General features: G+C 60.5%; 47 protein-coding genes and 3 pseudogenes (1 of these 50 running past the window's edge). 25 read left to right on the top strand and 25 right to left on the bottom strand.

Going from position 1 to position 57671, the window contains the following annotated elements:
- From FQ192_RS30545 to FQ192_RS30535, 3 genes are all read right to left on the bottom strand, one after another.
- Positions 1-420, bottom strand: the 5' portion of a protein-coding gene (locus FQ192_RS30545; protein ID WP_149661868.1) for an ABC transporter permease. Its footprint begins 480 nt before the window's first position; only the first 420 of its 900 coding nucleotides appear in the window; it begins with the start codon at positions 418-420; its stop codon lies beyond the left edge, outside the window.
- Positions 417-1490 carry an ABC transporter ATP-binding protein gene (locus FQ192_RS30540; RefSeq protein WP_149661867.1) on the bottom strand — a complete coding sequence of 358 codons (1074 nt, stop codon included), beginning with the start codon at positions 1488-1490 and terminating at the stop codon, positions 417-419. The genes FQ192_RS30545 and FQ192_RS30540 overlap by 4 nt, the downstream gene beginning before the upstream one ends.
- Positions 1491-1575: 85 nt before the next feature.
- The gene (locus FQ192_RS30535) at positions 1576-2607 is read right to left on the bottom strand and encodes an ABC transporter substrate-binding protein (RefSeq protein ID WP_149661866.1); all 1032 of its coding nucleotides are present in this window, start codon (positions 2605-2607) and stop codon (positions 1576-1578) included.
- A gap of 285 nt (positions 2608-2892) precedes the next feature.
- Between FQ192_RS30535 and FQ192_RS30530 the strand changes: the two genes are divergently transcribed.
- Positions 2893-3786, top strand: a complete 894-nt coding sequence (locus FQ192_RS30530) for a LysR substrate-binding domain-containing protein (RefSeq protein WP_149661865.1) — start codon at positions 2893-2895, stop codon at positions 3784-3786.
- 30 nt (positions 3787-3816) lie between these two features.
- Here the strand turns inward: FQ192_RS30530 and FQ192_RS30525 are convergent, their stop codons facing one another.
- Together FQ192_RS30525 and FQ192_RS30520 are read right to left on the bottom strand one after the other, a co-directional pair.
- On the bottom strand, positions 3817-4062 hold the full coding sequence (locus FQ192_RS30525) for an Arc family DNA-binding protein (protein ID WP_178129288.1): 246 nt from the start codon (positions 4060-4062) through the stop codon (positions 3817-3819).
- A gap of 236 nt (positions 4063-4298) precedes the next feature.
- Positions 4299-5162 carry a LysR substrate-binding domain-containing protein gene (locus FQ192_RS30520; RefSeq protein WP_149661863.1) on the bottom strand — a complete coding sequence of 288 codons (864 nt, stop codon included), beginning with the start codon at positions 5160-5162 and terminating at the stop codon, positions 4299-4301.
- A 96-nt stretch (positions 5163-5258) separates the two neighbouring features.
- Between FQ192_RS30520 and FQ192_RS30515 the strand changes: the two genes are divergently transcribed.
- Complete coding sequence (locus FQ192_RS30515) at positions 5259-6158, top strand: DMT family transporter (protein ID WP_149661862.1); 900 nt, start codon at positions 5259-5261, stop codon at positions 6156-6158.
- A gap of 29 nt (positions 6159-6187) precedes the next feature.
- Here FQ192_RS30515 and FQ192_RS30510 read toward each other — a convergent pair whose 3' ends face one another.
- The gene (locus FQ192_RS30510; protein WP_149661861.1) at positions 6188-6409 is read right to left on the bottom strand and encodes a hypothetical protein; all 222 of its coding nucleotides are present in this window, start codon (positions 6407-6409) and stop codon (positions 6188-6190) included.
- A gap of 92 nt (positions 6410-6501) precedes the next feature.
- Positions 6502-7215, bottom strand: coding sequence for a FadR/GntR family transcriptional regulator (locus FQ192_RS30505; protein ID WP_149661860.1), 714 nt, complete (start codon positions 7213-7215; stop codon positions 6502-6504).
- A gap of 292 nt (positions 7216-7507) precedes the next feature.
- Here FQ192_RS30505 and FQ192_RS30500 point away from each other — a divergent pair, with 292 nt between their 5' ends.
- The gene (locus FQ192_RS30500; protein ID WP_372242373.1) at positions 7508-8830 is read left to right on the top strand and encodes an MFS transporter; all 1323 of its coding nucleotides are present in this window, start codon (positions 7508-7510) and stop codon (positions 8828-8830) included.
- 25 nt (positions 8831-8855) lie between these two features.
- The gene (gene gudD, locus FQ192_RS30495; RefSeq protein WP_149661858.1) at positions 8856-10199 is read left to right on the top strand and encodes a glucarate dehydratase; all 1344 of its coding nucleotides are present in this window, start codon (positions 8856-8858) and stop codon (positions 10197-10199) included.
- A gap of 100 nt (positions 10200-10299) precedes the next feature.
- On the opposite strand, the gene FQ192_RS30490 is transcribed toward gudD, so the two are convergent.
- A complete protein-coding gene (locus tag FQ192_RS30490) occupies positions 10300-11175 on the bottom strand; it encodes a LysR family transcriptional regulator (protein WP_149661857.1) in 876 nt (291 codons plus the stop codon).
- Between the two features lie 135 nt (positions 11176-11310).
- On the opposite strand from FQ192_RS30490, the gene ampC reads away from it, so the two are divergent.
- Entirely contained in the window at positions 11311-12480 is a 1170-nt protein-coding gene (gene ampC / locus FQ192_RS30485; RefSeq protein ID WP_149661856.1) for a class C beta-lactamase, read from the top strand.
- A 55-nt stretch (positions 12481-12535) separates the two neighbouring features.
- Here ampC and FQ192_RS30480 read toward each other — a convergent pair whose 3' ends face one another.
- Positions 12536-13666, bottom strand: coding sequence for an MFS transporter (locus FQ192_RS30480; RefSeq protein WP_149661855.1), 1131 nt, complete (start codon positions 13664-13666; stop codon positions 12536-12538).
- A gap of 190 nt (positions 13667-13856) precedes the next feature.
- Between FQ192_RS30480 and FQ192_RS30475 the strand changes: the two genes are divergently transcribed.
- From FQ192_RS30475 to FQ192_RS30460, 5 genes are all read left to right on the top strand, one after another.
- Positions 13857-14651: an SDR family NAD(P)-dependent oxidoreductase gene (locus tag FQ192_RS30475; protein WP_149661854.1), complete on the top strand. Its 795-nt coding sequence runs from the start codon at positions 13857-13859 to the stop codon at positions 14649-14651.
- A 346-nt stretch (positions 14652-14997) separates the two neighbouring features.
- On the top strand, positions 14998-15621 hold the full coding sequence (locus tag FQ192_RS30470; RefSeq protein WP_149661853.1) for a response regulator transcription factor: 624 nt from the start codon (positions 14998-15000) through the stop codon (positions 15619-15621).
- 3 nt (positions 15622-15624) lie between these two features.
- Positions 15625-16356, top strand: a complete 732-nt coding sequence (locus tag FQ192_RS34700) for a transporter substrate-binding domain-containing protein (RefSeq protein ID WP_256672407.1) — start codon at positions 15625-15627, stop codon at positions 16354-16356.
- Positions 16356-19184, top strand: coding sequence for an ATP-binding protein (locus FQ192_RS30465; RefSeq protein WP_256672406.1), 2829 nt, complete (start codon positions 16356-16358; stop codon positions 19182-19184). Before FQ192_RS34700 ends, FQ192_RS30465 begins: the two co-directional genes overlap by 1 nt.
- Positions 19185-19288: 104 nt before the next feature.
- Complete coding sequence (locus tag FQ192_RS30460; RefSeq protein WP_149661852.1) at positions 19289-21481, top strand: autotransporter outer membrane beta-barrel domain-containing protein; 2193 nt, start codon at positions 19289-19291, stop codon at positions 21479-21481.
- Between the two features lie 52 nt (positions 21482-21533).
- On the opposite strand, the gene FQ192_RS30455 is transcribed toward FQ192_RS30460, so the two are convergent.
- From FQ192_RS30455 to FQ192_RS30435, 6 genes and pseudogenes are all read right to left on the bottom strand, one after another.
- Positions 21534-22121, bottom strand: coding sequence for a fimbrial protein (locus FQ192_RS30455; RefSeq protein WP_149661851.1), 588 nt, complete (start codon positions 22119-22121; stop codon positions 21534-21536).
- Between the two features lie 156 nt (positions 22122-22277).
- Positions 22278-23033 carry an EAL domain-containing protein gene (locus FQ192_RS30450; RefSeq protein ID WP_149661850.1) on the bottom strand — a complete coding sequence of 252 codons (756 nt, stop codon included), beginning with the start codon at positions 23031-23033 and terminating at the stop codon, positions 22278-22280.
- 20 nt (positions 23034-23053) lie between these two features.
- Entirely contained in the window at positions 23054-23350 is a 297-nt protein-coding gene (locus FQ192_RS35200) for a FimD/PapC C-terminal domain-containing protein (RefSeq protein WP_372242372.1), read from the bottom strand.
- Between the two features lie 21 nt (positions 23351-23371).
- Positions 23372-25605 (bottom strand): annotated as a pseudogene (locus FQ192_RS30445) (fimbria/pilus outer membrane usher protein); the annotation flags it as partial.
- A 96-nt stretch (positions 25606-25701) separates the two neighbouring features.
- Positions 25702-26442, bottom strand: coding sequence for a molecular chaperone (locus FQ192_RS30440; protein ID WP_149661849.1), 741 nt, complete (start codon positions 26440-26442; stop codon positions 25702-25704).
- Positions 26443-26673: 231 nt separating this feature from the next.
- A complete protein-coding gene (locus tag FQ192_RS30435; RefSeq protein ID WP_149661848.1) occupies positions 26674-27261 on the bottom strand; it encodes a fimbrial protein in 588 nt (195 codons plus the stop codon).
- A gap of 310 nt (positions 27262-27571) precedes the next feature.
- Here FQ192_RS30435 and FQ192_RS30430 point away from each other — a divergent pair, with 310 nt between their 5' ends.
- Positions 27572-28195, top strand: coding sequence for a response regulator transcription factor (locus FQ192_RS30430; protein WP_149661847.1), 624 nt, complete (start codon positions 27572-27574; stop codon positions 28193-28195).
- Between the two features lie 184 nt (positions 28196-28379).
- Here the strand turns inward: FQ192_RS30430 and FQ192_RS30425 are convergent, their stop codons facing one another.
- From FQ192_RS30425 to FQ192_RS30410, 3 genes and pseudogenes are all read right to left on the bottom strand, one after another.
- Entirely contained in the window at positions 28380-31982 is a 3603-nt protein-coding gene (locus FQ192_RS30425) for an ATP-binding protein (RefSeq protein WP_149661846.1), read from the bottom strand.
- Positions 31983-32061: 79 nt separating this feature from the next.
- Positions 32062-34086, bottom strand: a pseudogene (locus FQ192_RS34690) (autotransporter outer membrane beta-barrel domain-containing protein).
- A gap of 1098 nt (positions 34087-35184) precedes the next feature.
- On the bottom strand, positions 35185-36198 hold the full coding sequence (locus FQ192_RS30410; RefSeq protein ID WP_149661843.1) for a fimbrial protein: 1014 nt from the start codon (positions 36196-36198) through the stop codon (positions 35185-35187).
- Positions 36199-36595: 397 nt separating this feature from the next.
- On the opposite strand from FQ192_RS30410, the pseudogene FQ192_RS35195 reads away from it, so the two are divergent.
- The 3 genes and pseudogenes from FQ192_RS35195 to FQ192_RS30400 form a co-directional block, all read left to right on the top strand.
- Positions 36596-37366: pseudogene (locus FQ192_RS35195) on the top strand (MCP four helix bundle domain-containing protein); the annotation flags it as partial.
- Positions 37349-38221, top strand: coding sequence for a methyl-accepting chemotaxis protein (locus FQ192_RS35190; RefSeq protein WP_372242371.1), 873 nt, complete (start codon positions 37349-37351; stop codon positions 38219-38221). The pseudogene FQ192_RS35195 and the gene FQ192_RS35190, both read left to right, overlap by 18 nt.
- Before the next feature lie 87 nt (positions 38222-38308).
- Positions 38309-38932 (top strand): response regulator transcription factor, encoded by a 624-nt coding sequence (locus tag FQ192_RS30400; RefSeq protein WP_149661841.1) that lies wholly within the window; start codon positions 38309-38311, stop codon positions 38930-38932.
- Positions 38933-39047: 115 nt separating this feature from the next.
- Here the strand turns inward: FQ192_RS30400 and FQ192_RS30395 are convergent, their stop codons facing one another.
- Entirely contained in the window at positions 39048-39620 is a 573-nt protein-coding gene (locus FQ192_RS30395; protein ID WP_149661840.1) for a DUF4174 domain-containing protein, read from the bottom strand.
- 234 nt (positions 39621-39854) lie between these two features.
- On the opposite strand from FQ192_RS30395, the gene FQ192_RS30390 reads away from it, so the two are divergent.
- On the top strand, positions 39855-40319 hold the full coding sequence (locus FQ192_RS30390; RefSeq protein WP_149661839.1) for a GNAT family N-acetyltransferase: 465 nt from the start codon (positions 39855-39857) through the stop codon (positions 40317-40319).
- A gap of 53 nt (positions 40320-40372) precedes the next feature.
- On the opposite strand, the gene FQ192_RS30385 is transcribed toward FQ192_RS30390, so the two are convergent.
- The gene (locus FQ192_RS30385; protein WP_149661838.1) at positions 40373-41158 is read right to left on the bottom strand and encodes a sulfite exporter TauE/SafE family protein; all 786 of its coding nucleotides are present in this window, start codon (positions 41156-41158) and stop codon (positions 40373-40375) included.
- Between the two features lie 209 nt (positions 41159-41367).
- Entirely contained in the window at positions 41368-42105 is a 738-nt protein-coding gene (locus FQ192_RS30380; protein ID WP_149661837.1) for a hypothetical protein, read from the bottom strand.
- Positions 42106-42341: 236 nt separating this feature from the next.
- Between FQ192_RS30380 and FQ192_RS30375 the strand changes: the two genes are divergently transcribed.
- The 3 genes from FQ192_RS30375 (at position 42342) to FQ192_RS30365 (ending at position 45001) form a co-directional block, all read left to right on the top strand.
- Positions 42342-43490, top strand: a complete 1149-nt coding sequence (locus FQ192_RS30375) for an aldose epimerase family protein (RefSeq protein WP_149661836.1) — start codon at positions 42342-42344, stop codon at positions 43488-43490.
- Between the two features lie 189 nt (positions 43491-43679).
- The gene (locus FQ192_RS30370; protein ID WP_149661835.1) at positions 43680-44501 is read left to right on the top strand and encodes an aldo/keto reductase; all 822 of its coding nucleotides are present in this window, start codon (positions 43680-43682) and stop codon (positions 44499-44501) included.
- A gap of 29 nt (positions 44502-44530) precedes the next feature.
- Positions 44531-45001, top strand: a complete 471-nt coding sequence (locus FQ192_RS30365) for a DUF1810 domain-containing protein (RefSeq protein ID WP_149661834.1) — start codon at positions 44531-44533, stop codon at positions 44999-45001.
- Here FQ192_RS30365 and FQ192_RS30360 read toward each other — a convergent pair.
- Complete coding sequence (locus tag FQ192_RS30360) at positions 44966-47326, bottom strand: DNA polymerase II (RefSeq protein ID WP_178129286.1); 2361 nt, start codon at positions 47324-47326, stop codon at positions 44966-44968. The genes FQ192_RS30365 and FQ192_RS30360 overlap by 36 nt on opposite strands.
- 218 nt (positions 47327-47544) lie before the next feature.
- Between FQ192_RS30360 and FQ192_RS30355 the strand changes: the two genes are divergently transcribed.
- Entirely contained in the window at positions 47545-47985 is a 441-nt protein-coding gene (locus tag FQ192_RS30355) for a CBS domain-containing protein (RefSeq protein WP_149661832.1), read from the top strand.
- 188 nt (positions 47986-48173) lie between these two features.
- On the opposite strand, the gene FQ192_RS30350 is transcribed toward FQ192_RS30355, so the two are convergent.
- A complete protein-coding gene (locus FQ192_RS30350; RefSeq protein WP_149661831.1) occupies positions 48174-48797 on the bottom strand; it encodes a glutathione S-transferase N-terminal domain-containing protein in 624 nt (207 codons plus the stop codon).
- A 147-nt stretch (positions 48798-48944) separates the two neighbouring features.
- Here FQ192_RS30350 and FQ192_RS30345 point away from each other — a divergent pair, with 147 nt between their 5' ends.
- From FQ192_RS30345 to FQ192_RS30330, 3 genes are all read left to right on the top strand, one after another.
- Positions 48945-49739, top strand: coding sequence for a DUF4349 domain-containing protein (locus tag FQ192_RS30345; RefSeq protein ID WP_149661830.1), 795 nt, complete (start codon positions 48945-48947; stop codon positions 49737-49739).
- 14 nt (positions 49740-49753) lie between these two features.
- Positions 49754-50353, top strand: a complete 600-nt coding sequence (locus FQ192_RS30340; RefSeq protein ID WP_149661829.1) for a GNAT family N-acetyltransferase — start codon at positions 49754-49756, stop codon at positions 50351-50353.
- A gap of 394 nt (positions 50354-50747) precedes the next feature.
- Positions 50748-51143: a hypothetical protein gene (locus FQ192_RS30330; protein WP_149661828.1), complete on the top strand. Its 396-nt coding sequence runs from the start codon at positions 50748-50750 to the stop codon at positions 51141-51143.
- A 78-nt stretch (positions 51144-51221) separates the two neighbouring features.
- On the opposite strand, the gene FQ192_RS30325 is transcribed toward FQ192_RS30330, so the two are convergent.
- Entirely contained in the window at positions 51222-52313 is a 1092-nt protein-coding gene (locus tag FQ192_RS30325) for a DUF1615 domain-containing protein (protein WP_149661827.1), read from the bottom strand.
- A gap of 234 nt (positions 52314-52547) precedes the next feature.
- On the opposite strand from FQ192_RS30325, the gene FQ192_RS30320 reads away from it, so the two are divergent.
- Entirely contained in the window at positions 52548-54746 is a 2199-nt protein-coding gene (locus FQ192_RS30320) for a TonB-dependent siderophore receptor (protein ID WP_149661826.1), read from the top strand.
- A 98-nt stretch (positions 54747-54844) separates the two neighbouring features.
- The gene (locus FQ192_RS30315; protein WP_149661825.1) at positions 54845-56368 is read left to right on the top strand and encodes an FAD-dependent oxidoreductase; all 1524 of its coding nucleotides are present in this window, start codon (positions 54845-54847) and stop codon (positions 56366-56368) included.
- Between the two features lie 97 nt (positions 56369-56465).
- On the opposite strand, the gene hemB is transcribed toward FQ192_RS30315, so the two are convergent.
- Positions 56466-57440 (bottom strand): porphobilinogen synthase, encoded by a 975-nt coding sequence (gene hemB, locus FQ192_RS30310; protein WP_133840596.1) that lies wholly within the window; start codon positions 57438-57440, stop codon positions 56466-56468.
- On the opposite strand from hemB, the gene FQ192_RS34210 reads away from it, so the two are divergent.
- On the top strand, positions 57439-57671 hold a 233-nt coding region (locus tag FQ192_RS34210), incomplete at its 3' end, for a hypothetical protein (protein ID WP_218585808.1). The genes hemB and FQ192_RS34210 overlap by 2 nt on opposite strands.

The raw sequence follows: 57671 nt of genomic DNA, 5'->3' as shown, positions 1-57671 counted from the left end.
CTGACTCAACAGGATTGACCAGCCCAGGGTCCGGACCACCGCCGAGATCAGCAGCGGTGCCAGGGTCATGATCAAAAAGAACGCACGCCAGCGCGGCCGCATGCGAAAAATGATGTACGCCTCCGGCACGCCCAACACCACGGCGCCCACCGTTACCGCCAACGCCAGACCGAGGGTGCGCAGAAAAATGGTTTGGTAATAAGGGTCGAACAGCACCAGGACGTAGTTGTGCCACGAGCGCGTCGCTAGCACCTCACTGGTGGCCACATTGAACTCATGCAGGCTCAGTTCGCCCGTCATCAGCATCGGAATGGCCAGCAGCGCGATGAACAACAGGCTGGCCGGCAGCAAGAGCAGCAGTGCTTTGCTGCTGAACTGGAAGGTGCGTCGACGGGAGGTCAACACAGACGCCTGACTCATGGCGCCACCCCGGTCTTCAGAGCACTGCTGGACATCACGTGGCGCAGGGCCGAAGGCTCCCACGACAAACCCACCTGTGCGCCGGGCACCACCGCCACCTGACCGCGATTCGCCCGCATGACTTGCAGCACGCCGAGTTCGGTCATGACCGTGAGCAGCCAGCAATTGCCCTTGAACACACAACCCGCCACTTTTCCGTGGAGCACGGCGGCAGGCCCTTCAACCAGATCGATACGCTCAGGGCGCAACGAGAACGTTGCAGCACCACACGGCAATTGGGCATCCAGCACCAGGCTGCCGCTACCGCAGATGAAGTGGCGCTGACCGCCACGCTGCACGATTTCACCGTCCAGCAGATTGGCACGGCCAATGAAATCGGCGGCGAAGTGCGATCCCGGATCGTCGTACAAATGGTTGGGTTTATCGAAGCGCACGATGCGCCCCCGGTCCAGCAGTGCGACCCGGTCACTCATGGCCAGGGCTTCGTCCTGATCATGGGTAACCATGATCGTGGTGGTGCCGACCTGGCGCTGGATGCTGCGCAGTTCGGTTTGCATGTCGTGACGCAGTTTGGCGTCGAGGTTGGAGAGCGGCTCATCGAGCAACAGCAAGGGCGGCTTGATGATCAGGGCCCGGGCCAGTGCGACGCGCTGGCGCTGGCCGCCGGACAGGTCGCGCGGAAACTTGTCGCCATGGGCGCCCAGTTGCACCAACTCCAGGGATTGGCTCACCTGACGCCCGCGCTCGGCACGGGCCACGCCACGCATTTGCAAACCAAATTCAATATTTTCCCGAACGGTCATGTGCACGAACAACGCGTAGCTTTGAAACACCATGCCCAGGCCTCGTTGGGCGGGTGGCCGCCCCAATAACGACTGGCCTTGCAAACGGATATCGCCGTGGCTGGGATCGATGAAGCCCGCGATCATCTGCAAGGTCGTGGTCTTGCCGCAGCCTGACGGCCCCAGCAACGAAATGAATTCACCCTGCTCGATATTCAGGTTGACCCCGTGCAAAACCGTCACGTCGCCATACGACTTGCTCAGGCCTTCGATACTCAAATAGCTCATTTTTATTAGACTCACTGTTCGCTTGTGCGGGCGCGTGCAGGCCCAGGCAAGACGACTGTCGGCCGCCCTGCCTGTGACGCTGATGTCATTGCTCGATCTGGCGATTCCACTGCTGGATCCAGGCAGGACGCATGGCGTTGACGACGTCCCAGTCAACGCTGAGCATCGCCGCGACGGTCGCCGTGTCAGGCACCTTGGCCAGCACGGCCGGTGGCAGCACGGTGTGCTTATTGACCGGGGCCACGCCCTCTTCATCGGCGAACAGTGCCTGCACGTCCGGGGTCAAGGTGTACTGGACAAACTTCTGGGCCAAGGCATTAACCGCGTCGTGCTTGACCGGACACACGCTCAGGCCCAGGGCCATGGCGCCTTCCTTGGGGGCGACGAACTTCACCGGTACACCCTGATTACGCAGGGCCTGGGTGCGGCCTGCGCCCCAGGCGCCGATCCACAGGCTGTCGTTCTGGAACAGCTCGGAAATTTTCCCCGGTGACGGATCGAAGGACAGAACGTTAGGCGCCACGCTGGCTTTTATCGCGGCAAAACCTGGCTCGATGTTCTGCTCGCTGCCGCCATTGAGCCGCGCAAACATCACCAGGCTTTCAATCCCGTAGCCATTGGTGACGCTGGGAAACTGCACGTGCCCCTTATACAAAGGGTTGGCCAGGTCTTTCCAGGACGTCGGCGGCGCCCAGCCCTTGGCGGCAAAGACCCGCTCGTTGTAGACAATGCCCGTGCCGTCGAGACCGATCGTGACAGCCTTGTTGCTTTTGAAATGCGCCGCGTCGTACAGGTCTTTGTAGACCGGGGCATCGCTCAGCGTCTCGCAATAATCCAGCTGCGCCGCCTGGGACATGGGACCGTCATCGAGAAACGCCACGTCCAGCGTCTGCTTGCCTTTCTGGGCTTGCATACGCGCCATGGTGGTGGTCGTGTCGCCCGGTACCAGAATCACTTTGCTGCCGGTCGCTTTCTCGAAGGGCGGCACAATCTGGTCTTTGAGCAACTGCTCGAAAGAGCCACCGAAAACGGCGACATAAAGGGTGGGTTGCTCGGCGTGTGCGTGGCTGGCGAACAGCGAGGCCGCGATGAGGGCGGGGGCAAACCTTCTGATCATGTTGACTCCTGATATGAGGACCACTGTCGATGCCCGCACTTTCCGGGCAGATCCAGTGTCAGCAATTGAAATCAGGGGGTCCAATCACAATTTGCACAACATCCATGTCTAAATGTTATGGTTTCCACGGATACGCAAGCATCCACAAAATCTGCTGAAACGCTTATTCTGCGCAATGATCTGTGTCTTATCCGCGGTTGGTCGATGGATGTCATTCCAGTGAAATCACGCCAGTGGCCAAATATCAGGTAAACGAATGTCCAAATATAATGAGCACGCATTGTTATGAAAAACAGGCAGCTAGAGGCGTTTCGCGCCGTGATGATCAGGCACTCGATCACCAGCGCGGCAGAGATGATGAGCGTGACTCAACCGGCGGTGACGCGGTTGATTGCTGATCTGGAAGAGGATGTCGGATTCAAGCTGTTCGTACGCGAAAAGGCGCGCCTGTTTCCGACCGCTGATGCCGTGCTGCTGTACCGCGAAGTGGAGCGCTCGTTTGTAGGCGTCGAACGAATTGCCCATGCCGCGCGCCAGATACGCTCATTGAACAAAGGTGCACTGACCGTAGCTTGCGCCCCTGCCCTGGCCGCAGGATTGTTGCCCGCCTGGATCGCGGAGTTCATGGCACGGCACGAAGGGGTCACCGTGATATTTGCGGTTCACGGCACCAAAATCGTCAGTGAAATGGTGGCCAACGAACAATGTGACGTCGGCTTCGTGACGTATACCACCTGGCAACCCGGTGTGAAGCTCGAACGACTTTTCACCGCCCCCATGCGTTGCATTCTGCCGATCGGCCACCGCCTGGCAGACCGGGACCACATCACTGCGCAGGACCTGGCCGGCGAACCGTTCATTTCCTATCCCCAGGCGCTGGATACCCGACGAATGATTGATGAGCTGTTTGCCAAATATCAGGTGGAGCGCCGACTGAGCGTCGAATGCCAGCTATCGGCGGTCATCGCGTCTTTCGTCAGTTTCGGTGCCGGCGTGTCCATCATTGATCCTGCGGTCGCCGATACATTGGGCGACCAGGTCCTGGTACGCCCATTCCAGCCTGAGATTGACTTCGAATATGGCGTTGTCACTTCCGAGCGCATGGTGGCGTCACGTTTGACCAAGGCCTTTTTGGAGTTTGTCAGGGAGAAGGTTCTGGCCATGTCGCATCCGGGCTGAAGGGCATGCTGTGCGAGGCCGCTTCCGGGGTCAGTCCGAATCAGCAGTGGCTTCGATCTTCACCAGTGTCTGGTTAGCTCCGAGCACCTCACGAATCAAAGCCAGTCTGATTTCATCATCACCCGATGTGCCCCGCTCCAGAGCCGCGAAAGATTGCTCCATTCGAATGACGATTTCGGCGTTCAGGCTTCGCCTGTTCTCTTTCGCAATACGTTTTAACGTGAGGCGCAAACCCTCAGGTAATCGAAGAACAAACCTATCAAATGCTTTATCCACCACGAACCCCTGAAAACCCAAGAATTCGGTAGTTTGGTCGCCCGCAACGTCAATTTCATGTAGGGCTTTTCCTGCCTGAGCGCGAGAAATTTCCCACAAACAACTGTAGGAGTTGCCGAAGGCTGCGATCTATTGATCTTGAGCTATCTCACTGATGCTAAAGATCAAGATCAAAAGATCGCAGCCTTCGGCAGCTCCCCTACGGGGGGTTCCGTTTATTGTGGAATACCGCCTGTTCAGGCGAACTCTTCGCGCAACATCCCCACAAACGCCTCCCGCGCCGGGTGAACCCCGGCGTTTTCGTGCCAGTAGAATAAATTCTCCACGGCCGTCAGCTCCGGGAACTCATACCCCGCGCAGCCCGCGCCTTTGGCAAATTGATCGAACACCCCTTTGGGCACCAGCGCCACGCCGGCCCCGGCACTGACGCAACCGACAATCGCGCCGTAACTGGCCAGGCTGACAATCGGCAACGCCTGCCCCTGGCGCAGCAACCAATGCTCCAGCGCCGCGCGATAGGGACAGCCCTGGGGCCACATGAACACGGTTTTGTCCTGCAAATCGGTGATGTCGCGCACCGGCCCCAGGGACGTCGAGGCAATCAGCAGCAGCTCTTCGCGGTACATCGGCGTGCGCTTGAGTTGTGAGCGCTCGACATCCACCGCGACGATCGCGCCGTCGAGGCGGTGATTGGCGGTGTCGTCGAGCAGTTGACTCCAGGTGCCGGTGGTCAGCTCCAGGGCGACGCCGGGATAGCGTTTGTGGAACTTGGCCAACAAGCGCGGTAAGCGCCCGGTGGCCGAGGATTCGATGGCGCCGATGCGCAGCGGCCCGGACGGCTCGGCGCACGGGTCCAGTGCGCGCTTGGCTTCAGCGGTCAGCGCGAGGATCTTCGAGGCATAGGCCAGGAACGTTTGCCCCGACGGACTGATCCGCAGGCCCCGGCCCTCGCGCAGGAACAGCGCCACCCCCAACTCGGCTTCCAGCGCCTTGATCCGCGCCGTGATGTTCGACGGCACGCAGTGCAACAGCTGCGCCGCCCGGGCAATGCTGCCGACGTCGGCGACGGTCTTGAACATGCGAATCTGAGCCAATTCCATACATCACCCAAAGTGAAGAGTTGGCGCAGTATAAGTCAGTTGTGGCGAATGATCCGGGTTCTGATACTGAGTGCATCCGCCCACAGGTGCACGACCATGCCGCGACTCTCACCCGCTCTGAAAATCATCCTGGCCATGGCGTTTGTCGTCGCGTGCTGGGGTTATTCACCGACCGGCATCCACATTGGCTTGCAGGCTTACGACCCGGGTCATCTGGCGCTGATGCGGTTTCTGGTGGCGTCGGTGTTCATGGCGATCATCGCGCTATGGCGCGGCATCAGCCTCCCGAAACTCCGTGACCTGCCCTTCCTGATCGCCCTCGGTTTCTTTGCCGTGAGCCTGCACCATGTGTTGCTGAATTTCGGTCAGCAAAGCGTCAGCGCCGGGGCCTCCAGCGTGTTGGCGCAATCGACGCCGATATTCAGCACCTTGCTGGCGCGGTTTGTGTTCAAGGATCGAGTCAGCGCCTGGCGCTGGGGCTGCGTATTACTGGGGCTGATCGGCGTGGTCATCGTGGTGGCCGGCGATAAAGGGCTGGGCAGCATTGACGCCCACGGCTTGCTGATTTTGCTGGCAGCGGTGTCGTGGAGTGTTTACTTCGCCCTGCAAAAACATCACACCGGGCGCTATGACGGTTTGACCCTGACCTGCTGCTCGGTGTGGTCCGGGACCGTGCTGTTGCTGGTGTATTTGCCGGGGTTGGCGGAGCAGGTGGCGAAGGCGCCGCTGGATGTGCAAATCGCCGTGATGGGATTGGGCATTTTCCCGAGCGCCTTGGCGTACCTGGCTTGGGCCTTTGTGCTGGCCCATGTGGATTTGAGCCGTGCGGCGATGACGCTGTATCTGGTGCCGCCGACGGCGATGGCAATTGCGTCGGTGGCGTTGGGAGAACGGCCGGCGTTGATGGTGATTGTCGGGGCGGTCGTGGTGTTAATCAGCGTGCTGGCGTTGAATCTTGAGCGCCGGCCGGTGGTGGCTCGTGTGGCAGGGGTTTAAAGAAACCCGGCGCCATGGCCGGGTTCTGTTTACCGCAGGTCATCGGACAGCGGCGTCTCTTCATCCGCTGCCGGTACGTCTTCATCGGCGGCCGGGTCTTTCCAGTCTTCGGGACGATCCTCGTCACTCAAGGCCGGGTCCCGTGAAGGGTCCATCCCTGCCGGTGCATCCGAGTCCAGCGTGGGTTCGTCCGTGCCGGGCATGGGTCTGGTATTGGGTGTTGTGTCCTGGAACATCGAATCGTTAGCCATGATGCACCTCACTGATGTGGCCCGGTTGATCCGAGCCATATCAGTTGGAAGCGGAGGCAGGAACGGCGTGCTATCGACTAGACCAACGGTTGTCAGCCCTGGGCCAGAAAGCGGTCGCGGCTGTTGGTCAGGTGCAGCCACATGGCGGCGCGGGCCGCGTCCGGGTCCTGGCGCTTGATAGCGTTGAGGATCGCCTCGTGTTCCTGATTGGCCAATTGCCCGAGCTTGCTCAAATCCGTGGCGCCGCGTTCGGCGGCATTCACCCGGGTACGGGGAATCATCGCACTGCCCAGGTGCTGCATGATCTCGGTGAAGCAGACATTGCCGGTGGCTTCGGCGATCAGCAGGTGGAAGCGTTTGTCGGCTTCAACGCAGCTGTCGTTGTTGGCCAGCAGGCGCTGATAGTCATCCAGCGCCTCGCGCATCTGCGCCAGTTGAGGCTCGGTGCGACGGGTCGCGGCCAATGCGGCGGCCTGGGTTTCCAGCCCCATGCGCAACTCCAGAATGCTGCGCACGCCCAGCGCGGTGTCGACGTTCAGCCGCAGCCCCTGCTCCGCCGCGCGTTCGATGACAAAGGTGCCGATGCCGTGCCGGGTTTCCACCAGCCCCGAGGCCTGCAACTTGGAGATCGCCTCGCGCACCACGGTGCGACTGACACCATGCTCCTGAACAATCGTGTTCTCTGACGGCAGCTTGTCCCCCGGCAGCATCTGGCCGAGCAGGATGCTCTGGGTCAGCTTGGCCACCAGGTCATGGGCGAGGTTGTGGCTGCGCTTGCGGGCAGGTGCGTCGAGGTCTTCTTGCATGGCGATCATCCGAAAAGCAGGGCTATCGGGATCGTAGCACCGGGCACCGCAGAAAACAGCGCTTAACTTGTATGACAACACTCAACAAAATCGCTGTAACGGCCTGAAAAACCACCCAAACCAATCAAAGAAAGAATAACTAATAGCCCAACAAGCGCCATTTTGTTGGACAACAACCCTTGCACGACGAAAAAATGCAGTTGTATGATGTCTATCAACATCGCAACACCAGCCGCACCCCGCATAAAAATAATCAGTGGGAGAAACGCAAGTGAACAAAGCCCTGTCCCGGATGAACGACGGCACCGATTCGGTCCTCGCATCCGCTATCTCGAAAGTCAAACGTCACGTTCTGCCGTTGTTCGTGATCATGTTCATCGTCAATTACATCGACCGCGTGAACATCGGTTTCGTCCGCGCCCACATGGAACAGGACCTGGGCATCGGCGCTGCCGCCTACGGCCTCGGGGCCGGCCTGTTCTTCATCGGTTACGCGCTGTTTGAAGTCCCCTCCAACATGCTGCTGCAAAAAGTCGGCGCGCGTATCTGGCTGACTCGGATCATGTTCACCTGGGGCCTGGTGGCTGCCGGCATGGCCTTCATCCAGAACGAAACCCACTTCTACATCCTGCGCTTTCTGCTGGGCGTGGCCGAAGCCGGGTTCTTCCCGGGGGTGATCTACTACTTCACCCGCTGGTTGCCCGGGGTTGAGCGCGGCAAGGCGATTGCGATCTTCCTCAGCGGCTCGGCGGTTGCGTCGCTGATCTCGGGGCCGCTGTCCGGCATGCTCTTGCAGATCGAAGGTTTCGGTTTGCATGGCTGGCAATGGATGTACTTCATTGAAGGCATGTTCTCGGTGGGCCTGTGCGTATTCGTCTGGTTCTGGCTCGACTCCAAACCCCACGACGCCAAATGGCTGAGCCGCGACGAACAGGACGCATTGGTCAAAGCCATCGACGACGAACAACTGGCTCGCGAAGCCGCGACGCCGATCAAACCGTCGTTGGGCAAACTGCTCAAGGATCGCCAGATCATCCTGTTCTGCCTGATCTACTTCTTCATTCAACTGACCATTTACGCCGCGACCTTCTGGCTGCCGAGCATCATCAAGAAGATGGGCGACCTCAGCGACATTCAGGTCGGGCTGTTCAATTCGATCCCGTGGTTGCTGTCGATTGTCGGCATGTACGCCTTCGCCGCGTTGTCCGCCAAGTGGAAACATCAGCAAGCCTGGGTCGCTGCGGCGCTATTGATCGCCGCTGCCGGGATGTTCATGTCCACCACTGGCGGGCCGATCTTCGCCTTCGTCGCGATCTGCTTCGCGGCCCTGGGTTTCAAGTCGGCGTCGTCACTGTTCTGGCCGATTCCCCAGGCGTACCTCGATGCGCGGATCGCTGCCGGGGTGATCGCGTTGATCAACTCGGTGGGCAACCTCGGCGGTTTCGTCGCGCCAACCACGTTTGGTCTTCTGGAAGAACACACCGGTTCGATCCAGGGCGGACTCTATGGCCTGGCCGCGACTTCGATCATCGCCGCGATCATCGTTTTCGCCGCGCGCAATACGCCCAAACCAGCCCCCGCCGTCGTCGGCCAAGCCACTTCCAGCCACGCCTGAACATCCGTAGTCAAGGACAATAAAAATGAACCCTCAAGACACTGCAAAAGCACCGATCATCACCAGCATGCAGGTTATTCCGGTGGCCGGGCACGACGGCATGTTGCTCAACCTGAGTGGTGCCCACGGGCCGTTTTTCACTCGCAACATTGTGATCCTCACCGACAACGCCGGGCACACCGGTGTCGGTGAAGTACCCGGCGGCGAGCGTATTCGCCAGACTCTGGAAGACGCGCGTTCGCTGGTGGTCGGCAGCCCGATTGGCACCTACCAGAAGATCCTCAATCAAGTGCGCCAGACCTTTGCCGACCGCGATGCCGGTGGCCGTGGCCTGCAGACGTTCGACCTGCGCATCACCATTCACGCGGTCACTGGCCTGGAAGCCGCCCTCCTCGATTTACTCGGCCAGCATCTGGACGTGCCGGTCGCCGCGCTGCTCGGCGAAGGCCAGCAACGCGACGAAGTGAAGATGCTCGGTTATCTGTTTTATGTCGGTGACCGCAACCAGACCGACCTCGCCTATCGCAGCGAAGCGGACGCCGATAACGATTGGTTTCGCGTGCGTCACGAAAAAGCCATGACGGCCGACGCCGTGGTACGCCTGGCCGAGGCCGCCCATGCGCGTTACGGCTTCAAGGACTTCAAGCTCAAGGGCGGCGTGCTCAGTGGCGACGCAGAAATCGAAGCGGTGACGGCCCTGGCCGAACGCTTCCCGGATGCGCGGATTACTCTCGATCCGAATGGCGCCTGGTCACTGAAAGAAGCGATCCGCCTGTGCCGCGATCAGCATCAGGTGCTGGCCTACGCCGAAGACCCGTGTGGCGCGGAAAACGGTTACTCCGGACGTGAGGTCATGGCCGAATTCCGCCGCGCCACCGGCCTGAAAACCGCGACCAACATGATCGCCACCGACTGGCGGGAAATGGGTCACGCGATCCAGTTGCAGTCAGTGGACATTCCCCTGGCCGACCCGCACTTCTGGACCATGCAGGGTTCGGTGCGCGTGGCGCAGATGTGCCACGAATGGGGCCTGACCTGGGGTTCGCATTCCAACAACCATTTCGACATTTCGTTGGCCATGTTCACCCATGTTGCGGCGGCCGCGCCGGGTGAGATCACCGCCATCGACACCCACTGGATCTGGCAGGACGGCCAGCGTTTGACCAAGGCACCGCTGCAGATTGTCGGCGGCTGCGTGCAGGTGCCGAAGAAGCCGGGGCTCGGTGTGGAACTGGATCTGGATCAACTGGCCAAGGCCCATGAGTTGTACAAAGGCATGGGCCTGGGCGCGCGGGATGACAGCGTGGCGATGCAGTTTCTGATCCCGGGCTGGAAATTCGATAACAAGCGGCCGTGCCTGGTGCGCTGACACCCACCGGACTCTGTAGGCGCAAAGCTTGCTCGCGATAGCGGTCTGCCCGGCACATGGATGTTGGATGTGCCGCCGTCATCGCGAGCAAGCTTTGTTCCTACAGGTGTGTTGCTTGAATTAGCCACGTCTTGAACGCCGCCATGGCTGACGTTTCCGGTCGCGACTGCAACCGCGTCAACCAATAACTCCCCGTGGTGATGTGAATGGCGAACGGTTGCTCAATCGCACCCGCCGCCAGTTGCCGCGCAAACATCAGCGGCGGCGCCAATGCCACGCCCGCCCCTTGCAGCGCCGCTTCCATCATCGCCAGCGACGAGTCGAACATGATGCTCTGGGGCGGTGCGGCGTGGGCCGAGAGGCCCGATGCGTGGAACCAGTCCGGCCACTCGTCCGTTCGATAGGAGCGCAACAACGTTTGCTGCAACAGATCGGCCGGCTCGCGCAGTTGTCGGGCAATCTCGGGCACACACAGCACCGACAGCGGTGCCTCGATCAGCCGCACCGCTTCAATCCCATGCCATGCCCCCGCACCGAAACGGATCGCGTAATCCAGCCCTTCAGCCGCCACGTCCACCCGGTTGTTATTGGTCGACAGGCGCAAATCTATGAACGGATGTTTCGACTGGAAGTCCGCCAGGCGCGACATCAACCAACCTACTGCAAACGTCCCCACCGCGCCCACGGTCAATACTTCCCGGTGATGCCCGCCTTCCAGTCGTTCCAGGGTTTCGGCAATCCGGTCGAAGGATTCGCGCAGCACCGGCAACAGGGTTTCGCCCTCACTCGTCAGCATCAGGCCACGGGGCAGGCGTTTGAACAGGGTTACGTTAAGCTGAGCCTCAAGGCTCTTGACCTGATGACTCACCGCCGCCTGCGTGACGCACAACTCCACCGCCGCCCGGGTGAAGCTCAAATGCCGCGCCGAGGCTTCGAAGGCGCGCAATGCATTCAACGGTAATTGAGGCCGGATCATGCCTACTCCCAAATTTTTCTAATGGCTCGTGCGAAATATCATCGGTTGTCGATCAGCGGCAGACTGCCTAGATTTGCCTCGCCGCTGATCGGCAGTCTACCGGCCGGCCGCCTCAATTCGCAGGGAATAGAATCAATGACGAACCTAATCAACACCACCAAACTGACTGTGTTCGGGGCTTGCGTCGCCTTGCTCAGCGCTGGCCCGTGCCTGGCGCAGGGTCAGACCGATCAGCAGGTTCAAAGCGTTGTCGACGCCGCGATTAAACCGGTGATGCAAGCCCAGGGCGTTCCCGGCATGGCCGTGGCCGTCACCGTCAACGGCCAGCCACATTACTTTAACTACGGCGTCGCCGACAAAGAAAACGCCAAGGCTGTTACGGAAAACACCCTGTTCGAAATCGGCTCGGTGAGCAAAACCTTCACCGCCACCCTCGGCGGCTACGCCCAGGCGACCGGTAAATTGTCCCTGTCGGACAAGGCCAGCAAGGTCCTGCCGGAATTGGACGGCAGTGCGTTCGACAACGTCAGCGTGTTGCAACTGGGCACCTACACCGCCGGTGGTTTGCCATTGCAGTTTCCGGATGCCGCGGATCATGCGGACAAGATGCTCGGCTATTTCAAGCAGTGGAAACCGGTGTATGCGGCGGGTACTCATCGCCAGTATTCGAACCCCAGCATCGGGTTGTTCGGCTATTTAGCCGCTCTTCAGCTGGGCCTGCCGTTTGATGAGGCCATGGAAAAAATCTTGCTGCCCAAACTCGGGCTGTCCCACACCTTCTTGCAGGTGCCGCCGGATCAGATGAGCGTTTACGCCCAAGGCTACGACAAGAACGGCAAGCCTGCGCGCGTCGGGCCAGGGGCGCTGGATTCCGAGGCCTATGGCGTGAAAACCAGTGCGGTGGACATGATTCGCTTTGTTCAGGCGAACCTGAAACCGGCGTCACTGGAAAAACCGTTGCAGCAAGCCATCGCCACGACTCACGCCGGTTACTACACCGTCGGCGACATGACCCAGGGCCTGGGCTGGGAGCGCTACACCTACCCGATCACCCTCGACAAATTGCTGGCAGGCAACTCGACGCCCATGGCGATGGAGGCGCATAAAGTGCAATGGCTGAACCCGCCGCAACCCGAGCCGAACAGCGTGCTGCTCAACAAAACCGGTTCGACCGGTGGCTTCGGCACCTACGTGGCGTTTGTGCCGGCCAAAGACATCGGCATCGTGATCCTGGCCAACAAGAATTTCCCGATTCCGGAACGGATCAAAGCGGCGCACCAGATTTTGAGCGCGTTGACCGAGTAGTCCCGCTTGTCATTGGCATAAAAAACGGGCGACCCCTTCAGGTCGCCCATTTTCGTCAAGGTCTTGGCAGCACACCCTTTTTGCGCTCCAGACAAGCCAATGCACTGGCCGCCAGACATAACGCGGCTGCCGTATACACCCATTCCGACGGCGCCACCGGCAACACAAACCCGGCCAACAACGGCCCCACGCCCGCCCCGATATCCCGCCACACCGCATTCCCCGCCAGCGCCCGCACCCGCCCGCTGTCCGGATGACGTTGCGCGATGACGGTCACCACCAACGGCAGTTGCAACGCGCGCAACACCAGCACCAACGCCCCGCCGACCACCAGCCAGTGGAAGCCAAAGCCGATCAACGCCGTTGACGTCATCAACGAGAAGACGATCAGCATCCGCGTCGCACCCCAACGCTGGGCTGCGATGCCGCCCAAGGGGCTGAGCAACAATTCCGAGACATAACGCAACGCCAGCAACGTCCCGGCCACCACCACTGCGTTGCCTTCCAGCAGGTGTTGCGCCAGCAGCGAGAGGCCAATGATGAACAGCCCGTCGAGGGTCAGGCCTTCGATAAACGACCACATCGCGACACTGTCGGGACGCTTGAAACGACGGGTCGACGCCGACATCGGATGCGGCGCCGATGGCAACCCCAACGCCAGCCACATCGCAATCAACGAGGTGGCGAACATCAGGAAAAAAATCAACCGAGGCCCATATTCCACACTCAACAACGCCCCCAACGGCAGCGCCAGCATCGGCCCCGCCGCAATCACCGCCCGCGAACGCCCGGTACGACGCGCAGCGCCCAAGGGCTCGGCGGTCGCCATCACCTGCGTGGACAAATTCAGCGCCGCATAAGACAAGCCCCAGCCCAGGCGCAACAGCAACAACCACCAAAACCCCGACAAGGTCGCGTAACCCAACGCGCACAACGCGGCAGTCCCGGTGGCCAGCAACAACGCCGGCCGATCACCCTGGCGGGTGTAAAACTCCATGACATAGCGATAACCGAAAATACGCACCAAGCGATTGGCCGCCAGCAAAATGCCCGCTTCGGCCAGGCTGATGCCGAAGGCCTGAGGCTGCATCGGCAACAGCAGGTACAACAAGACATCACCAGGTAGACACAGGGCCAATACGGACGCGGCTCGGGTTGAGTGTTTGTCGGCGGTTTTTTCAGACATGGGGGCGAAAGGCCTTGGTAGAAATCAGCGGCCCCTCAGACTGGCGTTAAGCGTTGCTGCTGACAAACTTTTTTACAACAAAGCAGCCCCGCGGGGTGGGTGCACGGCTCACATTCGGGTTTTTTCTCTTGAACTAGGCTAAGAGGCTCGCAGTCCTCCCTCTGACCTCCCCTTCAAGAGCGCGATTCCCATGAACATCGATCTATCCAACAAAACCGCCCTCGTTACCGGTTCCACCCAGGGCATCGGTTTCGCCATCGCCAAAGGTCTGGCCCAGTCAGGCGCCGAGGTCGTGATCAATGGCCGCAAGCAGGATGCCGTGGACGCCGCTGTCACCCAGCTCAAGCACTTGCTTCCCTCCGCCAAGGTGCGAGGTGTTGCCGCCGATGTCGGTAGCGCCGAGGGTTGCAGGGTGATGGTCGCCGCCCTGCCCCGGGTGGATATCCTGGTGAATAACGTCGGGATCTACGGCCCGCAGGATTTCTTCGAAACCGAGGATGACGTCTGGGAAAAATTCTTTGAAGTGAATGTGATGTCCGGCGTGAGGCTGTCCCGTGCGTATCTGCAAGACATGGCGAAGAACGGCTGGGGTCGGGTGGTGTTCATTTCTTCGGAGTCGGCGTTGAACATCCCGGCGGACATGATTCATTACGGCTTTACCAAGACTTCCAACCTGTCGATTGCCCGGGGCCTGGCCAAGCGCATGGCGGGTACGGGGGTGACGGTGAATGCGGTTCTACCGGGGCCGACGTTGTCCGAAGGCCTTGAAGAGATGCTCAAGGATGCGCAGCAAAAGTCCGGTGAGCCGATGGAAAAAGTGGCGGCGGACTTTGTCATGGCCAACCGCCCGACGTCGATCATCCAGCGGGCGGCGAACATGGAGGAAGTGGCGAACATGGTGGTTTACGTGGCGTCGCCGCAAGCATCGGCCACCACCGGCGCGGCGTTGCGAGTGGACGGCGGCGTCGTGGACACCATTGCCTGACCATCCCTGTGAGGTGGAGGGCAGGGAGCTTGCTCCCGCTGGGCTGCGAAGCGGCCCCAAAAACCGGCGATCGAGGTCTTTCAGATAGACCGCATTCGCTGGTTTTACGACTGCTGCGCAGCCGAGCGGGAGCATGACTCCCTCACCACAGGGTTCATCCGTTCCAGTAGCCGACTTGCACAAATGCCCCAACGTTTCGCGCAATCGCTGTGCGCCCGCCCCTATCGCGACGCCACGCAAACCGCGTAGGATCGCCCCCTTTTTTACCGCCCTCACCATGCATCCGCTCCTCTGAGCCGTTTTTCAACTCCGGGACTATGCTGAATCTGGGTATGAGGGCTGACCGATGAAAGTGTTACTGGTCGATGATCACGCGGTAGTACGCATGGCGCTCGGGATGATTCTGACCCGTGAAGGCCATGAGATTGTCGCCGAGTGCGATAACGGCGTGGACGCACTGAGCAAAGCCTTCGAGCTCCAGCCGGACGCCATTGTCCTGGACCTCGATATTCCGCAGCTCGACGGCATGGCGGTGCTCGACCGGCTGCGCGTCGGCGGCAACAAGGCCCATGTGCTGGTGCACACCGGGTTGAAAAGCCAGGCCTACGCAGCGCAATGCATGCGGGCCGGGGCGTCGGCGTTTCTGTCTAAGGTCGATGACCCGGAGGAAATCGGCACCGCCCTCAAAGCCATCGCCAGCGGCAAGACCTGGTTTCCCATCGGCGCATTCACTTCGGTACGGCAAAGCGATTTCGCCCAGAACGATGCACAACTGCTCAGCGCGATAACCCGTCGCGAGCTCAAGGTGTTGCATGGCTTGGCCCTGGGCAAAAGCAACAAGCAGATTGCCGACGACATGCTGCTGAGCAACAAGACCGTCAGCACCTACAAAACCCGGCTGATGCAAAAACTCAACACCTCCACGCTGCTGGAGCTGATCGAGTTCGCCAAACGCAACCATCTGGTCTGAGCCATGATCCGTCGAATGCTCATGGGCGTGCTGCTACTGACGTCGTTGCTGGCGTCTGCCGAACCGCTAACGCTGCTCAGCCGCTCCGCTGACAGCCACGTAGAGCCGACGCTCAGCGTCACGCAACGGCAATGGCTGGCGAAGAAAAGCGTGATCAACGTCGGCGTCTACCTGCCCGATCGTCCCCCCCTGGACATGACCACCAACCAGAAAGACTACGAAGGCCTGTCCGCCGATTACCTCGATGTGTTGGCCCGGGCTTTGGGCGTGCGTTTGCAGGTCAATCGCTACCCTACCCAGCAACAGGCACTGGCCGCCCTGCAACAAGGTGATGTCGATCTGGTGCCGCGCATCAATCACCTCGAACCGAACCACGGCGATATCGTGCTCAGCGCGCCCTATGCCTATGACCAGGCGGTGTTGATCAGCCGCTTCGGCACCCACTGGCCCAACGACAGAGTGCCTCGCGGCACCACCGTGCTGTTCGACCCGGACTGGATTCAGCAGGAACGCGTGGCCACGCTGTTTCCCGAGCAACAAGTGCAATCGGTGCTGTCCACTGAACAAGGCCTGGGCCGGGTGGCCTACGGCGACAACACCGCGCTGCTGACCGACGCGATTTCCGCGCAATACCTGCTGGAACGCAGCTATCAACAGAGCCTGAAACAGACGATCCAGCGCGACTCCGAAGGCCTGGGCTTCAGTTTTGCCCTGCGCCGCCAGGATGATAACTGATGACCTTGCTCAACGGCACCCTGGCGAAGATCTCCCCCCAGGACAGTGCAGTGATTGCCCGGCGCTGGGGCATCGGCACCAACCCGAAACTGGGTTACAGCCGCTTGCAACTGACCGCCGCCGAACAGCAATGGATCAAGGAACATCCCGACGTCGAACTGCTGGCCAACGAGCTCTATTCGCCATTCAGTTTCTTCAATGCCGACGGCCAACTGCGGGGCATGGCGGCGGACCTGCTGGAGATAATCAACGACCGTACCGGCCTGGTGTTCCGCCCGACCAAAATCACCTCGGTCGACGCCATGACCAGCCGCGTGCAGCGCGACCCGGTCAGCCTCATCGGCGCCCTGACCTACAGCGCCGAACGAGAACAGAACCTGATGTTTACCCGACCTTATGTGGTCAACCCGTTCGTGCTGGTGACCCGCACCCAGCCCGAGCATGCGGGGCTGGTCGGGCTCAAAGGCCTGTCCGTGGCCATCATCCGCGGTTCGGCCACCGCCAATTGGCTGGAACGGGAATGGCCGGACATTCGCCGGGTGGAAGTCGACACGCCGATTGAAACCTACGAATTGCTCGCCGAGGGCAAGGTTGAAGGCGTGGTCCAGCCGCAACTGGGCGCGGCATACCTGATCGACCGGTTTTTCCGTGGCCGGTTGCAAATCGATTCGGTGATCGGGTCGCCACCGGCGCTGATCGGTTTTGCCACTGGCACGCAGAACGTCGAACTGGTGTCGATCCTCAACAAAGCCCTGCTGGACATCCCGCCCAACGAGTTCAGCGACCTGGCCAACCGCTGGCAGAGCCCCCAGGAAAGCCCCGCAGGCTGGAATGCTTACAAGGACTGGTTGTACCGCGCCGTTGTCGGGGCGCTGGTGGTGTTGCTCGCTATCCTGGCGTGGAACCTGGGCCTGCGCCGGCAAATCGCCGAACGCTTGAAAGCGCAAAAAGCCTTGAACGACCAATTGGTGTTCATGAAAGTGCTGGTGGACGGCACGCCCAACCCGATCTACGTGCGCGACCGCCAAGGCCTGCTGCTGACCTGCAACCGCGCGTATTTGCAGGCGATGGAGGTCGAGCTCGACCAGGTGCTGAACAAAGGCTTGATCGAGGCCAGCATCATGGACCTCGATGCCGCCCGCAGTTACAAACGCATCCACCGCGCCACCCTCGACAGCGGCGAGCCGTCCTTCGACAACTTCGACCTGACCGTCAAGGACAAGACCTACCACATCTACCACTGGGCCCTGCCCTACCGCGATTCCGACGGCACCATGACCGGGGTCATCGGCGGCTGGATCGACCTCACCGAACAGCAGAACCTGCAACACGCGCTGCACCAGGCCAAGGATCAGGCCGAAGCCGCCAATCGGGGCAAGAGCCACTTCCTGGCGGTGATGAGTCACGAAATCCGCACGCCGATGAGCGCCCTGATCGGAGTCCTGGAATTGATGCGTAACGGGCGTCCTGACCCTGAGTTGGTCGACATCGCCCAGAAATCGGCCGGCGGCATGATGGAGTTGATCGGCGAGATTCTCGACCTGTCGAAGATCGAGTCGGGCAAGTTTGAACTGCGCTGCAGCAGTTGCCAGTTGCAACGCCTGGCACGCACGGTAATCCAGAGTTTCGCCAGCCTCGCCCAACAGAAAAACGTCGAGTTGAAGTTCGTCAGTCATGGCGAAGACAGCGCGGTGCAACTGGACTCGCTGCGCTTCCGGCAGATCCTGTCGAACCTGTTGAGCAACGCGATCAAGTTCACCCCGCAAGGGACGGTCACCGTCGAGTTGAGCCTGGACAGCGACGGGCCACTGGCCCACGTGCAACTGGCGGTGATCGACACCGGCATCGGCATGGATGAGCAACAGCGCCAACGGCTGTTCCAGCCCTACACGCAGTTCCAGAGCAGTGACACCGAGTTGCAGATCGGCACCGGCCTGGGCCTGGCGATCTGTCAGCAACTGTCGCAACTGATGGGCGGCCAATTGCAGTGCGCCAGCACGCCGGGACAAGGCTCGTGTTTCACCTTCAGCCTCGACGCGCCGCTGGTCGCGGTCGATGAAGCGCTGCCGGTGCTCGACACCGAACAGCTGCCGCCCCTGCCGTCGCGCCATGTGCTGATCGTCGAGGATCACGAGTTCAACCGCGTGGTCCTGCAACGACAACTCGAAGCCCTGGGCATGCGCGTCACCTGCGCCGAAAACGGCGTGGAAGGTCTGCGCCTGTGGGGCCGGGACACCTTCGATTATGTGATGACCGACAGCAACATGCCGCTAATGGCGGGCGACGAAATGACCCGCCAATTGCGCGCCATCGAAGCCGCCGAGGGCCGTTCGCCCACCCATGTCCTGGGGCTGACCGCCAACGCACAACCCGAGGAAGTCCAGCGTTGTCGGGACGCCGGCATGAACGATTGCCTGTTCAAACCGGTCACTCGCGATGCACTGGAACGTTATCTGCGCGAGGCGGAACTGGGACGTCAGGCCAGTGCGCCATGCTTCGATTTATCCAGGATCAGCGACATCACGGCGGGCGACGCAACGTTGACCCGCCAACTGCTGAGCACCGTGCTGCGCACCAACCAGGAAGACGCCGATGCCCTGCAAGCGCTGTACGCCGCCGGGGATCTGGACGCCACCGCTCGTCGCTGCCACAAGATCCTCGGCAGCGCGCGGATCATCCACGCCGCGCCGTTGATCAGCGCTTGCGAACAGCTTGAGCATGGCTGCCGGGACGCCGCGCCGGCAGCGGGTTTGAGCCCGTTGCTGGAGGCGTTTTTCACGCAAATGAAGCGCCTGCAGGACAGCCTCCGCGCCACGATCAACAGCTGACTTTGTAGGATACTTCCGACAAAAACTTGGGAAACACCTGCGTTACCGACACCCGCCAGCCCCGGAGAATCTGCGGCACTTTCCAAGCAGTCGGCAGGTGTCCCATGTCCAAATCAAATAAGCGTTTTTCTAAAGTATCGCTCTCGGGTGCTGTGTTGCTGCTGGGCTGCGCCGTTGAACAGGTGTCTGCCGAGAACTGCGACCAGAGCCGATGCCTGACCACGTTTCAGGAAAACATCCGGATGGACGACGGCAGTTCGCTGCAGGTCGGCACGGGCGGTTCTATCGTCAACAGTATGGTGATCAACGGGCGCCTGCGCGTCTGGGATTCGGGCTCAGTGATTGGCACGACCGTTAACGGCAACAACGGTTGGCTGGAAATCAATGACTCCGCGTCGGCGCAAGACAGCCTGTTGAACAACGGTCAGATGGTGGTCGTCGGCTCGGCCACGGCGCAGCATACGACGGTCAACAACGGCAATCTGGACGTCGCAAAACAAGCGTCGGTCAGCGATACCCAGCTCAACGGTGGTTCCATGTGGGTGTTCAACGAAGCCTCGGCCACGGACACCCGCGTCAGCAACAGCCAGATGACGGTGTATGAAAATGCCCACGTGCAGGACACCACCGTGAATGACGGCGGGGTCATGTCGGTCTTCGATTCGGCGTTTGCCAGCGATACCGTGGTGAACGACGGCGGCCTGTTCGAAGTCGATTCCGGCACCACCGTGCACAACACCACCGTCAACCAGGGCGGGCTCATGGCCATGGCCGATCGCGCCGAAGCCAGCAACACGTCGATCAACCAGGGCGGGGTCTTGCAGCTCAAGGGCGATGCGATCCTGGGTGAAAACACCCATGTCGACGGACAGGTCAGCTTTGCCGATCCGGCCATCAGCGGCTTCCATACCTTGTTCGTCAAAGGCCCGTTGAGCGGCAATGGCACCTTCATGATGAACACCGACCTGGCCGATCTGCGCGGCGACCTGATCAAGGTGCAGGGCGAGATCAGCGGCAATCACACGCTGGTGGTTGCCGACTCGGGCAAGGCCCCCGCGAACCCCTACGCCTTGGCGCTGGTGGACGGCAATGGCGGCCACGGCAGCTTCAGCCTGTATGGCAAGACCGTGGATGCCGGGGCCTTTCGCTATGAGCTGCAACACGTTGGCGAAGATTGGTATCTGATGAACTCGGCGGATGTCGATCCGATCAACGATCCCGATGGCTCGAAAGTCCCACCGGTCGATCCGGTCACCCCGGTAACACCGATTGACCCGACAACGCCGGTCAATCCCGTCACGCCGGTCAACCCGCAGGAAAAGCCGGCGATCCCTGCCGAGCTGGCCAAACCTGCCCAGCCTGTGCACCGCCCTCAAGCGCAAACCCTGAGTAAGGGCGCCAACGCGGCGGTCGCCAGTCACGCCGCCAGCGCCGCACTGATCAGCGCCCAGATGAGCGCCACCCTCGGCCATTTCGGCGAGCTGCGTTCGGGCAAGGATCAGGGCGGTTTGTGGACCCGTGGCTACGGTGCCGAGCAACACCTGGACACCGGCGCCAGCCGCGCCTTCGACCAGCAGATCAACGGCTTCGAGGTCGGCGCCGACAAGGCCATGTCGTTCGCCGATGGCACGCTGTACGTCGGAGCTTTGTTTGGCCAGGGCAAGGGCCGGCAGTCGTTCGGCGAGGCCAGCAAAGGCACCACCGACAGCACGACCCTCGGCGGTTACGCCAGCTACCTGGACCGTAGCGGTCTGTATGTCGACGGCACCGTGAAATATAGCCGCCTGGACAATGAAACCAAGATCACCAGCAACCTGGGCAACAAGGTCAAGGCAAAATTCAAGAACCACGCGGTGACGGCTGACGTGCAAGTGGGCAAGCACATTGACCTGAGCCAAGGCTGGTTCGTCGAGCCGCAAGCCGGCCTGCAAGTAACCCGCATCAGCGGCAGCCGCTACGCCGCCAGCAACGGCTTGACGGTGGAGCAGGATGCGATGTTGTCCGTGCAGAGCCGGATCGGCGGTGTGGTCGGTCGTGACCTGAAACTGGACAACGGCATGACCGTCAAACCTTACGCCAAGGCGAACTGGATCACCGAGCATGCCGGCAAGAGCAACGTGAAGGTCAGCGGCGCGAAACTCGACAGTCGCCTGCCGGGTTCCCGGGCCGAGATCGGTGGCGGGGTCATGATCAGCGTCGCCGACAAGCACAACCTCTATGCCGAGGCCACCTACACCAAGGGTCGCGGCATCGAACAGCCGATGGCCGTGACCGTGGGTTATCGCTACACCTGGTAATCGCGCTGCGGCGGTGAAAAAGGTCGGGTGTAAAAACCCGACCTTTTTGCGTTTACTCGTAGCGCAGGACAAACGGCAGACTGCCATTGGCGGCGCCCGGCACTTCGGCGCCGGAAGTGCGCAAGTAGGTCGCGCGCAACGCGATATTCGCCGTCCCTACCCCGTCTTCATCAATGTCCAGCGGTGCCGAAATGCTCGGCGCGCTGGACATGTCGATGATGTCATTGGCGCTGTTGACCAGCGCAATCGCCGCACCGCTGGCGCCACCCGGCGACAGGGCCAGCAGGCGACCGTCGATGCTATCCAGGCCACTGCCGCTGTTCGGGTCGAAGCTCATGATCACGCTGCTCAAGGCACCGACGCCGCTTGGGCAACCGATGTCGAAATTAAGGTCCGTGACCGCCACGCCGACATTGCCCACACCCGGCGACGCCACTTGCAGGTCGGCAAAGGACACATCGCCCATATCAACCAGGATATTGTTACCGGTGCCGGCACTGGCATCACCGCCCGGGGTCACGGTGCAACTGGCGTTATTGAGTTCGCCATTGAATTGCAAGGTGCCGCTGGCAGCGAAAGCGCTACTGGACAGTGCCGCATGGGCGACGATGGCCAGGGCCAATAAGGAGGTTTTTTTCATACACAGTTCTCGTGAAAAGGGTGCTCGTGAAAATGATGGGGACCTGCTTCCTGCAAGTCCTTCAGAATTTACCAACCGCCCCTGGGCTGCGTGGTAGGAACGATCCGCCATGCAGGTAGGACCGAGTGCGCAAAACCGGTAGGACATCTCCCACAGCTACCTGAGATTCAAGTGTTCACGCCGGAAATCTTTAGCCGCTTCAAGGGTCAGGGGCCGGGAATACCAGACGCCTTGCACGGTGGTGCAGCCCATCTGCTTGAGCGCATGAATCTGGAAAAAGTTATCGACGCCCTCGGCCACAGTCTCCAGCCTCAAGGACTCCGCCAGAGCCAGGGTCGCCTTCACGCACGCCAGGCTCTTGTGCTCAGTGGCCATGGCGTAGATCAACTGGCGAGGGATTTTCAGCAGGTCCACCGGCAGCTCGCACAGGCGTTCGAAGTTGGAGTGTCCCTGGCCAAAATCCTCCAGAGCCAATTGCGCGCCCAGGGCTTTCAAGCGCTCCGCCCCTTGCAGAACCCGGGCGTAATCGACGTCGATCTCGCCTTCACCGGTGATTTCAAAGGTAATACCCAACAGGTTGGTGGTGGCCGGGGCGAACGCCTGGACAATGCGCTCCACCATCGCCCTGTCCGCCAGTTGGGTAATGTCCACATCGACATGAATCGCCTCCAGTACCTTCAGGTCCCGGGCGGCCTGTTCGTACAGGCTGATCGTCATGTCATCGAGTACGCCGCTGCGGCGCGCCATGGGCATGAAGACCTCGGGCGGGACACCCTGCCAGCGTGGATGCACGCAACACGTCAGCGCTTCAAACCCGACGACGCGACGCTGGGGCACATTAATGATGGGCTGGTACAGGGGCGAGACGTGTTTCAACAGGTCAGTGGCAGGAAGCAATCGATTGATGTTCATGAACAGGCTTCCTTGCGCAATTACTGACAGGTCAGGGTTTTACTCTGGTAGTTCTCGCCCGGGACTTTTTCGCTCATCACGTACTGCGCCCAGCAGCTTTGATCAGCCCATTTGACCTGCAACTTGCCCTCGGTCTTTTCCACCAGGACCAGCGCCGTTTGGCGTGGATCGACCACCGCCAGTTGCTGCCCTTCTTCGTCCTCGACCACCGCGCCAAACGGAATCTTGCCTTTGAGGTACTGGAAGGTCGCTTCCAGGCGCAGGCCGCTCTTGGCCTTGAACGTAGCCTTGGTGATCGCACCGCGACGTGGAATCACCTGCTGGCTGGTGCTTTCCAGTTCGATATCGGCGCCCAGGTCCTGGGTATTGAGACTGACGAAGTTGCCGCGATACGGTTGCGAGTTGGGAATGACCGCGTAGCCGTTGGCCGCGGTCTTGACCCCGGCATAACGCCCGACCTGCACGCCCGGTGTGTTCTCGACTTCAGCCAGGGTGAAGGTCTCCCCCACCGGCTGGCCGAAATTGACTCCGCCAGCATGGGCGACCACGGAGCCCCGGGCACTCAGGTTGGCCGACTTGTAAGCGCGACCCTGGCTGTAGCCGGCGCCGACGTTGGCGTAAGGGGTCTTGGCATTGATTTGGCCATCGCCGCTGTACTCGCCGGTGACGCTCCGATTGCCACCCACGGAGAAGGTCATGTCATTGCGTCCCGCAAGGTAACCACTGACGTTGGCATTGGAGTTGGTGCCGGTGCTGTCATGGGCCGAACTGAAACTGGCCCGAGGCGCACGGCCTTCATCGCCCAGGGGAAAGGAGACGCTGAAGGTCGCCTGGGTATCCCGACTGCGGGACCCACCCTGACCGGAATAGGCGCTCTGGCTATCGGCGTAGCGGGTATGAGTGACGTCGAACGAATAGTTCGCCTTGCCCCAATAGTTGGAATAGCCGGCCTGCAACGAGCGGGTCTGGCCCGGCAGATTCCAATAGGTCTGATCGCTGGCGGACAGGTACAAAGAGCCAAACCCCTGGCCCATAACCTGGTTGGCCGTGAGGTTGAAGCGCGACTTGGCCCGGCCTCGGGCTGGTTGCCCCGGATCGCGGTTTTCATCGTCAACGTGCTCGCTGAAGGTCCGATAACCTTCAGTGGAATAGCGATAACCGGCCAGGGTAAAGGTGGTGCCGGTCAGGTTCAGGGTCTTGCTGTAGAGAAAGCGCAAACTCTGGCCGGTGTTTTTTCCTTGGCGGGTCGTGCTGCTGGACTGGGTGGCATCCACCGAAATCGCCCCTGCCGGGGTGTTGAAACCGGCCCCGGCGTTGGTCGCGCTGAAGCCATCGCTCAACATCACGCCGCCGAACGTGGTGACGTATCGGTCAAGCCGTAGACCAGGTTGCCGGTGCCGAACATCGGCGAATCGCCTTCGCCGTTCAGGTCGTCGAATTGCCCCAGGTCGAGGTTGTAGCGAAAGCTGCCGCGTCGCACCAGGATCGGCAGCGAGGCAAACGACTGGGTGAACGTACGCACCTCACCATCGGCTTCGGTAATGCTGATTTCCAGGTCACCGTTGGAGCCGCTCGGGTAAATGTCCGTCAGCTCGAACGGTCCCGCCGATACGGTGGTGGTGTAGAGGCTGAAACCGTTCTGCTTCACTTCCACCGTGGCGTTGCTGTTGGCCACGCCACGGATCACCGGCGCATAACCGCGCTCGCTGTCCGGCAGCATCGCCAGGTCGGAGCCCAACTGCACGCCCTTGTAGCGCACGCTGTCGAAAATCTCAGAATCGGAATAGGTCTGGCCGACCGTCAACTGGCTGCGCAACGAGGTGATATCGCGTTGGGCGTAGGTGCGGTTGCTGTTGAACAAGCCAGGGCTGTCGGTGCTTTTGGAATAGCTCGACTCGTTGCGCAACCGCCACGGCCCGAGGTTCAGGCCATTACGCAGGTTGGCGTTCAGACTGTCGGTAGTCGCAAAATCGTTTTTGCGCCGGTTGCCGTTGACGCTGTAGTCCATGAAGGCCGCCGTGACACCTTCGTCCCACAACGATGGGTCGACGTAACCCCGGGCCGAGCGGCTCATCATCGCCTGGGGGATGCTCAGATACAGGCGCAGCAGGTTGGCCTGGTACTCACTGCTGAACTGCGGGATCAGCGCCTTGATGTCGATGCAACTGTCGGTGTCGGCGTCCTTGCTCAGGGTGCCGGCGGTGACCAGGCTGTCGATGTCCACGCCGAACTGGCGCAGCAGGGTCAGGGTCAGGCACGGCGTTACGTCACCATCGTCCTGCTGCGTGAATGTCATGTCCTGGCGCCCGCTCAAGCTGCGATTGACGTAAATGTCCACGCGGTAAGTACCTGGCAATACGCTGTTGCCGTCGATGAATTGCTTGAGGTCGGCGGGCTGGCCCAGGCCTTGAATGAATGACGTGTTGAAGGTCACCGGGGCCGAGTCATCGGCCGCCTCAGCCAAACCTTGCACGGACAGGCCCAGGGCTACCGCCAGGCTCAAGCGTGACAGCCGCGACGGTTGGTCAAAACGCTGTGAGAGGGGGCTGTGGCGGTGATGGCGTGTACGCATGACAAAAACCTGGATTCATTTTTTCGAGGCAAAGCCCGGCCAACGGACGTTTGCTGGAAACGTCCGGGCGGCTTTAAGAGGAGCGAAGGCGAACGGTTACTGAGCGTCGACCCGGGTGGCGGTGCTGCTGGAAGCGGCTTGCAGTTTGGTGCGATAGGTCTCCTGGCCGCCCCAGTCATTGATGCTGCGGAAGCTGAACTCGGCGCCGACCTTGAACCCGCCGTTGTTGACCTCGAAGGTCTTGCGTTCGCCGGGGGCCACCATGAAGCGCTCGGCCACCAGGTTGCTGAAGGCGGGCATCTCGCCGAGCAGTTGCACCATCGACACGTGGTAGGCGCTCGGGTTGTGAACGCTCAGGCGCTTGCCGCCGTCTTCCAGCTGCCATTGCAGAGAACCGGCAGCGTCCTTGGCTTCGCCCGTCAGATTGGCCGGGCGGTAGAACACCTTGATCTTCTGGCGCACGGCGATTTGCAGGGTGTTCTTGCCTTCGACGCTGGCAGGGATTTCCTGCACGCTGAGCCACACCACCGACTCACGGTCCTGGGGCAAACCCGCCCCTTTGTACAGAACCCGCAGCAGTTGTTGGCCGTTGGCGGCCATTTTGGTCAGGGGTGGTGTCACGGCAAACGGTACGGCCCCGTCGCCTTCCTTGCCGTTGTCCAGCCAGGATTGCAACAGGATCGGTTTTTCACTTTCGTTGCGAACCGTGATGTTTTCTTCCTTGTTCTTCGCCTCAAAAATGATCCGCGTGGCGCCCAGGGAAATACCCGCCTGGGCATTGGAAAGAACCACGAATGGCAACAAGCAGAACAGCGCTTTAAATGTGCACTTGAACATACAACCCTCAACGTCATTAAGGCATTTTGAATATCTGGACCTGCGAGTGCACAACCACTCTCAACCCTTAAAACCGAACCATCTCAAACACACTTCATTGACGACGCGACCGATATCAGACAACAGCGACACATGCGCCAACCCGTACACTAAAAAAAGTAACAACAGACAAAAATAAAACACTACCGAACGCATGTTAAAAAACGTCGCATTCGGTAGTGGTCACATCACTTACTCGTAAGTCAGCACGAACGGCAGGCTGCCGTTTGCAGCGCCTGGCGTTTGAGCGCCAGTGGTACGCAGGTAAGCAGCTGCCAGGTTAATCTGGGCGGTGCCAGCACCGGTGCCCGCGTCAACGGTCAGGGCGGCACGGACTTCCGGGTCCTTGGACATGTCGATGATGTTGCGGTTGCCATCAACCACGGCGATCGCAGCACCGGCTGCGCCACCTGGAGCCAGGGCCAACAGACGGGCATCGGCAGTGTCACGGCCCGAACCGGCTTGCGGGTCGAAGTTCAGGACTACGGTGTCGTAGGCGCCCACGCCGGTACAGCCGATGTCGAAGCTCAGGTCGGTGACAGCAACGCCTACCGAACCTTTGCCTGGCGCAGCGGTTTCCAGGTCGCTGAACGAAACGCTGCCCATGTCGACAACGATGTTGCTGCCGGCACCGGCGCTGGCGTCGCCACCCGGGGTCACGGTGCAACTGGCGGCAGTCAGGTTACCGGTGAACTGCAGGGTGCCGCTTGCAGCGTTGGCAGTGGAGGACATGGCAGCGGCAGCAGCAATGGCCAGGGCAATAAAGGAAAGTTTTTTCATGATGCGTTATCCGTTCGAATTAATTGTCCTGCGTTGGCAGGTAAAACTAGATTAATTCGCGGGGCGGGAAATTATTGTAGGACCGGTCCATAACATGCGTCAGATTAGAACTTACATTGCTGTAGGACCGAGACTACAAACAATGATTGCACTGATATAAATCATTATCAGCGCACCCACTTAATGCCCACTATTTTTAATAAGCCGCATCATTTACCCTTGTATTGATCCGAATTCACATCGAGAATGATGGCACTTTACCTCTTCACACTTCTTTTACACTTATTTTTCCCACCCGCTGAGAGAAACAATGAAAGTCTTAGTCGTTGACGACCATCAAATCGTTACCCTGGCGGTTACCAATCTGCTTCATGGACAAGGCTTCGAAGTTGTGGGCGATGCCACCACCGGCATTCTCGCTATCGATGGGGTGCGCAAGTTGAAACCGGACCTGGTGATACTCGACGTCGACATTCCACAACTGGATGGCTTGAGTGTCATGAAGCGCCTGTCCAGCTTCAATCCCAAGCCACGGATCCTGATCTTTACCGGGGCGAAAAACTCACGCCTGCCCCAGCGCTGCCTGCAAGACGGCGCGTCGGGGTATGTGAGCAAGGAAGGCACCATGGGTGAACTGCTGAACGCGTGCCTGGCGATCAAGGACGGTTACACCTGGTTCAAGGCCGACACCATCGACTCGGTGCGCGAAGAGGACTTCAAGACCGACGAGGACGACGCGGTGAAAAAGCTTTCGCCTCGGGAGATGAACGTGTTGCGCTGCCTCGCGGCGGGCCTGACCAATATCAAGATCGCCGAGTCGCTGCACATCAGCAATAAAACCGTCAGCACCTACAAGACCCGTCTTCAGGAAAAACTGCGGATCGACAGCATTGTCGAACTGGCGGAATTCGCCAAGCGGCATGGGTTGGTCTGAATCCCACCGCCGACCCCGGGGCGAGGCTTGCCCGCAAAGGCGATCTCACATACGCCATCGCTCGTAGGAGCAAAGCTTGCTCGCGATGGCGATCTCGCGGACGCCTTCGCGGGCAAGCCTCGCTCCTACAGGTTGGGTGGCGATTTCAAGGACGCCATCGCGAGCAAGCTTTGCGCCTACCCTTCTACCCTCCCAACAACGCCTCTTCCAATTGCAGCAGGTTCGCCTTCAGGTGATGCACCTGCACCAGGCAATTCTCTTCCTGGCGCTGTTCGGCAAACGCCTGCAAACGCCGACAGTCATCCACCACATCATGGGCATCGATGATCTTCGCCGCGCCCTTGATCTTGTGCGCCAGGCGCGCCAGTTCCGGTAGATCACCCTCGGCAATCAGCGCATCGAGCAGCATCCGGTCCTCCTGGTTGCTGCGCACCACCTGCGCGATAAAGGTTGCGTGGGCTTCTGCCCCCAGGCCATTGACCTTGGCCAGTGCTTCGGCGGAATACGGCAGGGTCCGGTCAGGAAAGGCCAACTGGATACGATTGAGCAAGTGGTCCAGGGTCAACGGCTTGAACAGGCAGTCATTCATGCCCGCCTGCAAGCACTGCTTGACCACTTCGGTCTGGGCATTGGCGGTCAGGCCGAACACCGGGCACGCCAGCCGCTGCTGCTCGCGCTCCCAACTGCGCAGGCCCTGGGTAAAGGCAAAGCCATCCATGTTCGGCATGTTGCAATCGGTGATGACCAGATCGAACGCCGGATCGGCGTGCCTGCACAGGGATAATGCGCGCTCACCGTCTTCGGCGGACTCGGCGCGATGCCCGGCAAACTCCAGTTGCTGGCACAACAGCAAGCGGTTGGCGGCGTGATCGTCCACCACCAGCACGTGCAGTGAACGCCCCAGCATTGGCGCCACGGGAGCCGGCTCCGGCGCTTGCTGCTCCTCACACAACGGGGCGTTGAACACCAGGCTGAACGTCGAACCCGTCTCCAGCTCGCTTTCCACCTGCAACTCGCCGCCCAGCAACTCCGCCAGACGTCGACAGATGCTCAAGCCCAGGCCGGTGCCGCCCTGGGTGGCGCTGCCGCGACTGGTCTGGATAAACGGTTCGAAAATCGCCAGTTGCTGGGCCGGTGACAAGCCATGGCCGGTGTCGGTCACCTGGATCATGAAGTGCCCTACCCCGTCCGCCGGCCCCTGCGCACCATCAAACACGGCGATTTCAATGCTGCCCTGATCGGTGAACTTGATTGCGTTACTCAACAGGTTGGAGACGATCTGCTTGAGCAGCAACGCATCGATCAGCACGTGGTGGTGACGCACCTCCAGCACCAGGTCGATTCCCAGCCCCTTATTGTGGGCGCTGGTTTCGAATAGCTTGAACACCGAGTGCATCAACTTCGGCAAATCGGTTGGGCGCGGCGACGGCTTCATCGCCCCGGACTCGATTTTTGACAGGTCGAGAATGTCACCGATCAGCGACAACAGTGCCTGGGCCGACTCGTGGGCGACGTCCACTGCCTCGCGCACCTGCCGGGCATCGCCGCCCCGGCGCTGGAGCAATTCCAGCAGGCCGATAATGGCGTTCATCGGCGTGCGGATTTCATGGCTCATGCTGGCCAGGAACACCGACTTGGAACGGTTCGCCGAATCGGCGGTGTCCTTGGCTTGGCGCAGTTCCTGGAGTATCTGCTCGCGCTCGGTGAGGTCGATCCAGCCACCAATGATCCCGATCACCTGCCCATCGGCGTTACGGAACGGCAAGGTCCAGTGATAGATGCGGTACGCCTGGCCACAGACTTGCACTTCCATGTCGGCGAACGTCGGCTCACCGTCGAGCAAGGTGCGTTCGTAGAACTGCTGGTAGCGCTCGTTGAAGTGCGGCGTCATCAGCGGGGTTTCGCACAGTCTTTTGCCGACGACGATGTGGCGCTCGGTCTGCAAAAAATCCAGGTAGGACTGATTGCATTGCAACAACCGCCCTTCGTGATCGCGCACGTACAACGCCACCGGTGATCCGTCGATCAAGGTCCGGGTGAACTCCAGTTGATCCTTGAGTTTGCGTTCGGCGGCATGACGCTGGTTGATCTGGCGGCGCAGGTAACGGTTCCAGGCCAGGAACAGCACCCCGCACAGCACAGCGATGCCCGTCGCCTTGTAGACAAAGTCCCGGTAGTTGACCCAGGAACTGGCCACGGGCGGGGTGAAGTGGCTGCGCCAGCGCTCGGTCATCTGTTGCAGGTCTTCGGGGGCGATATCGAGCAACGCCTTGTTGATGATGTTGATCAGGATCGCCTGATCTTCCCGGGCCGCCAGGCCGATACGGGCCATGTCCGGCCCCACGGAAGCGCGGACGGCCAGGTGGTTGGGGTAGAAGTTCTTGATGAAATAATCGGCGCCCATCTGGGTGTTGATGGCGCCATCGACTTCGCCCTCCATGAGCATTTCCATGCCGCGCACGGTGCTGTTGACCTCGACCAGAGCGATGCGTGGATAGTGCTGGCGGAACCACGGAATCAGCGTACTGCTGGCGGCGACGGCGATGGAACGGCCATTGAAGGCACTGATTTCGTTCAAACCCGTGGCGTCGACACGGCTGATCAACACCAGCGGATTCACCGCATACGGGCGACTGAAGCGCAGGCTGGGGGTCCATTCCTGCGCCACGCCCAAGGCACCAATCAAGTCGACCGAACCCTCGCGCAGGCGCTCGACCATGTCGATGATGTTGTTGGTGCGCACCATCACGAATTGCAAACCCGTGCGCTGGGCGATGCGTTGCACAATGTCTGCGGTCAACCCGCGATGTACGTCGTGCTGATCATAGAACGTCATCGGCGCGTAACTGCCGCTGACCGCTACCTTCAGCGTTGGATGCCGGGCAATCCAGCGCTGTTCTTCCTGCGTGAGGTCGAGCATCGACGGCATTTGCGCATAGCGGATGGCCAGGTCCCAGCGAGAAGTGATGCGCAGGCGTCCGGCCAGGGGAATGGCGTCCAGGGTCTGATTGATCGCCAGCAGCAGTTGCGGATTGGCGGCGCCGACGGCGAAGGTGATGTTGAAGTCCGGCACCACCGCATCACCGGCGATATAGGCACCGTTGTAAAACGCATTCTTGATCAGGTAATCCGCCGAGGCCGCATCGCTCCAGAACGCATCGACCTGGCCATGCACCACCGCCGACAAGGCACTGAGCGCCGATTGCACGGGCACCAGCAGCGCCTCCGGGTATTGGGTTTTCAAGCGATGGTACAGGTCTTGATCATTGGCAAACGCCAACCGCTGCCCCTTCAACCGATCCAGCGCCTGCGCGGTATCGCCGGTGCCCTTGACGATCACCGCGCGGTCCAGCAGATAAGGTTTGGAGGTCAGGATATCTTCGCGACGAATGCCGTGACGGGTGTAGAGCCCCAGCATGTGCACCGTACCGGTGACCAGGGCCTGCTCGGCCTCTTGGCGGCTGTGATAGCGGTAAATCTGCACGTCGGCCACGCCCAGGGTATTGCGCAAGACACCGAGGTAGTCCGCCGCCACGCCTTCGAATTTGTCGGCTTCAAAACCGATGTCGAACGGCGCAAACGAATCGCCCCAGATACCCACCCGCAGCAGCGGATGCTGACGCAGCCACGCACGGGTGGCCGGGGCGAATTCGACCACTGGCGCGATGACCGGGGTGTGCACCAACAGTTGCAATTGGGCAGGCTGGGCCATCGCACAAGCGCTGAGCAATAGCCACGTCAGTAACAACCAACGGGTGACACGGACGTGGCGTAAAAAATCGGTCAAAAAACGTTATCCCTAACTCTACAGACAGCGGGGTCCGGCAGTGATCCGGCATCCTGGATGCCGGATCACTGCCTGTGGCTTACCAGAGGTAGCGATAACCCAGGGTCAACCCCCACGGTTGCTTGATGTCATGGCCCTTGGCGAATTCGGCGTCGAGGGCGATCTTGCTCCGCTCGCTGACCTGCACAATGCCGCCGAAACCCAGCTCCAGACGATCCCCCGGCACCTCGGCCTTGAGCCGCGTGCCGTTGACCTTCACCGTGCTGGCACCTGCGTGTTCAGTGATCCACGACGCCTTGGCGTAGGGCTGCACCTCAATCCCGTTGCCGAGGGTCATGCGCCGGCCGAACAATGAGCCGACACGACTTTGCAATGAGTTCATGTCATCGGCATCGACGCGCAAACCATTAGAGGCGGTGTAGTCGCCGCCGGTCGTATGGGTCGCCGTGACCTCGATTTGCGGCTCGACGAACCAGCCCTTTTCGAGCGCAATGTGGCGGCCGATCTCAACGTCCATCCCTACGCCGTGGCTGGTGTAGGCCCCTTTCACCGGGTTCCCGAGGTTGGTCGGGGTTTTGATTTCGTTATCGAAACGGCTGTACTTGGCCACCGTGTCGACATACACGCCGCTATCGTGCAGGTAAGTGGCGTAGGTCCCGATCATCCGGCTATCGACGTTGCCGGAAGCGCCTTCGCCGAAGTTCATGGTCGAGTGCGCGCCGCCCACCACGCCACCGACGTACAACTTGCCGGCGCCCAACGCAAAGGCCTTGTCGACACCGACTTCCATGCCGGTGACGTTTTACGTGAAGGCGCGACTGGAGCCTTCGGCCACCTCGAAGCGTCGACCGATGGCCCGGGTCCAGATCCCGCCCTCATCCTTGCCCATGCGCAACTCGCCCAGGCGCTTGACCAGCGCGTTCATCTGCGCGCTCCACAGCGTGGCGCCAGCGGTTTGTGCGGAGATGGCGGCGTTGGCGCCTTTGGACAGGTTGGCAGGGCCTGGATCAACAGTGACCGGAGGGGTGATCGGCGGTGTGATCGGATCGGTTGGTTTTTCGGGATCGACCGGGGGAATGAGCGGATCAGTCGGCGTTTTCGGGTCAACCGGGTCACTTGGCGATTCAGGATCGACGGGAGGCTGAATCACCGAACTGTTGCTCAGAAACCAATCGTCGCCCTGCTGGTTGAGGGTGTAGCGAAACGCACCGGCATCGACGTGCTCACCATACAGACCGAACGTGCCGCTGCCGCCATTGCCATCCACCACCCGCAGTTGCTGGCCGGGACCGCTCGGGCTGTGGCCGGAGTCTTCGATAAGCAGGGTGTGGCGGCCGGAAATTTGCCCGTTGACCCGCAGCAGATCGCCCTGCAGCGTCGCCAGGTCGGTGCGCATGTCAAAGCGGCCGGAACCTGTCAGGTCTTCGTTGACGGTCAGGGTCTTGAACGTGCCGGACAGCGATGGATCAAACACCACGTGGCCGTTTTGTTGATCCAGCGTCCCGACGTTGGAATCGGCGGTCATGAGCCACAGGCTGTTGTCCAGCTCCAACTGTTGCAGACCGCTGATCGAACCGCGCAATGCGGATTGCTCTTTCAACATCACGCCGACGTCCTGGCCTTCCACCAGGATATCGCCCTGCAAGGTCGAGCCGACTGCTGCGACCGAGACGTGCTGGTTATCGACCAGGCTGCCGTCGGCCAACTCACGGACGCTGGTGCGCAACACCTGCTCACCGGCGACACTGCTGTTGAGCAGTTCCAGGCGCAAGCCACCGGAGATATCGAACGCCGCGTGCTGCGCGCTGATGTCCGAGTCTTGCACATGCAAGACGTTGATCTGCCCGGTGCGGGATAGCGAACGAACCGCCGCGCTGTCCTCGCCCCGCACGTGCACCAGTGCATCCGCCAGGCTCATGCTGCCGCCGTCTTGCAGCAACAAGCCGCGAGCCCCTTCACCGTCGGCATTGAGAGTCAGGCCTTGGGCCAGGACATGGGCCGGGCCGTAACTGACGATGCCCATGCCACTGCCGTCGATATTGATCAGGGCATTGTTGAGGTTGATCCGTGCGCCACTGCCCACGGCAAACACCCCGGCGCTCATGCCGTGGGTGTGAATGTCGATGTCGGTGCCGGTCAGCGTCGAACCATTGTCGGCGTAGAGACCGTGGGCATTGTCGCCGAAGGTTTCGACCGAGGCTTTCTGCAGGTCGATCGTCGCACCGCTTTGGGCGAAGGCACCGATGGCGCTGATGCCACTTGTGGTGATGTGAACATCCTGGGCCAGTACCTGGCTGGTGGCGCTGGCGGCCCAGAGGCCATGGGCGACCTGCCCGGCGGTGTTGATGCTGGTTCGTTGCAAGTCGACCTGGGAATCACGATTGGCGTTGATGCCCTTCGCGCTGTCACCAGTGGTCTGGATCAGGCTGTCGACCAGTGTGGCACTGGCCCGTTGCTGATCACTGGTGCCCCGCAAATACAACCCATCGGCGGCGCGGCCCTGGGTGGCAATCGTGCTGAGCACCAGGCCGAGGGTGCTGGTCCCGGTGGCATTTACCCCACGAGCGCCGGCGCCCTGGGTGATGACGTCGACCGAATCCAGCGCCAGTTTTGCGCCGCTGCCGAGGGTGGCGCCGTGGGCATTGTCGCCCTGAGTCTGGACGGTGCCGGTGCTTACACTGATCAGGCTGTCGACGCCATTGGCCGCCAGGGCCGAAGCGTTGGCGCCAGTGGTGGTGACCGTCACGTTGCTCAGGATCGCTTCACCGGCCAGCACCTGGGCGGCACTGCTGCCGCGACCGCTGGTGCTGAACGTGCTGTCGCTGATTTTGGCGCTGGCCGCCGCGCCGTCGACCAGCAACACCGGTTCATTGTCGCCACTGGTGCTGACGTTGAGTTTTTTCAGGGAGAGTTGATCGCCGCCTCCCAATTCGATGGAGGCGGCGTTGGCTTCGCCGAAAGCCAGGCAGGCGAGGGAAATGCCTGCAGCCAGGGCGTGGGGTTTGGATAGGAGGCGGCGCACGGAGTCGTCCTTGTGAGTTGAGTTGGGATGCAGGAAAAGTGCGTGGCGCGCAAGCAATGGGCGCGGCACTTAGTGCTCATCAATCTTCAACCGGTGACTTAATGCACAACGTAGGACCAGTCCGTTAATCAATGTCATCCCATTCCTTGCAAGAATGTTGAATGGTCCTACACGCTCTCGTTATTCAACGATCGTTTCAAAAACCAGTTGGGTATCAATCACGCCACCCTTTGATGTTTCATCGGGGTTATTTTGCAGTTCGGCGATGAATTCATACTTAAGGCCTTTAGGGCTGATCGTGGTCGAACCGTTACTCGATAACTTGTAGCGCTTCGATAGATCGATGGCTTTACCCGTACCATCTTTCAACGCTATTTGAAGTCCCTTGGCGCAGTTGGCGCACACATTATTTTGCAAAGCCGAGCCATCAACACGAATACGTTCGGAACGGAAGTTCAACGACACGGTGTCATTGAAGCGCTTGCTGTCCGTTTGGTCCGTGCATCCCGAAAATTCAATATTGAATCGCTCGGAAGCTCCGGCCTCAGACACTTCGCCAAAGTCCACCAAAATGTCACTATTCACCAATGTACAGGTGGTAATAATGACCGTCCCTTCTCCGTTTTTTACACCCAGTAACGCGTTGCTGTAGGGCGCGCCAGGAGTCGTGGTGCCGCGGGCCCACGAGATCCAAATCCATTTTTTGTAGGGCGCCAACGCATAAGCGCCGGGATTTGAAAGCCTGTATTCATTTCGTACGAAATTCTTTCGTGCATAGCCGCTTTGCGGGAACGGCTTGTCGAGATAAATCTTGGTTGGAATAGAACCAAAGGGTGCAACCGTTGCACAGTTGGCTGGGGAGACGTCAAGGTAGATCCCGTTAATCGTCGACCTGCAATAAGGTACCGCGCCTCCGAGCCCCCAATACATCACATAAATCTCACGATTGTAGACTGGGGTTGGAAGTGAAGTGCAACCACTGACTGTCCAGCCAAACTCGTAATACCCCACCACATCCAGATAATTGGCGGTCGCCAGATCAGCCGTCATCACACTGTTAGAGTGAACATCATCAAAATCACACCAGGCCGATGCACCTGCCGCACGAACACCCGAGGCATAGAACAAAGACAGAAAACACACCAGCAATAAACGAAACACTCTAGGCACCCATTCGATCAATTCGATACGCAAACAACATGCAGGTCCGTGGCGTTTTCGTCGCGTAAGGAAACCCGTCGATAAAAACTTCAATCGCGCCAGATTAAGACTGAGAACGGAGCATGAATGTAGGAGCAGTCCGATGCCGATGTCGGATTACACGCGACCACTGCGTAAGACACGTACCACCAATGTGAAACCGCCTAGCCCCGAGCGGCATCCCCTGAACCTTTCATACGCATTCTTGTAGGAAACATCCTTCACCGAAACCGGAGCATTCCTCGTTACTCCTGCGCTTCGCCGCAGCAAAATTCGTTGTTGTTTCTCCAATCCTTGCGTGCAAATCCCATAAAAAAATCGCCCTCTCGCCAACCAGGCGCTGAAGCGGCGGCCTGCAAACCCGGCTCATTAGAACCCCAAGGATTAACCGATGAATTTACGAAACCTGAACATTGCGCCCAGGGCGCTGCTGGGCTTTTCCCTGATCGCGATCATGATGATGATCCTGGGCGGGTACTCACTGACGCAGATGAATGCCATTGCCAAGCTCGGCCAGGATGTCGCCAACAGCGATGTACCCAGCCTGGTCAAGCTCAGCGAGTTCAGTTACATCATCCAGCGGCAACGCAACCTCAATCAGCAACTGAGCAACACCTACGACGCCGATCTCCAGGAGAACCTCATCAAAGAACTGGCGGTGCTGCAACAAATGACCCGTGACACCCAGCACGACTACACGCCGTTCATTTCCAGTGCCGCCGAGCGCTCCAGCTACGACACGCTGGTCAAACAACAATTGCACTATGAAAAGCTGGAAGGACAGTTGATCCGCTTGTCCCGTGATGGCGCGCGCGAAGCGGTGGCGGCCCTCATCGGTGGCACCTTGCTGGACAGCTACACGGCCAGCAGCGATCTGATCAATGCCATGATTTCGATCAACGCCGATCAAAGCAAAGTTGCCGCCAAGACCAACGCCGAACAGTTCGGTATCACGGTGAAGGCAACCATCGCCCTGCTGCTCCTGTCCACGGCGATGACCCTGCTCTGCGCCTGGCGCCTGACCATCAGCATCACCCGCCCGATCAACCTGGCCCTGGAGGTGGCCGACGAAATTGCCCAAGGCAATCTCACGCGCACGATCTCGGTCGAAGGCAAGGACGAAGCCGCCCGCCTGTTGGCGGCGATGCAGAAGATGCAAGGCACCCTGCGCGAGACGCTGCAGAAGATCACCAACTCAGCGACCCAATTGGGCGGCGCCACCGCTGAACTTGATTGCGTCACAGCCGAAAGCGCCCATGGCATCACCCAGCAGACCCTGGAAATCCAGCAGGCCGCCACCGCCGTCACACAAATGACCAGTGCCGTGGAAGAAGTTTCGCGCAACGCCACCAGCACCTCCCTCGCCTCGCAAAATGCCCTGCGCTCGGCCGAAGAAGGCTGTGTGCTGGTGGGCGAAACCCTGGTCGCCATCGAAAGCATGAGCCAGGACGTGCAAGGCGCTGCGGACCTGATCACGGCGCTGGCCGTCGAGTCCCAGGACATCGGCCGGGTGCTGGAAGTGATTCGCGGGCTGGCGGACCAGACCAATCTGCTGGCCTTGAACGCGGCCATCGAGGCGGCGCGCGCCGGTGAAGCCGGACGTGGTTTTGCCGTGGTGGCCGATGAAGTGCGGGCACTGGCTCATCGCACCCAACAGTCCACCAGCGACATCGAGGCGATGATCACCAGCATTCAAAACGGCACCGAAAACGCCGTGGCATCGATGCACCAATGCACGGCGCGCACCGTGTCGACCCTGGACATCGCCAAAGGCGCGGGAACGGCGCTGCAAACGATCAACATTGCGGTGATCGAAATCACCGAGAGCAACCTGGTGATCGCCGCCGCCGCGCAACAACAGGCGCAAGTGGCCCGTGAAGTGGACCGCAACCTGCTCAACATCAATGACCTGGCATCGCAATCGGCCACCGGCGCCAGCCAGGTCAGCGCCGCCAGTAACGAGTTGGCGCGGTTGGCGGCGGACCTCAATGAGATGGTCGTCAAGTTCCACATCTGACCTCCAGCCACCGATCCCCTTTAACTCCAGCCTTGCTGGAGTTTTTTGGCTGAATGTCAGTAGAAAACCCAAGCCGAGGGCCCACCCATGAAAGTGCTGATCGTCGATGACCATGCGGTTGTGCGCATGGCCGTCGGCATGATTCTGACCCGCGAAGGCCATGAGATCGTCGGTGAATGCGAAAACGGAATGGAGGCCATCAGCAAAACCCTGGAGCTGAAACCGGACGTGATTGTGCTGGACCTGGATATCCCGTTGATTGATGGTATGAGTGTCATCAACCGGATAAAAGCCAGCCCCGTGCGCACGAGAATTCTGGTGTACACCTCGATGAAAAACCCGGTGTACGCCACGCAATGCCTGCGCGCCGGCGCCGCCGCTTTTCTATCGAAAGTCGGCCAGCCAGGGGAGATCATTGCGGCGTTGCAAGCGATTGCCAGCGGCAAAAGCTATTTCCCCATCGACACGATGGACTCGGTACGACGCAGCGACTTTGCCGAAGATGACGAACAACTGCTCAAGCGCCTGTCGCGCCGTGAACTCAGGGTGTTGCTGGGCCTTGCCCAAGGCAAGAGCAACATGCTCATCGCCAGGGAAATGCTGCTCAGCAATAAAACCATCAGCACCTACAAAACCCGCGTGATGCAGAAATTGAACAACGCGACATTGTTGGAGATGGTGGAGTTTGCGCGGCGTAATCAACTGATCTGAGTGAGGCGGCATAGGAAGAAGGCATGCCGCTGATCTTGTGGCAAGGGGGCGTGCCCCCCCTCGCCACAGGTTATTCATCCGCCTTGGGACTGAGTGTCAAACCCAGGATGGGTACTCAATCATCCGGCATTTCAGGCGGTTTGGCTGGCTTGGCCGGTTTGCCTGGTTTGGTGCCCTTGGCGGCCTTGGCGCCTTTGGTCGTGGCCGGTTCGGCCGCCACCGGTGGCGGGGTCGGTGCAGCCACTTCCTTCTCCTCTGCCGGCAGGGCATCAATGGTGGCGAAGACTTTCTTCAGATCGACCGACTTCGACTCGTCCCCCGACACGTTGATTTTCTCATTGCCATCCTTGCCCAGCAGGATGACCTTGGGTAACGCGCCGGCACCGAGCTTCAGCGAGCGGATCAGCGCCATGGTGTCCTGTTGCCCCATGTCCTTGCCGTCGAGCTGACCGGACATATTAAGCACGCTGTACACCTTGATGTTGCGCTCGGCGATCCCCTGTTTGTTGGCCGGATCCTCGAGCGACTTTTTCAAGCTTATCCACACCGGGTCAATGGTGCTGGACGTGATCACGATCAGGGGCCTCGCCCTGCCCTTATCGACATCCAGCGGCGAATCGTCAGCGACGGCGAGCAAGGGGCCGGCAAATGCCAGCAGGGTTGTCAGGGTCAAAGACCTGATGAGCATGCGCATCTCCTTTTGATATCCACGCTCTAATGATTGCGCATTGCCGCGATCGTTCCGGGTGACGATCCGCAAATGTGTTTCGCTTAGCCCCAAGCTTAGGTCAGGGCCGACATTGCGCAACAAACTGTGAAGGATTGTGAGCGCGCTTTGATTCGTTTTTATGATCGTTTAGGGTGGGTCGTGATGTCCGCGAGCGAATCGCCAGGGGCCGCAATACAGGAGCTTCAATCCACCATGGAAATCGACTACCTCTGTGACCATCCCGAGCTGATCCACGAATTGGCCGAACTGAATTTCAAGGAGTGGGGCCACTTTCGCGCCGACGACACCGTCGAGGGGCGGATCGAACATTTGCAGGCCAACGCCGGAAAAGGCTCGGTGCCGACGGTGATGGTCGCGATCGAGGGTTCACAATTGCTCGGCGGCGCCATGCTGCTGACCCGCGACATGGCCGCGCGCGCCGAACTGACGCCGTGGCTGGCCGGGGTCTACGTCAAGGCAGAACACCGCGGCCGGGGCATCGCCTCGCAACTGGTGGCGCGCATCGTCCAGGAAGCCGCGTCGCTGGGCGTGCCGCAACTCTATCTGTACACCGACACGTCACAGACCCTATATGCGCGCCAAGGCTGGGAAGTGCTGGAGCAGCTGGTTTACCAGGGGCTTGATGTGACGGTGATGACGCGTGGGACCACCACCTGATTAACGTGCGACACGCCACAGGTCAAGGTTGAATCAAGGAGATCGGGGGTAGATCAGAACGCGAGTTTATAGCCGATCAACAACAGCATCGTTGCCAGACACGGGCGTAGCAGTTCATCAGAAATGCGCCCGGTCAGGTGGCTGCCCAGCCAGATCCCCGGCAGCGAACCGATCAGCAGGAAACCCAGCACATGCCAGTCCATATTGCCCATGCTCGCGTGGCCCAGGCCCGCCACCAGGGTCAGGGGCACGGCGTGGGCGATTTCGGTGCCGACCAGGCGGCGGGTTGGCAGCAATGGATAGAGGATGAACAACGCCACGGTGCCCAGGGCGCCGGCGCCGATGGAGGTCAGGGCAACCATGGTGCCGAGGATCAGGCCGGTGATGACGGTCATCACGTTCAGGCGCGTGCCACTGGGGTTGTAGTTGCCACCGGCGCGTTTGTGGGCGAAGTCGAGCAGGCGCTTCTTGAAGAAAATCGCCAGGGCCGTGGCGAACAGCACAAAGCCCAACGCCTGCTTGATGATGGCGTTCATCGCCTCGGGCGCGGTGTGCAGGCTGCTGAGAAACCACAGGGTCATGGCCACCGCCGGCACGCTGCCGAGGGTCAGCCAGCCGGTAATCGCCCAATCGATATTCTTGTTCTTGCGGTGCACCAGCACGCCGCTGGACTTGGTAATGGCCGCGTACAGCAAGTCCGTGCCCACCGCCGTGGCCGGGTTGACGCCAAACCACAACAGGATCGGCGTCATCAGCGAACCGCCGCCCACGCCGGTCATCCCGACGATAAAGCCCACCACCAAACCTGCGACGACTAATCCGAAATTACCGAAATCCATTAACACGCCCACAAAAACCGCATGAAAAATCTGGCCCGCAGCATAGCGATTTTTCTTATAACCACTTATATCGATGCGGTCTATCGTTATGCCCAACCCCGCATACCTGTAGGAGCGAAGCTTGCTCGCGAAGGGGCCGGCACATCCACTATTTACGTTGCCTGACACACCGTCTTCGCGGGCAAGCCTCGCTCCTACAAGGGCAATGGTTATTGGACGGGGAGGAAATTGAGGAACAGCAGGCTCTGCGCGTAATTCAAGCCAATCCGCCGATACCGCTCATCCAGCATCTGCGTCAGCAAATCCAGCCTCGCCACGATCTTGCCAAACTCCACGGCGAAACTCAGGTTGCTGCCCTCCTCCGAAATCTCGTTGGAGAACAGCAACGGCTCGCCGTTCTTGTTCTGCCGCTGACTGAGGATCCAGGTGGCTTTCTCAATGTTGCGCGCGGCGTTGCTGACGAAGACCGGGTTGATCGCATCGGTCATGTAGAACTCCAGCCGATTGCCGTGGGCGGTGACCAGCATGCTGCCGATGGCATAGATGAAGGCGCCGACCCGATCCCCGAGAAACTCCGGACTCATGGCATAGCTCAGCGCCGCCAGGTCTTTCTTGCCGCCGAGGGTCGGCAACGGTTGTTGCAGTTCGATGGCCTCGCGCACTTGTTTCTCGGCGGCGCGGGCATCGAGGAAGCCGGATTTTTTCAGCTCCTGGGGGTTGCGCAGGTACAGCTTGCTCATCAGCAAGTACAGGCTGTCGAGGTTGTCGTGCATCGACAACGTGGCCATGCGATCGACACTGGTCTGGAGGAATTCCTGGGGTTTGCCTTCGCGGAACTGGCTGACGATGTCGCTGCCCTGCTGCTGGCTGCAACCACTGGTGAACAGCAACGTCAGGCACGCCAGCAGGCGAATTCGGGTTTGAAACGGGGTGGACACTCGAGCCATGGATTCTTGGGCTGACACATTCCTGTGCGGCGGGAGTCGCCGCAGCCTGGCCATGGATAGAGCCGGTTAATCGGAAAAAGTGCAGTGCTCGCGATGCCGGACCGATCACTGGCGTCGACCGCCCTCTTATTTAGTCCGACTTTATTCTGGAATAAATCGACCTATAGGCTATAAATCTTCATTCAGTCGATATTTAGTATGACTACTGATCAAAACAACAAAAAGGAAGATCAACCATGCTTCAATCCCGCTACCTGCTCTCCGGCCTCGGACTGTCCCTGATGATCGCCACCCTTCCCGCCCACGCCGCTGGCCTGTCCAGCGAACACAAAGCCTTCGGCAAGACCAATGACGGCACGCCCGTCGAGCAATACATCCTGCGCAACAGCCATGGCCTGCAAGCCACGGTCATTACCTACGGCGCCACGTTGCAGTCGCTGAAAGTGCCGGACAAAAACGGCAAGGCTGAAGACATCGTCCTCGGCTTCGATGACGTCCAGGGTTACCAGGCCGGCACTGCGTACTTCGGCGCGACCATCGGCCGCTACGGCAATCGCCTGGCCGGTGGCGCATTCAAACTGGATGGCAAAAGCTACCAGGTGCCAAAAAACGACGGCCCCAACTCTCTGCACGGCGGCACCCAGGGGTTCGACAAGCACGTGTGGAAAGCGCAGCCGAGCAAAGGCAAGGACTCGGTGGGCGTGACCCTGACGTACCTGTCGAAGGACGGTGAAATGGGCTTCCCCGGCAATATGAAAACCGAGGTGACCTACAGCCTCACCGAGAACAATGAACTGCGCATCGAGTACAAGGCCAGCACCGACAAACCCACGGTGCTGAACCTGACCAACCACAGCTATTTCAACCTGGCCGGCGCCGGCAATGGCGATGTGCTGCAACAGCTCGCCACGTTGCACGCCAGTCATTACACGCCAATCGATGGCACGTTGATCCCCACCGGCGAACTGGCACCGGTGGCCGGCACGCCGATGGACTTCACCCACCCCACCGCCATCGGCAAAAACATCAAGGCCGATCACCCACAACTGAAATTCGCCGAGCCGAAACAGGGTGGTTTCGACTTCAACTGGGCACTGGATGCCAAGGGTGACGTGAGCCAACTGGCCGCCGATGTCAGCGATCCACAGTCCGGCCGGCGCTTGCAGCTCTACACCAGCGAGCCGGGGGTGCAGTTCTATACCAGCAACTTCCTCGACGGCACGGTCAAGGGCAAGGCTGGCAAGGTTTACTCCCATTGGGGCGCGTTCACCCTGGAAACCCAGCACTATCCGGACTCGCCGAACCAGGCGAATTTCCCGAGCACGCGACTGGATCCGGGCAAGACGTACACCCAACACACCGTGTTCAAGTTCTCCGCGCAATAATCCCGACCCACACCCTCCCCGGTAGGAGCAAAGCTTGCTCGCGATTTCGGTCTGACATTCAACGTTGATGTTGAATGACACGGCCTCATCGCGAGCAAGCTTTGCTCCTACCGGTTTTGGCTTAGGGAACCCATGGGCGATTCTGCTGCCCACTGAAGTAACGATCGCGTTTAACAAAGGAGGTTTTTCATGCGAACCCTTGAACTGGCCGGCGTGCAGGTACCGATCATCGGCCAGGGCACCTGGCGCATGGGCGAGGATCGCTCGGCGCACCGCAATGAAGTCGCGGCCCTGCGCCAGGGCATCGAGCTGGGCATGAGCCTGATCGACACCGCCGAAATGTACGCCGAGGGCGGTGCCGAAGAGGTGGTGGGTGAAGCCATCGCCGGCCTGCGTGACCAGGTCTTCCTGGTGAGCAAGGTCTACCCGCACAACGCCAGCCGCAAAGGCATTCCCCAGGCCTGCGAGCGCAGCCTGCGGCGCTTGAACACCGATTACATCGATTTGTACCTGCTGCACTGGCGCGGCCAATATCCCCTGGAAGAAACCGTCGAAGCCTTCGAACGCCTGCGCGAAGAAGGCAAGATCGGGCGCTGGGGCGTGTCCAATTTCGACGTCGACGACTTGCAGGAACTTGCCGCACCGGCCTGCGCCACCAATCAGGTGTTGTACAACCTGGAGGAGCGCGGCATCGAATTCGACCTGCTGCCCTGGAGCCAGCAACAGTCATTGCCACTCATGGCCTACTGTCCCATCGGCCAGGGTGGGCATATGCTGGTGAACTCGACGCTCAAGCAGGTGGCCGCCCGTCACGGCGTGACACCGGCCCAGGTTGCATTGGCATGGATACTGCGTCAGAACACGGTTATTGCCATTCCCAAAGCGGTCCGACCCGAGCACGTGACGCTCAATGCGCAAGCCGCGCAGTTGAAGCTGGAAGCGACGGATCTGGAGGCGCTGGACCAAGCGTTTCGCGCGCCACAACGTAAGCAGCGATTGGCCATGGTCTGAGCCATCGCGCCCTGTCAGAGGGCTTCGGAATGAGAAGTACCGATCAGCTCGACTCGTTCAACCTGCCGCGCTTTGTCCAGGCACAGGATCCGGTGTTCGAGTGGGTCCAGGAGGAACTGCGCGACGGCAAGAAGCGTCGGCACTGGATGTGGTTCATTTTTCCGCAGATTGGCGGGCTCGGTGGCAGCGAGATGTCGCGCTACTTCGCCATTCGTTCCGCCGAAGAAGCGGCGGCCTACCTGAATCACCCATTATTGGGTCAACGCCTGCGCAACTGTACTCAGCTAGTGCTGAACCTGGAAAACCGTTCGATCGCCGAGATTTTCGGCCACCCCGATGACCTCAAGTTTCATTCCTCCATGACCCTGTTTGCCCACGTCGCCCCCGACGGCAGCCTGTTCCATCAGGCGCTGGAGCAGTATTTCCACGGCATACAGGATGACTGGACGCTGTCGCTGCTGGACTTAAAACAGGCCAAGCTGCCCACCAATCAGGGTTGAAAAGTCGTCATCGACAAACGGCAGGATCGCATCGGCCACCGGTTGCAATTGCCGGGTGACGTAGTGGTCGTAGTCGATGGGAGCGCTGCGGATCTCCAGCGGCTCGGGCCCGGCGACGGTGATCACGTAGCTGATCCAGCCGCCATTCTGGTATTGCCGGGGGCGCCCCTGCTCATCGTTGTAGGCATCGGCCATCCGCGCCGCCCGCACATGGGGCGGCACGTTGCGCTCATAGTCGTCGAGGGTGCGGCGCAGGCGCTTGCGGTAGATCAGGCGTTCATCAAACTCCCCGGCCAGCGTCTTGCGCACGTAGTCGCGCACATAATCCTGATAGGGCTGGCGATGGAAGATCCGCGAATACAACTCCTGCTGGAATTGCCGGGCCAGCAGCGACCAGTCGGTGCGCACGGTTTCCAGGCCTTTGTAGATCATTTCGTCCGTGCCGTCGGCACGGGTGACCAGCCCGGCATAGCGCTTCTTGCTGCCCTCCTCGGCCCCACGAATGGTCGGCATCAGGAAGCGCGTGTAATGGGTTTCGAACTGCAATTCCAGGGCGCTTTCCAGCCCATATTCCTGCTGCACATGTTCGCGCCACCACTGGTTGACGTGGTCCACCAGGGCGCGGCCGATCTGCGCCGCCTCTTGCTGACCGTGGGCGCGGCGCAACCAGACGAACGTCGAGTCGGTGTCGCCGTAAATCACCGCGTGGCCTTGGGCTTCGATCAACTGCCGGGTGCGCAACATGATTTCGTGGCCGCGCAAGGTGATGGACGAGGCCAGGCGCGTATCGAAGAAGCGGCAGCCGCTGGAACCGAGCACGCCGTAGAAGGCGTTCATGATGATTTTCAGGGCCTGGGACAGCGGCGCGTTGTGTTCACGCTTGGCGGTTTCGCGACCTTCGGCGACCCGGGCGACGATGGCCGGCAGGCAATGTCGTGTTCTTGAAAATCGAGCACCACGAAAGCCCGGCACTGATTCGCTGTCATCCGGATGTTTGAGGCCTTCGATCAAGCCCACCGGGTCAATGAGGAAGGTGCGGATGATCGACGGATAAAGGCTTTTGTAATCGAGCACCAGCACCGACTCGTACAGCCCCGGTTGCGAGTCCATCACGAAGCCGCCGGGGCTGGCCTCGGGTGGCTTGCCGCCAAGGTTCGGCGCGACGAAGCCCTGGCGGTGCATCAATGGCATATACAAATGGGTAAACGCCGCCACCGAGCCGCCGCTGCGATCCGCCGGCAACCCGGTGACGCTGGCCCGCTCCAGCAGGAAGGTGAGCAACTCGGTCTTGGCGAAAATCCGCGTGACCAGTTCGCAATCCTTGAGGTTGTAGGTGGCGAGCGCCGGTTTGTCCTCGGCGAACATGCGGTTGATTTCGTCCATGCGCTGGTACGGCGTGCTGATCGCCTTGCCTTCGCCGAGCAGGGTTTGCGCGACGTTTTCCAGGCTGAACGAGGGGAAACTCCAGGTCGCCGAACGCAGGGATTCGATGCCGTCGATGATCAAGCGCCCGGCCGCCGCCGCGAAGTAATGGTTGCGGCTGCCGTGTTCGCGCCACTGCATTTCTTCGCCGCCACGCCCCAGTTTTAACGGCACCGCCAGGCGCCGAGCGTGTTCGTGCAGCACCCGCAAGTCGAACTGCACGACGTTCCAGCCGATGATCGCGTCAGGGTCGTGGCGGGCGAACCACTCGTTGAGTTTTTTCAGCAACAGGGTTCGGGAGTCGCAGTATTCGAGCTGGAAATCCACGGCGCTGGCGTCACCGTTGGGCGGGCCGAGCATGTACACCTGACGCTCGCCGCAGCCTTCCAGGGCGATGGAATAGAGATCGCCCTGGGCGGTGGTTTCGATGTCGAGGGAGACGAGACGCAGATTCGGGCGATAACCGGGGGCCGGCTTCATCTGCGCGTCGAGCAGCAGGCCGTCGGCGCCGGGCGTGCCACCGAACTGCACGGGCGCGGTGATGAAGCGCTCCATCATGTAGCGTTCCGGCGGGCGCACGTCGCCTTCGAACATCTCGACGCCAGCCTTGCGCAGCGCGGTTTCCAGGCGCATCAACTGACCGTGTTGCTGACAGTAGAGGCCGAGCACCGGGCGATGTTCGAAATCCAGCAGCGCCAGAGGCCGTAGCTCGACGTTCTTTTCCCCGCGCAGCACGCTTTCGGCTCGCTCGCGCTGCTCGGCCGGGATAAAGGCTACCGACGGTTGATAAGGCAGGCGGATGCGCCGGGGGCCGGCATCGGTCGCCAGCCAGAACTCGACTTCCGTGCCGGCCGGGGTGTCGCGCCAATGCCGGGTCAGGACGAAGCCCTGCTGTAAATCCACCACTGCAACCTCGAAACTGATTCAGAGGGGGATTCTACGCGTGATTGACCACCGATAGCCCCCTCGCCACCCGTCCGTTTTCGTGCGGTGACACGAGGATTAGCGAATAAAAACCAGCAAATGGCGCTTTTTGCGTGTTATCTGCCGCTTTCTGCCTTGCCCTGCGCGCCTGCGTCTACGATTCTTCAAGAACAACGACAACACCTAGAGAAGCTGCCATGAAAACCGTCGCCCAACTGCTCAAGTTAAAGGCCCAGCAAAATCAGGAAGTTCACACCATTGAGCCGCATCAAATGGTGCTCGAAGCGCTGATGGTCATGGCTGCGAAGAACGTCGGCGCGTTACCGGTGCTGAGGGATGGCGAGGTCGTCGGCATCATCAGCGAACGTGACTATGCGCGCAAACTGGTGCTCAAGGGCCGCTCCTCGGTCGGCACGCCGGTCGAAGACATCATGGTCTCGCCGGTGATCACTGTGGACACCCATCAAAGCGTCGAAACCTGCATGGGTATCATGTCCGACAAACGCCTGCGGCACTTGCCGGTGGTGGAAAACGGCAAGTTGATCGGTTTGCTGTCGATCGGCGACCTGGTCAAGGAAGCGATTGCCGAACAGGCGGAATTGATCAAGCAGTTGGAGCAATACATTCGCGGGGAATGAGGTTCCCCCTGTAGGAGCGAAGCTTGCTCGCGAAAGCGGTGTGTCAGTTGGCATTGATTGGGCTGACACGCCGCTTTCGCGAGCAAGCTTTGCTCCTACACGGGATCGCGGTGGGTCGGTTGGCATTGATTGGGCTGGCACGCCGCTTTCGCGAGCAAGCTTTGCTCCTACGGGAGGTCGCTGTAAGTTCAGGCGGGCCAATGCCGGGCGAAGACGGGCGCTAAGGTGGGATGCCGGTCGATGCGCGTCAGCCAGGCAAAAAACCCGGGGCGGGTACTGCGTAAATGTTCCCGAGTCCCGGCCCAGCGTGTCACCACTGCCGCCAGCACATCCAGCGCGCCGGGCGTCTCATCGTTCAGGTACAGCTCACCGGAAAACTGATCGGCAAACACCTCCCAGCTCCAGTGCAGCCGCGCGCGGGCGCCGGCCATGAGGTTTTCCCTCGACGACTCGTCGGCCTCCGCCAACCAGCGCTCGGGGTAGTCGATGATGCCGATGGCCGCATAACAATTGCTGACGATGTAGACCAGGCCGCGAATCGCCTGATCCCGTTCTGCCGGGTCATCCGGCAACAGGCCCGACGAGGGAAACGTCAGCCCCAGGTGAATCAGGATCGCCGCGCTCTCGGTGAGAATGCTGCCATCGGGCAGTTCCAGAGTCGGAATCTGCTTGAGCGGGTTGAGTTTTTCCAGCGCGTGAGTCGCCTCGGCAGCGCCGGCCACGTTGATGAAGCGATAAGGAATCGCACAGAGTTCGAGGGCCGCTTCGATCGCCGCCGCGCCAGAATTCTGATGTCCGTAAAGCTGATACATGTCGCGCCCTCCCGGCGAACAAACAGTCACTCGGTAGACGACCGGCCACGGGAGCATGTTCCCTGCCATTTGGCCGATTGAAGCAGGTAAGATGCGCACCCCGGGGCGCACTGTCGACGTCCCGCTGCACACTTCAAAGGAAAGAACATGCGCCAACCGGATGGCAAACCTGCCTCAATGCCTCGCGTCTATTGGTTTGTACTGGCCTGCCTGGCCCTGAGCGGCTGCTCGCCAAGCGACCGATCGTCATCGGCCAGTCTAGCCGGTGAACAGGGACGCGTCGGCGCGATGCTCGCCTACGAGCATGATGTGCAGTTGATGCTGCCACAAGCGCAAATCGTCCCACGCCTGCAAGCCACCCGCGAGGCCTGTGAAACCGCACGCTTCGGCGCCTGTAACGTGTTGCGCATCGAACAAGGTGCCGGCCGCGCCGAGATCACCTTGCGCATCGCCCCCGCCGGCGTCGAGCCGTTGGTCGCCATGGCCGCCGAGGGCGGCGAAATGGGCCAGCGCGTCACCAGTGCCGAAGACCTGGCCGATGCCGTGAACGACACCCGCCGCCGTCAGGAACGGCTCAAGGCCCAGCAACAACGCCTGGACGATCTGGCCAGCCGCCGGGACATCAGCGTCACCGACCTGATCGCCCTGAGCAAGGAACAGGCCGGCATCGAAAACGACCTGCAAGCCCTGGCCCAGGTCGCCGCCGGGCATCAGCGCCGACTCGACACCAACCGGGTGACGCTATCGTTCCAGCCGACCGGCGCCAGCAGCCGCTCGTCGCACTTGAGCGAGGCGTTCAGCAACGTGCTGGACAACCTGGCCGATGGCGCCGTCGATGCGCTGGAGAAAGGCAGTTATGCGTTGCCGTTCCTGATCCTCGCCTTCCCGCTGGTGATGCTGTGGGTGTGGCTGTGGCGCAAATTTGTGCGTCGTCGCGTGTGAGCCGGGAGTCGAAAATGTCCGAATTATCAACTCCAACCTGTTCGGTGGCCGGTCTCGGCGTGCGCAAACTGACCCTGGAAGATGCCCCGCTGGTGCACGCATTTTTCGAGGCCAACCCAGACTACTTTATGCTCGTGGAAGGTGGGCCGGCCGACCTCGAACAGGCGCAAGAGGAATTGCTCGGCGAGCTGCCGCCAGGCTGGAACTACAGCGAAAACTGGATGCTGGGCTATCAACCCGCCGATGCGCCGTTGGTGGCAGTGCTGCAATTCGTAACGGACTTGGTGGCGCCGAAGTTGTGGCACATCGGCAGGTTACTTGTGGCCACAGATCTGCACGACTCCGGCATCGCGCAGGCGCTCTATCACGACTTTGAAACCTGGGCCCGCTCACAGGGCGCCGACTGGTTGCGCGTGTGTGAAGTGCATAACAACCCCCGAGACGGGCACTTTTGGCGTGAACAGGGTTTCAAGCACGTTCGAACGAACGAAGGCGTACAGGTGGGCTGGCTGATCCATACCGCGGACATTCTGTTCAAACCGTTGAATGGCGGCACGCTGGAACAGTATTTGGCGTTGATCGAACAGAATCATCCCCAACAAAGCGATTTCTAACGCCAGCCCTGAAATCCTGCGGTGAGTGAGCACCTGTGGCGAGGGGGCTTGCCCCCGTTCGGCTGCGAAGCAGTCGTAAATTCAGACACCACGGACTGACAGGCAGACCGCGTGTATAGGTTTTGGGGGCCGCTTCGCAGCCCAACGGGGGCAAGCCCCCTCGCCACAGGGGACCGCGTCGCTCAACCAAGCAATGCAACCCACTCCATCGTCGTGACAATCGAATGCGCCTACGTCGGCCCGTTAATGTCGTGGGCGGCGTGCATTGCTTCGGCGCTCTTGCCAACCATCATTGCTGTCGATGTTCACCATCACATCAATGAAGTTCTCATAAAAAATCCCCGGCGTAACATCCGCTCCATACCAACCAATAAACACCCCGGAGCACACCCTCATGAAACGCCAAATCCTTCTCAGCATCGCTTTCTCGGTTTTTGCAGTTAACGCTTTTGCCGCTTCCCACACCATGATCGCCGAAGGCGGTTCGGATCGTCTGATTGAAAGCCGAGTGGCTGAGGGTGGTTCGGATCGTCTGCAACAGAATCGTGTTGCCGAAGGTGGCTCCGATCGTCTGCAACAGAATCGTGTTGCCGAGGGTGGTTCGGATCGTCTGCAACAGAACCGTGTTGCCGAAGGTGGTTCCGATCGTTTGCAACAGAACCGCGTCGCTGAAGGTGGTTCCGATCGTCTGCAGCAGAACCGCGTCGCTGAAGGTGGTTCGGATCGTCTGCAACAGAACCGCGTCGCTGAAGGTGGTTCCGATCGTCTGATCCAGAATCGCGTTGCCTGAATGAATGGCTTTACCGCGGTACTCAACGAAAAACCCGGCCTCATCCGCCGGGTTTTTTATGCCTGCGATCTTTTGATCTTATTTCCCCTTCGCCATACACCGCTGATACCGCTCATCAACCCGCTTGGCAAACCACGCCGTCGTGAGTTTGCGCGTGATCTTCGGGCTCTCCAGCACAATCCCCGGCAACACCGCACGCGGCAACGTCCGGCCTTCAGCCTTGTCAGCCAGGGCGAAGACCTCCTGATATAGCCGTGTCTCCTCGAACTCCAGGCTTTTGCCTTTCTCCAACTGATCGCGAATAGTCGGGTTGCGCATGCCCAGTCGCTTGCCGAGGGTGCGCACCGCCAGTTCCGTGGTGCCGGGCATGATCGAGTCGTAGCGGATCAAGTCACCGTCCAGCGCCAGCGGGATGCCCGACGCGCGGCTCACTGCGTTCTGAAACGCGGCATTGCGGCTGGCGTACCACCCGGCATTGAAATCGGCAAAGCGGTACAGCGGCTGGGTGTAGCTCACCGGATAACCGAGCAAATGGGCGATGCCGAAGTACATCCCGCCACGCCGACTGAACACTTCATGTCGAATCGTGCCCGGCACCGGGTAGGGATAATTGCGCGCCTGTTGCTCGGCAAATTCGACGCTGACCTGCATCGGCCCGGCGGTATGCACCGGATTGAAACCGCCGAACAGGGTGCGGCCCATGGGCACCATGCTGATGAAATCGTCGAAGATCGCGCTGAGTTCTTTTTCGCTGCGGGCGGCGTTGAGGCGCTCGCTGTAACTCTTGCCGTTGGACGAACGGACTTGCAAGGCACCGCTGACCAACAGGCTGGGGATATGCACCTTGGCGGCGCGGCGGTCGATCTCGTCCCGGGCGATCTTGCCCAGGCCCGGCACCGGCGGGTCGACCTGAAAGGTCGATTCCTGCTCGGTCACAGCCAGCACCGCACACAGGTTTTGCGTGGTCGGTGAAATGTCCTGGGCGGCAAACGCGGCGTAAATGTCCGTGGCCCAGCCCTCACGGTCGACGGTCTTGGCCGGCAACAAACGCACGATCTGCGCCTTGACCTCGGCAGGCTTGCGCGGCGGGGCTTCCTGGGTTTGCCGGGTGCCGCAACCGGCCAGGACCAGCAAGGCAGCGAGGCTGATGATCAATCGGTGGGCGTGCATGTTGCTCCATGGAATTCGTTTAAGCCGGATCACCATACGATCAATGGTGGGGCGCAGGCTATGACTCTCAGCCTTTTACGCCGTTCCCTGTGAGCGATTTCGCCACAAATGACAAACTCATTGCGAAACGTTACTGAGAAAACATATCATTTGCGCCTGGAGTCGCATTTGCGCAAGGAGTTCCCCGCGCCGTTATCTCTTTTTCTCATCGGCGGCGCGCCGTCAGGACCCAACATGCTCACTCCTCCCTTTCGCCCAGCCCTTCTTGCCTTGTTTTGTTCCCTGTCCGTCACCGCCCATGCCGCCACCTCCGAAAATGACGGCAAGGCACTGGTGCTGGACGACGTGAACGTCAACGCCCAGGCCCCGACCGCGACGAGCACCCTGCCCCCGGTGTTTGCCGGCGGTCAGGTGGCACGCGGCGGTCAATTGGGTGTGCTGGGCAACCAGGACATGATGGACGTGCCGTTCACCATGGCGGCCTACACCGAACAACTGATCCAGGACCAGCAGGCCGAAGACGTCGCCGACGTGTTGCTCAACGATTCCTCGGTGCGCCAGGCCTCCGGTTTTTCCAACCAGGCGCAGATTTTCATGATTCGCGGCCTGCCCCTGACCGGCGATGATATTTCCTATAACGGCCTGTACGGCGTGTTGCCGCGGCAGATCATTTCCACCGACGCCCTGGAGCGCGTGGAAGTGTTCAAAGGCCCGAACGCCTTCATCAACGGCGTGACGCCGACCGGTTCCGGCATCGGCGGCGGCGTCAACCTGCAACCCAAGCGGGCCGGTGACGTACCCACCCGCCGCTTCACCACCGACATCAACGATGAAGGCCGCGTCGGTCAGCATCTGGACCTCGGCCAGCGCTTCGGTGAAGACAACCGTTTCGGTGCCCGGGTCAACCTGGCCCAGCGTGAAGGCGACACCGGCATCGACCACGAAAACCAGCGTTCGAAACTGTTCTCCATCGGCCTCGATTATCGCGGTGACGCCCTGCGTATTTCCGGGGATTTCGCCTACCAGAAAGAACGCGTCAATGGTGGCCGCAACAGCGTGAACCTTGGCACGGCCACGCACATTCCGGATGCGCCATCGGCCGACACCAACTACGCGCCGAAGTGGGGCTTCACCGACATCGAAGACACCTTCGGCATGTTGCGCGCCGAGTACGACCTGAACGACAACTGGACGGCCTACGCTGCGGGCGGCGCCAAGCACACCCGTGAAGTCGGGCGCTATAACTCGACCACGCTGGTGGGCAACAACGGTGCATCCACCACCACCGGCTCGTTCATCCCCCACGATGAAGACAACACCAGCGTCATGGCCGGCCTCAACGGCCGATTCACCACCGGCCCGGTCACGCACAAGCTCAATTTCGGCCTGGCCGGGATCTGGACCGAACAGCGCAGCGCCTACGATTTCGACCTGACCAAATACGCCAACAACATCTACCACCCGGTGCAAACCCCATCGCCGGTCGGCAACTTCTCTGGCGGCGATCTGAGTGACCCGGGCATCGTCGGCAAGACCTTCAACCGCAGCGCGGCGGTGTCTGACACCCTCGGTTTCTTCGATGACCGACTGCTGCTGACCGTCGGCCTGCGTCGTCAGCAATTGGTGGTGCAAGGCTACGGTTACGCGCCTTACGGTTCCGGCAGCCGCACCTCCGCCTATGACGAAGCGATCACCACGCCGGTCTACGGCCTCGTCTTCAAGCCGTGGGAGCATGTGTCGTTCTACGCCAACCGCATCGAAGGCCTGGCGAAAGGCCCGATCTCGCCGCTCACCTCCGGCAGCCGCGTCGTCACCAATGGCAACGAGGCGTTCGCCCCGGCCCGTTCCAAGCAAATCGAAGCCGGCGTCAAGGTCGACATGGGCACCTACGGCGCCAGTCTGGGCGTGTATCGCATCGAACAACCGAGCGATGGATACTCGGTGATCACCAGCGCGACCACGGCGGAGTTTGTGCGCCAGGGTGAGCAGATCAACAAAGGCGTCGAACTCAACGTCTTCGGCGAGCCGATCGATGGCCTGCGCCTGATCAGCGGCCTGACCCTGATGGACACCGAACTGAAGAACACCCAGAACGGCGCCAACGACGGCAACCGTGCCATCGGCGTACCGACCTTCCAGTTCAACGCCGGTGTGGATTGGGACGTGCCGGGCCTGCAAGGCGTCGCGCTGAATGCGCGGATGTTGCGCACCGGCGGCCAATACGCCGACGCGGCGAACAACCTCAGCCTGCCGACCTGGAACCGCTTCGACGCCGGCGCCCGCTATGGTTTCAAAGTCGACCAGAAAGACATCACCCTGCGTCTGAACATCGAAAACCTGGCCAACGAAAAGTACTGGGAATCGGCTCAGGCCGGCTACCTGACCCAAGGCGAGCCCCGGGTGGCGAAGTTGTCCGGCACCATTGACTTCTAAGCCCCTCGTTCATCGAAAAGGCCCCGCAGTTTCACGGCTGCGGGGCCTTTTCGTTTTCCTGCGCCATACTCATTTCACACCTCATGGAGAACAGGCCCATGAACCGTAGCGACGTGTTGATCATCGGCGCCGGCCCGACCGGCCTGGTGCTGGCGCTGTGGCTGAGCAAACTCGGCATCCACGTGCGCATCATCGACAAGACCCTGGCCCCGGGCACCACCTCGCGGGCGCTGGCTGTGCAGGCGCGAACCCTGGAGCTGTATCGCCAACTCGACCTCGCCGATGCCATTGTGCAAAACGGCCATCGGGTGGCGGCGGCGAATTTCTGGGTCAAGGGCGAACCCGTGGCGCACCTGCCGTTAACCCGGATCGGCGAGGGCCTGACGCCCTACGCGTTCCTCGAAATCTTTCCCCAGGACGAACACGAACAACTGCTGATCGAACGCCTCAAAACCTTCGGCGTCCGCGTGGAACGCAATACCGAACTGGAAAGTTTCACTGAAACCGGCGACGGCATCACCGCGCAGTTACGCTTGCCCGATGGCCAGCAGGAAACCTGCCAGGCCTGCTACATCGCCGGTTGCGACGGCGCGCGGTCGATTGTGCGCAAAACCCTGGACAGCGGTTTCCCCGGCGGCACCTACCAGCAGATTTTCTACGTCGCCGACGTGCAGGCCAGCGGCCCGGCGTTCAATGGCGAACTGCATGTGGACCTCGATGAAGCGGACTTCCTCGCCGTATTTCCATTGGCCAGCGAAGGTCACGCGCGGCTGATCGGCACTGTGCGTGATGAACGGGCCGAGCACGCTGAAACCCTGAAATTCGAAGACGTCAGCAGCCGGGCTATCGAGCATTTGAAAGTGCAGGTCGAACAGGTCAACTGGTTCTCGACCTACCGCGTGCATCACCGGGTGGCGGAGTTCTTTCGCAGCGGTCGTGCGTTTTTGCTCGGCGACGCGGCCCATGTCCACAGTCCGGCGGGCGGCCAGGGCATGAACACCGGGATTGGCGACGCGATCAACCTGGCCTGGAAACTGGCCGCCGTGCTGACCGGCGCCGCCACCACCAAATTGCTCGACAGCTACGAAACCGAACGCATTGCCTTCGCCCGGCGCCTGGTGTCCACCACCGACCGGGTGTTCAGCTTCGTCACCGCCGAGGGCAAAGTCGCGGATCTGCTGCGCACGCGGCTGGCGCCGTTCCTGATTCCCAAACTGGCCACGTTCGGACCGGAGTTCCTGTTTCGCACCGTCTCGCAAATCACCCTCAACTATCGCGGCATGCCCCTGAGCGAAGGTGTGACCGGGCACGTCCACGGCGGCGACCGCCTGCCCTGGGCGCATGATGGCGAAGGTGATAACTACGAACCCCTGAAAAACCTGACCTGGCAGGTGCATGTGTACGGCGACACCAGCGACGAAATGATCGCTTGGTGCATCGAACATCACTTGCCGCTGCACGTGTTCGACTGGCGGCCAGCGTTTGAGGCGGCGGGGTTGGCGCGCAACGGGTTTTATCTGTTGCGCCCGGATACCTACGTGGCGATTGCCGATAACAGCGCGGATCCGAAGGTGATCGCGCGGTATTTCCGGGATCACGGGATACGGATGTTTTTTGGCTGAAAAGCAAAAAATCGCAGCCTTCGGCAACTCCTACTGGGTGTACACCATCCCAATGTAGGCGCTGCCGAAGGCTGCGATCTTTTGATCTTTATCTTTATCAGATCCCAGCCAGGGCCAGGTCCATCGCAAAGTACGTAAAGATCAAATCCGCCCCGGCACGCTTGATCGCGCCGAGGCTTTCGCGCACGACGCGGTCTTCGTCGATGGCCCCGGCCTGAGCAGCAAACTTGATCATCGCGTACTCGCCACTGACCTGATACGCCGACAACGGCAACCGCGAAACCTCGCGGATGTCGCGGATGATGTCCAGGTACGCGCCGGCCGGTTTGACCATCAGCGCGTCGGCGCCTTCCTGTTCGTCCAGCAGCGATTCGCGCACGGCTTCGCGGCGGTTCATCGGGTTCATCTGGTAGCTTTTGCGGTCGCCTTTCAAGGCGCTGCCGCCGGCTTCGCGGAACGGGCCGTAGAGCGCCGAGGCGAATTTGGTCGAGTAGGCCATGATCGCGGTCTGGGTGAAACCGGCTGCATCCAGCGCCCGGCGAATCGCCTGGACCTGGCCGTCCATGGCCGCCGACGGGGCGATCACGTCAGCCCCGGCACGGGCGGCGGCCACGGCTTGTTTGCCGAGGTTGATCAGGGTCTGGTCGTTGTCGACTTCGTGGTTGTGCACCACGCCGCAGTGGCCGTGGTCGGTGTACTCGCAGAAGCAGGTGTCGGACATCACGATCATCTCCGGCACCGCGTCCTTGGCGATCCGCGACATGCGCGAAACCAGGCCGTTGTCGTTCCAGGTGTCGCTGCCGCTGCTGTCCAGGTGATGGGACACGCCGAAGGTCATCACTGACTTGATCCCGGCACGGGCATAACGCTCGATCTCGCCGGCCAGTTTCGACTCGGGAATGCGCATCACGCCGGGCATGCTCTTGATCGGTACGAAGTCGTCGATTTCTTCTTCGACGAAAATCGGCAGCACCAGGTCGTTCAGGCTGAACTCGGTTTCCTGGAACAGGCTGCGCAGGCTCGCATTACGGCGCAAACGGCGTGGACGTGCTTCGGGGAACTGGCTGGACATGGATTTTCCTGAGACAAAAGTCGTAGGGGGCGAAGCTTATGCCCTGTGCGGCGCAGGATACAAACATCAGGTGAGGAACAAACCTTTACCGGGTTGGCAACAATGCCTCTTGTGCTGGTCACAAAATCAGGGACACCACCAAACAAATGTGGAAGCGGGCTTTTGTGGCGAGGGAGCTTGCTCCCGCTCGGCTGCGAAGCAGTCGCAAAGCTTTTGGGGTCGCTTCGCAAC

The sequence above is a fragment of the Pseudomonas sp. ANT_J12 genome, assembly GCF_008370045.1.
In the GTDB taxonomy this organism is placed as follows: domain Bacteria; phylum Pseudomonadota; class Gammaproteobacteria; order Pseudomonadales; family Pseudomonadaceae; genus Aquipseudomonas.
The sequence above is the reverse complement of the archived record's forward strand: the minus strand, read 5'-3'. Positions and strand labels throughout refer to the sequence as shown.

Bases quoted from the DNA above. Each gene is read 5' to 3' on its own strand.
- FQ192_RS30365 (WP_149661834.1), top strand. From the start codon at position 44,531: ATGAGAAGTACCGATCAGCTCGACTCGTTCAACCTGCCGCGCTTTGTC.
- FQ192_RS30470 (WP_149661853.1), top strand. From the start codon at position 14,998: ATGAAAGTGTTACTGGTCGATGATCACGCGGTAGTACGCATGGCGCTC.
- hemB (WP_133840596.1), bottom strand. From the start codon at position 57,440: ATGTCCAGCCAGTTCCCCGAAGCACGTCCACGCCGTTTGCGCCGTAAT.
- FQ192_RS30345 (WP_149661830.1), top strand. From the start codon at position 48,945: ATGCGCCAACCGGATGGCAAACCTGCCTCAATGCCTCGCGTCTATTGG.
- FQ192_RS34700 (WP_256672407.1), top strand. From the start codon at position 15,625: ATGATCCGTCGAATGCTCATGGGCGTGCTGCTACTGACGTCGTTGCTG.
- FQ192_RS30500 (WP_372242373.1), top strand. From the start codon at position 7,508: ATGAACGACGGCACCGATTCGGTCCTCGCATCCGCTATCTCGAAAGTC.
- FQ192_RS30520 (WP_149661863.1), bottom strand. From the start codon at position 5,162: ATGGAATTGGCTCAGATTCGCATGTTCAAGACCGTCGCCGACGTCGGC.
- FQ192_RS30385 (WP_149661838.1), bottom strand. From the start codon at position 41,158: ATGGATTTCGGTAATTTCGGATTAGTCGTCGCAGGTTTGGTGGTGGGC.
- FQ192_RS30490 (WP_149661857.1), bottom strand. From the start codon at position 11,175: ATGATCCGGCCTCAATTACCGTTGAATGCATTGCGCGCCTTCGAAGCC.
- FQ192_RS30510 (WP_149661861.1), bottom strand. From the start codon at position 6,409: ATGGCTAACGATTCGATGTTCCAGGACACAACACCCAATACCAGACCC.
- FQ192_RS30450 (WP_149661850.1), bottom strand. From the start codon at position 23,033: ATGAACATCAATCGATTGCTTCCTGCCACTGACCTGTTGAAACACGTC.
- FQ192_RS30455 (WP_149661851.1), bottom strand. From the start codon at position 22,121: ATGAAAAAAACCTCCTTATTGGCCCTGGCCATCGTCGCCCATGCGGCA.
- FQ192_RS30340 (WP_149661829.1), top strand. From the start codon at position 49,754: ATGTCCGAATTATCAACTCCAACCTGTTCGGTGGCCGGTCTCGGCGTG.
- FQ192_RS30505 (WP_149661860.1), bottom strand. From the start codon at position 7,215: ATGCAAGAAGACCTCGACGCACCTGCCCGCAAGCGCAGCCACAACCTC.
- FQ192_RS30400 (WP_149661841.1), top strand. From the start codon at position 38,309: ATGAAAGTGCTGATCGTCGATGACCATGCGGTTGTGCGCATGGCCGTC.
- FQ192_RS30375 (WP_149661836.1), top strand. From the start codon at position 42,342: ATGCTTCAATCCCGCTACCTGCTCTCCGGCCTCGGACTGTCCCTGATG.
- FQ192_RS30475 (WP_149661854.1), top strand. From the start codon at position 13,857: ATGAACATCGATCTATCCAACAAAACCGCCCTCGTTACCGGTTCCACC.
- FQ192_RS30430 (WP_149661847.1), top strand. From the start codon at position 27,572: ATGAAAGTCTTAGTCGTTGACGACCATCAAATCGTTACCCTGGCGGTT.
- FQ192_RS30480 (WP_149661855.1), bottom strand. From the start codon at position 13,666: ATGTCTGAAAAAACCGCCGACAAACACTCAACCCGAGCCGCGTCCGTA.
- FQ192_RS35190 (WP_372242371.1), top strand. From the start codon at position 37,349: ATGCAGAAGATGCAAGGCACCCTGCGCGAGACGCTGCAGAAGATCACC.
- FQ192_RS30460 (WP_149661852.1), top strand. From the start codon at position 19,289: ATGTCCAAATCAAATAAGCGTTTTTCTAAAGTATCGCTCTCGGGTGCT.
- ampC (WP_149661856.1), top strand. From the start codon at position 11,311: ATGACGAACCTAATCAACACCACCAAACTGACTGTGTTCGGGGCTTGC.
- FQ192_RS30315 (WP_149661825.1), top strand. From the start codon at position 54,845: ATGAACCGTAGCGACGTGTTGATCATCGGCGCCGGCCCGACCGGCCTG.
- FQ192_RS30390 (WP_149661839.1), top strand. From the start codon at position 39,855: ATGGAAATCGACTACCTCTGTGACCATCCCGAGCTGATCCACGAATTG.
- FQ192_RS30330 (WP_149661828.1), top strand. From the start codon at position 50,748: ATGAAACGCCAAATCCTTCTCAGCATCGCTTTCTCGGTTTTTGCAGTT.
- FQ192_RS30465 (WP_256672406.1), top strand. From the start codon at position 16,356: ATGACCTTGCTCAACGGCACCCTGGCGAAGATCTCCCCCCAGGACAGT.
- FQ192_RS30320 (WP_149661826.1), top strand. From the start codon at position 52,548: ATGCTCACTCCTCCCTTTCGCCCAGCCCTTCTTGCCTTGTTTTGTTCC.
- FQ192_RS30515 (WP_149661862.1), top strand. From the start codon at position 5,259: ATGCCGCGACTCTCACCCGCTCTGAAAATCATCCTGGCCATGGCGTTT.
- FQ192_RS30530 (WP_149661865.1), top strand. From the start codon at position 2,893: ATGAAAAACAGGCAGCTAGAGGCGTTTCGCGCCGTGATGATCAGGCAC.
- gudD (WP_149661858.1), top strand. From the start codon at position 8,856: ATGAACCCTCAAGACACTGCAAAAGCACCGATCATCACCAGCATGCAG.
- FQ192_RS30325 (WP_149661827.1), bottom strand. From the start codon at position 52,313: ATGCACGCCCACCGATTGATCATCAGCCTCGCTGCCTTGCTGGTCCTG.
- FQ192_RS30440 (WP_149661849.1), bottom strand. From the start codon at position 26,442: ATGTTCAAGTGCACATTTAAAGCGCTGTTCTGCTTGTTGCCATTCGTG.
- FQ192_RS30535 (WP_149661866.1), bottom strand. From the start codon at position 2,607: ATGATCAGAAGGTTTGCCCCCGCCCTCATCGCGGCCTCGCTGTTCGCC.
- FQ192_RS30355 (WP_149661832.1), top strand. From the start codon at position 47,545: ATGAAAACCGTCGCCCAACTGCTCAAGTTAAAGGCCCAGCAAAATCAG.
- FQ192_RS30540 (WP_149661867.1), bottom strand. From the start codon at position 1,490: ATGAGCTATTTGAGTATCGAAGGCCTGAGCAAGTCGTATGGCGACGTG.
- FQ192_RS30350 (WP_149661831.1), bottom strand. From the start codon at position 48,797: ATGTATCAGCTTTACGGACATCAGAATTCTGGCGCGGCGGCGATCGAA.
- FQ192_RS30395 (WP_149661840.1), bottom strand. From the start codon at position 39,620: ATGCTCATCAGGTCTTTGACCCTGACAACCCTGCTGGCATTTGCCGGC.
- FQ192_RS30380 (WP_149661837.1), bottom strand. From the start codon at position 42,105: ATGGCTCGAGTGTCCACCCCGTTTCAAACCCGAATTCGCCTGCTGGCG.
- FQ192_RS30370 (WP_149661835.1), top strand. From the start codon at position 43,680: ATGCGAACCCTTGAACTGGCCGGCGTGCAGGTACCGATCATCGGCCAG.
- FQ192_RS30435 (WP_149661848.1), bottom strand. From the start codon at position 27,261: ATGAAAAAACTTTCCTTTATTGCCCTGGCCATTGCTGCTGCCGCTGCC.